Raw genomic sequence first — 55,866 nt, forward strand, 5'->3', positions numbered from 1 at the left:
CTGCTCGGCACGGACGGCGTCGGCGGCCCGGCCGGGCCGGTCCACGTAGCCCCGCCCGCCGGAGGTCGGCAGCGACGACGTCGGCAACGAGGAGGTCGGCATGGCCGACACCGGGGCGTTGTCGTAGGTCGGCTGGGTGTACGACTGCTCCTGGAAGACCGACTCCTGATAGGCCGGCTCGGCATACTCCTGGTAGACCGGCTCCTCGTAGACCGGCTCCTGGTACGCCTCCTCGGCGTAGACCGGCTCGTCGGCCGGCTCCGGGGCCGGCACCTGGACCGAGCCGAGCAGCGTCACCGTCTGCCCCTCGCCGCCCTGGAAGTTCTGGAACTCGGGGCCGATCACCAGACGCGACAGCATCCGCGCGTGCGCCGGGGCGACGCCGATCTCGGTCTGGTTCTCCACCCGGAACCGGGCGATCGCCTGGCGCAGCACGTTGGCCAGCTTGTCGGCGTCGTTCACGGTGGCCAGGTCGCCGCCGGCGAACACCAGGGCCGGGAAGCTGCCCTCGGGCCCGTTGCAGACCAGCTGGATCTGGGTGACCGTGGCCGTCCGGCCGATGTCCCGGTTCCCCGGCTGGACGCGCAGGTGCTGCGGCCACAGCCAGAAGAGCTCACCACTACTCAGCGTGCTCTCGTCCGCATACGTGTAGCGAACCCGGCGGTCGGTGACCAGGACCTCGGTCTCCTCCGGCAGGGTCCAGCGCGGCAGCGAGGACGCCTCGTCGAACGCATACTCGGCGACGGCGCAGCGGCCGCGCCAGAGCACCCGCTCGCCGCTGTCGAGCGGTCCGAGGTCGGTGCCCGGTGCGGACAGGAAGTGCTGGTGGAACATGGTTGCCTTCCCCGTTCACGCCGCGGTCGGTTAAACGCGGCCGAAACGATTACAGCGCTGTCCTACCAGTGTCGCCAGTCACCCGACGCGAATCACACCGGATCTTCCCGATTCGACACCGGACGGTAATGACCGATGAACCATCGGTCGGACCTGCCATTACTTTCGGTTACCGAACAGCCCGGCCGGTGGTGCGGGGGAGGCGACCGCCGTCGCATCCGGGACCGGCGTCGCGCCGGCCGCGAACCGATCAAGATCGGTCTCCACCCGACCCGGGAACCAGTCCCCGGCGGCCCGGCGGGTCAGCTCGGCCACCGGAGGCGGGGTCCGCCCGGCGAGCACCACCAGATTGCCGAACCGGCGGCCCCGGAGCACCGCTGCGTCGGCCACCAGACAGGCCTGCGGCAGAACCGCCCGAATCGTGGCCACCTGGGCGCGGGCGTGTTTGAGCGGCGGACCGTCGGCGATGTTGGCGATCAGCCACCCGGACGGGTCGAGCACCCGGGCGACCTGGCCGGCGAACTCGACCGAGGCCAGATGGGCCGGGGTGCGGGCGCCGGCGAAGACGTCGAGGACGATCACGTCGTACGCGCCGTCACGCATCCCCTCGACCGCCTCGCGGGCGTCGCCGACCCGGACCCGGATGTTGGCCCGCTCGGGCAGCGGCAACTCGCGCCGGACCATCTCGACGAGCGGGCCGTCGATCTCCACCACCCGCTGGGCCGAGCCCGGGCGGGTCGCGGCCAGGTAGCGCGGCAGGGTCAGCGCGCCGCCACCCAGGTGCAGGGCGCGCAACGGCCGGCCAGGCTCGGCCACCAGGTCGATGGCCGCGGCGATCCGCCGGACGTACTCGAACTGCAGGTACGTCGGGTCGGCCAGGTCCACGTGTGACTGCGGGGCGTCGTCCAGCAGCAGCGTGAACGCGGTGTCCCGGTCCGGGTCGGGTACCAGTTCCGCGACGCCCGAGGCGACCGTCTCCATACGCCTTCGCGACGCCTTGCGCTGTGCCATCCGGCAATTGTCCCGGGAGCGAATCGGTAGCAGCGGCCAGGGAAGCCAACAGTGGGCGCGGATACTTCCGACGTTTACCGCGTGACCGTGAACGAGCAGACCCTGAACCGGCGAACCGCGATCGGCGGCGCCGCGGCGGCCGGCGCCGCCGTGGTGCTGGCCACGGGAACGCCGGCCCACGCCGACTCCCGGGCGCACACCGCGGTGGAACCCGGCGTCGTGATCGAGGAGGCCCCGGCCACCACGTCCGGCCTGCTCGCGGCCGACCCGCAGCTGCACCTGCTGCGCCGGGCGACCTTCGGGCCGAGCCCGGCCTCGATCACCGAGATCCGCGCGCTCGGCGCCGCCGGGTGGCTCGACCGGCAGCTCAAACCGGCGTCCATCGACGACGCCAGGCTCGACGGGCTGGTCGCCCGGCTGCCGCTGGCCGGGGCGAGCATCGCCGAGGTCCGGGCCAAGGTCGCCGCCGGAACGCTCAAACAGTTCGACTGGACCCCGATGTGGCAGCTCGCGTTCGCGGCCCCGATCCGGGCGATCTGGAGCGAGCGTCAGCTCTTCGAGGTGATGGTGGACTTCTGGTCCAACCACCTGAACGTGACCTGCCCGTCCGGCGACGTGTGGGACAGCCGGGCCGACTACGACCGCGGCGTGATCCGCAAGTACGCCCTGGGGACGTTCGCCGACCTGCTCAAGGCGTCGGCCCGGCACCCGGCGATGCTCACCTACCTGGACAACCGGTTCTCGACCCGGCTGGCGCCGAACGAGAACTACGGCCGGGAACTGATGGAGCTGCACACGGTCGGGCTGGAGTACGCCGAATCCGACGTGAAGGACGCGGCCCGGCTGCTCACCGGGCTGACCGTGGACAACACGACCGGGCAGTACCGCTACGACGCGGCCAACCACGTCACCGGGGCCGTCAAGATCCTGACGTTCACGCACGCCAACGCGACCACGACCGGCGGCGAGGCGGCCGCGCTGGCGTTCCTCGACTACCTGGCGATCCACCCGTCGACCGCGCGCCGGATCGCCACCAAGCTGTGCGTCCGGTTCGTCGCCGACGTGCCGCCCCCGTCGCTGGTGACCAGACTGGTCAAGGTCTACCTGGACAACAAGTCGGCGATCGGGCCGGTGCTGCGGGCGCTGTTCACGTCGTCCGAGTTCGCCGAGTCGATCGGGGCCAAGACCCGGACGCCGCTGGAGGACCTGGCCGCGACCGTACGGATCCTCGGCTACGGGCCGCCGCCGAGCGGCACCAAGTCGTACGAAAGCCTGTACTGGATGGCCCGCAACGCCGGGCAGGCACCGCTGGGCTGGAGTCCGCCGAACGGATACCCGGATGTGGCCGCGGCCTGGGCGTCCCCGTCCGGCCTGCTCGTGCGCTGGAACTTCCACCTGTCCATCGCCGCCGGATACTGGCCCGCCGACCTGGTCAAACCGGCCGACCTGCTGGCCGGGACGATCGGCGCCCGGCCGGCCACCTACGGCGCGCTCATCGACGCCGGCGCCAAGCGCCTGCTCGGGGTCACGCTCGGCGCCGAACAGACGGCCGCGCTGGCGAGCTTCTACGGCAAGACACCGGCGTCGCCGCTGAAGTCGAACGATCCGGCGGCCGGCTGGATGTACCCGTACCTGATGGCGATGCTGCTCAACGCCCCGAACTTTGCCCTGAGGTGAGCACCGTGAAGTGTGGATGTGACGAGGAGCGCCGGGCCACCCTGTCCCGGCGGCGACTGCTCGCCGCGGGCGCGGCCGGTGCGTTCGCCGGACTGGCCGGCTCGCAGCTCGACACCCAGCTGGCGTTCGCGGCCGACCCCGCGTACTCCGGGGACGTGCTGGTGCTGCTCTCGCTGCGGGGCGGCTTCGACGGGCTGTCCGCCGTCGTACCGGCCGGCGACCCGGCGTACTACACCGCCCGGCCCTCGATCGGAGTGCCCAAGGCGCAGCTGATCGGCGGCGGGACGTACTTCGGGCTGCACCCGGCGCTGGCGCCGCTGCTGCCGTACTGGACGTCGGGCAAACTGGCCGCCGTGCAGGCGGTCGGGCAGCCGGCCCCGAACCGGTCACACTTCTCGGCCATGGAGGAGCTGGAACGGGCCGCGCCCGGCACCTCGCTGCGGACCGGGTGGCTCAACCGGATGCTCGGCTCGCTCGGCGCCGACGACCCGTTCGACGCGCTCGCCATGGGCACCGCGCGCCCGGCCCGGGTGCTCGACGGGCCGGCGCCCTACCTGGGCGTCACCTCGATCGACGGCCTGGCCCTGACCGGCGACGACGCGACCAAGCCGCTCGCGGCGACGATGACCGCGCTCTACCGCGGGGCGCCGGCCGCCCTGGCCCGGACCGCCGACCAGCTGACCGGCGCGCTCAACCGGGCCAAGGCGCTGCGGACGGCCGGGTACACCCCGGCCAACGGCGCGTCCTACCCGAGCACCGACCTCGGGGCGGCGCTGCGCGACGTGGCCCGCATGATCAAGGCGGGGGCCGGGCTGATGACCGCGACCGTCGACTCCGGCGACTGGGACATGCACGAGAACCTCGGCAGCGCCCAGCCCGGCCGGCGCATGCACGACCAGCTCACCCAGCTGGCCGCCGCGATCGCCGCGTTCGCCACCGACCTGGGCCCGGACGGGCTGCGGCGGGTCACCCTGATCACGATCAGCGAATTCGGGCGGCGCGTCGCGCAGAACGGGTCCGGCGGGCTCGACCACGGCTACGGCAACGCCATGTTCGTGCTCGGCGGCGGCGTCCGCGGGGGCAAGGTCTACGGGACCTGGCCCGGCCTCGGCGCGGCCCAGCTCCGCGACGGCGACCTGGCCGTGACCACCGACTACCGGGCCGTGATCGGCGAGATCCTGCGCGCCCGCTGCGGCGTCGGCGACCTGGCCTCGGTCTTCCCGGGCATCACGGCGTCGTCGCTCGGTTTGGTGACCGCGCGGTGAAACTGAGATTTCCGACTTAGTTGCTGTTTCACACTGTCTTCCGACATTTCGACGTACGGAGGTGACGGTGACCAGCAACCTGTTGGCCGAGCTCATCGGGGGGCAGCGGCGCCCGTCCGGCCCGCCGCCCACCCGGGCCATGCCGGCAATCCTGCGCGCGGCCCGGCATCGGGCCGGACCCCCGCTCAGGATCCGGCGACACACCTCGGAGGAGGGCCTGCCGTTCTGGCGGTGGGACTGCGAGAGCTGCGGCGAGTACGGCGGGGGCCGGCACCATCCGGACGCCGTCGCCCGTGCGAACCGTCACTGTGCCGAACACCCGGCTCACCGGTCGTCGCTGCTGCCACCGGCCAGTTGCCGGCAGCCCGACACGTATCTTCCCCTGCACCCCATGCTCTTCTCCGTCGACGACGATCCCGGCCCCGAACCCCTCAGCATCTGACCCACCCACTGGCCCGCCGGCCCCGCCCTGCCTTCCAGCCCTGCCTTCCGGCCCCGCTCGGCGCGCTCGTCCGGTTCCGCCCGACGCGTCTCGCTGACCGACCGTACTCGCGACCCGCCGGCCCGGCCGGCTGGCGTCAGGTGCGCTTCAAGCCCACCGACACAGCCGTGAGCACCAGCTGGAGGTGACGGGCTGGTGGTGAGGGTTGTGTCGTGGGCCTGGAGGCGGCCGTGAGCGCCAGCTGGGGGTGACGGGCTGGTGGTGAGGGTTGTGTTGTGGGCCGGGAACAACCGTGAGCGCCAGCTGGCTGGGCGGGGCGCGGCTGGGGGGTGAGTGGCAGCGGCTTCGCGGCGGCCCTGGCGGGGCGGGCCCGGGTGTGGGGTGCGGCCCGGGCGGTGGTGTGGGTGTGGGGGCCGGGGGGACGGGCTGGGGTGGTGGGTGGGTTTGTTGCTCTGAGCGTGCCCACCCGCGGACGCCGCCCTTTCGGGCTTCGCGTTCTGGTCGCGCCAGCGGCCTGCGAAGGTCGGAAGGGTCCCCGCGGGAGCGACGGTCTGTACCCCGGCGGACCGAGGCAAAAAAGGATTTGATCGTGAAAGGGCGAAGCCCTCGCCGAGAATGGTGGAGGCCGGCCCGGGAGAACGCGGGCCGGCCCGCGCTGACCGGAAGGGATCAGCGCGGGCCGCTCGCGTCAGGGCTGGGTGTCGCCGGCGCCGGTGCGCTTCTGGGCCTCGTCCACGCCGCGGTCCACCTGGGACGAGTACTTGCCGCCGGTCCGCTGGTCGATCTGGTCGCCCGCCTTCTCCAGTCCTTGATCGACCTGCTCGTCGTGCTTGTCCACGAACTCCTTGGCCTTGTCGAGGAAGCTCATCCTGCGATCCCCTTCCCTGGGGTCTCGGCTGTTTCCGGATTCCGCTTACCCAGAATCTCCGCAACCTTGCGGAACAGGGGGTCGGTGGTCACCTGGGAGAGGTCGTCGCGGAGCGGAATTCGCCAGTTCGGGTATTCGTCGAAGGTGCCGGGCAGGTTGGGCTGGCGGGATTCCAGCAGGACGTCGTAGAGGGACGCGGTGACCAGGCGGCACGGGGTGCGGGCGAGGAATTCGTGCATGGCCAGGACGACGTCGGCCGGTTCGTCGGAGGCGAGCAGGCCTTCGGCGCGCAGCAGTGCGAGCAGGGCGGCCTTGTCGGCCCGCCAGGTGGCCCATTCCTGTTCGACGGTGCCGGCGAGCTGGCCGAGTTCGGCCCGGACCTTGACCTGTTCGCCGGCCAGGAAGCCGGCCGCGGTCGGCAGGTCGTGGGTGGAGATGCTGGCCAGGGCGTTGCGGCGGTAGTCGGCGGAGGGCCGGAATTCGCCGGTGTCCCAGTCGCGGGTGAACCAGAGGACGGACGAGCCGAGCATGTTCATCCGTTCCAGCGTGTCGGTCATCTCGGGCAGGACCGTGCCCAGGTCCTCGCCGATGACGACGGCGCCGGCGCGTTTCGCCTCGAGGGCGAGGATGCCGAGCATCGCCTCCGGGTCATAGTGCACGTAGGTGCCCTCGGCGGCGCCCAGGCCCGGCGGCACCCACCAGAGCCGCCACAGTCCGGCGACGTGGTCGACGCGCAGGCCGCCGGCGTGCCGGAAGATCCGTCGGAGCATGTCGCGGTAGGCGGCGTATCCGGTTTCGATCAGGGTGTCGGGGCGCCAGGCGGCCAGTCCCCAGTCCTGGCCGAGCTGGTTGAACGCGTCCGGCGGGGCGCCGGCCCGGACGCCCGGGGCGAGCGAGTCCTGCAGCAGCCAGCCGTCGGCGCCGGCCGGGTCGATGCCGACGGCCAGGTCGTGGACGATGCCGACGGGCATGCCGGCGGCCGACTCGCGGGCGGCGTCGAGTTGCTGTTCGACCAGGTGCTGGATCCAGGCGTGGAAGGCGATCCGGTCGCTGTGGTAGGCCTGGACGGCGGGGGCGTCGGGGCGGCGCAGCTCGGCCGGCCACTTGTGCCAGTCCGGTCCGTGTTCCTCGGCGAGGGCGCAGAATCGCGCGAAGTCGGTGAGCCCGGGGTCGGCGTCGAGGTCGACCGGCTCGGCCAGGGGCCAGAGCAGTTCGAGGGCGGCCAGCTTGGCCTCCCACACCGCCGTGTAGTCGATCAGGTCGGTCTTCACCGGCTTCAAAGCCAAGATCCGATTTTGTACGGACCCAGCCGCGCGCCGGAATTCCACCGTGTCCGTGATCCGCAGATACATCGGGTTGGCGAACCGCCGGCTCGACGGCGAATAGGGCGAGGCCGGCACGGGCGGCACCGGCGTGATCGCGTGCAGCGGGTTGAGCAGGATCAGCCCGGCGTCCCCGCACTGCTCCACGAAGGACCGCAGGTCGCCGAGGTCACCCATGCCCCACGAATCGGCCGAGTGCAGCGCGTACAGCTGCAGCATCCACCCCCACGTGTCAGGCGGCTTCGGCAGCTCCACCGGCACCACGACCACGGTGATGGTCTCCCCGAGCCGGTGCCAGCCCAGCGGCAGGTCCTCCAGCGCGTCGACGGTCCGGGTCGTGCCGTCCTCCAGGGTCAGCTCGGCCGGCGCGGGCAGATCCCGGCGCTGTCCCTCGCGCAGCACGATCGTCCCGGGCAGGCCGTCGGTCCTCTTCACGCCGGCCAGCGCCGTCTCGACCGCGGCGGGCGTGCTCGCGTCGACCCCGAGCAGGCCGAGCACGCCGATCACCGATGCGGGCGCGACCTCGGTGTCCCGGCGCTGGAAGTTCTCGTACCGGGTGGCCACCCCGTACGCCGTCGCCAGCGCCTCGAGTTTCGCGTCCATGCTGCCCCTCCCGTCGGTTCCGGCCTTGTACCCGTGATCATCATTGGTTACTCCGGGTCGCGGCCGTTGCTTACATCGGTCAGCATGGGGCACATGGCTCACATGGTGAAGTGGTGGTCGCGGCTGGCCGCGGCGGTGACCGGCGCGGTGCTGGCCCTGGTCGTCCCGGTGCACGCGTGGGCCGCGAGCAACGGGGTGGACGGGATCGCGGTCGAGGCGGTCAAAAGCCGTACGCGCAGGCGGGGTGGTTTCGGGTTCTTCTTCCTGCCCGGGCTCTGCTGCCTGTTGGTGGTGGCCGGTGTGGTGTTGGCAATAGTGTTGATTTCGCGTAATCGTCGGCGGCGCTGAGGGTTTCCGTCCTAGTTTGGGAGGATGCGGACGCGTAGCAGGCGGTCGATGGCACTGGGTGGCGGAATCGCCGTGATTCTGTGCGTTCCGCCCGCCGTGTCCGTGGCGGCCGACGCGTCGGCCGACGTGCTGCTGAGCATGGGCCGCCCGGCGCTCGCCTCGTCGACGCAGAGCGTGGCCTGGCTCGCCTCGTCGGCGGTCGACCGGGGTGTCGGCACCCGGTGGGCCAGCGGCACCGGCACGGGCACCGAGTGGCTGCGGATCGACCTGGGCGCGGCCCAGGAGGTCACCCGGGTGCGGCTGCACTGGGCCACCGCGTACGCCAAGGGCTATCGGGTGCAGTTCTCCGACGACGGTGCGACCTGGGCCGACGCGTTCACGACGGCGACCGGCAACGGCGGCGTCGACGATCTGCGCAACCTCCGGGGGCACGGGCGCTACCTGCGGGTGCTGGCGACCCAGCGGGCGAATCCGAGTGGTTATTCACTCTGGGACGTACGGGCGTACGGCCCGGGCCCGGCCGCGCGGTTCCCCGAGTCGGCCACCGACCCGGGCGCCGGGGTGCCGAGCGTGGCCGGGGACCTGTCCGGGCGGGCCAAGAAGGAGACCGCCCTGCGGCTGGTCGCGAGCGCCGAGAACTCCACGTTGAACTGGCGCGGGGAGTACGGATATCTCGAGGACCTGGGTGACGGCCGGGGCTACACCGGCGGGATCATCGGGTTCTGCTCGGGGACCAGCGACATGCTCGCCATGGTCACCGACTACACCCGCAGCCGGCCGGCCAATCCGCTGGCCCGGTACCTTCCGGCGTTGCGGGCGGTGGACGGCACCGACTCGCACGCCGGGCTCGACCCGGGTTTCCCGGCGGCCTGGCGGGCCGCCGCCAAGGACTCGGCGTTCCAGAAGGCGCAGCAGGACGCCCGCGACCGGATGTACTTCACGCCCGCGGTGCGGCTGGCCGAGGCGGACGGGCTGCGGGCGCTGGGACAGTTCGCGTACTACGACGCCGCGGTGATGCACGGCGTCTCCGGGCTGCGGGCCATCCGCGAGCGGGCGGTCCGGGCCCGGAAGACGCCGTCCCAGGGCGGGGACGAGATCGCGTACCTGAGCGCGTTCCTCGACTCCCGGGACGCCGAGATGCGGCGCGAGGCCGCACACAGCGACACCACCAGGGTCGACACCGCCCAGCGGGTGTTCCTCAAGGGCAGCAATCTCGACCTGGTGGCGCCGCTGTCATGGAGCGTCTACGGCGATCACTACCGGATCAGCTGACATTCGACGTCAGGGGCGCGATCCCGCCGAGCGGAGCGAGGCCGTCAGGCCCTGCTCCACTTCTGGTTGGCCGTGCCGGCGCAGTCCCAGAGCTGGAGCTGGGCGCCGTTCGCCGCGTTGTTGTCCTTGATGTCGACGCACCGGTTGGCCGACACGTTGACCAGGTCGCCCGCGCCGGACAGGGTGAACCGCTGGACCGGGTTCCCGTTGCAGGTCACCAGCTGGATCGGGGTGCCGTTGGTGAGCGCGCCACCGGCCGGGTCCATGCACTTGCCCATGGCGCGCAGCGTGCCGTCGCCGTTGAACGTCCACTGCTGGGCGGCCGAGCCGTTGCAGTCGTACATCTGCAGGCGGGTGCCGTCGGCCGAGTTCGCGCCCGGGATGTCGACGCAGCGCCCGTTGAGGTTGCTCTTCAGGCCGTTGCCACCGCTGGGCGGGGGCGTGGTGCTGCCGCCGCCGGTCGAGCTGTTGACGTGCACGTAGTCGATGAGCATCTTGCTCTCGGCGGGCAGGCCGGCCGGGTTGCCCTGACCGAAGTTACCGCCGACGGCCAGGTTCAGGATGATGAAGAACGGGTGGTCGTAGACCCAGTTCACGTTGCCCTTGGCCGCGCGCAGCGAGTCCGGGGTGGCCCGGAAGTACTCCTGGCCGTCCACGGTCCAGACGATCAGGTTGGGCGACCAGTCCACCGCGTAGTTGTGGAAGGCCTGGTACCACGGCGAACCGGCGACCAGGGTGCCGCCGAACGAGCTGCCACCGGAGTAGCCGGGGCCGTGCAGCGTGCCGAACAGCCGGTTGGGGTCCCGGCCGACGACCTCCATGATGTCGATCTCGCCGTCGGTCGGCCAGTTGCCGCCGCCGAGCATCCAGAACGCGGGCCAGAGGCCGGAGCCGTTGGGGACCTGGATGCGGGCCTCGACGTGCCCGTACTGCTGGGTGAACTTGCCGGCGGTCTGGATCCGGCCGGACGTGAACTGGCACGTCCCGTTCCAGCAGTCGTTGTGCCCGCCGCTGCCCTTGCGGGCGGTGATGACCAGGTGGCCCTGGCCGTCCTGGGCGACGTTGCCGGTGCCGCTCGTGTAGTACTGCAACTCCTGGTTGCCGAAGCCGCTGCCGCCGGTGTCGAAGTTCCACTTCGACGTGTCGACGCCGGCGCCGGCCGCGCCGTTGAAGTCCTCGTTCCAGACGACCGCGGCGTCGGCGTGGTCGTTGCGCGACGCCACGAACAGGGATGACGCCACGGTTGTGGCGACGACGGCCGCGGCCAGCAGTAGCCGTAACTTTCGCATGGGGGAACCTCCGGGGGAGAGGGTGCCGTTACTCCAAACAGTCTTTAAAGATTGACTGCCGTGGGTCAATGGAGACGGGTTCCGGAACCGCCGGATAACAGAGATTTGTTCAGAGTTTTTGGAAAAGTGCCGGTACGAGCCCCGGCTGCCACCCCGGCAGGGCCGTGTGCTGGGCCGACACCCGGTAGTTGGCGCCCTTGTAGGAGACGCGATCGCCCACCTTGTACGTGGTGAACGCCTTCCACGCCGGGGCCGGCGCGACGGTCATCTTGACCGCGACCGTGACCGAGTCGACCTGCACCTCGTCCGAGAACCGGCCGTTGCCGTTCGAACCGAGCGCCAGGATGAACGGCTGCCCGCCGGTCGTCGGGGTCAGCCGCAACACGGCCAGGCCGTCGACCGACCAGACGAACGACGTCCGGGTCCAGTCGATGGTGTACGTGTGGAAGTCGTAGACGCTGGTCGTACCGGCCCCGAGCGGCTCGTACTGCCCGGCCACGGTGCCGCCGTCGGGCTTGCGGATGCCGAACACGTTCCAGGCCGAGCCCGAGTCCCCGGCCCGCAGGCGGGCGGTCGCCCGTCCGCTGGACTGGCTGAAGGCGGCCACCGTGGTCAGCGTGGAGTCGAGGACGACGTGGCCCTCACCGTCCTGCCACGCGTCCCAGATGCCGCCGGACCACTTGGTGGTGTCCACGCCGGCACCCCGGCCGCCGTTGAAGTCGTCGCTGAAGACCGTCCTGGTGACCGTTTCGGCGTGCGCGACGCCGGACATGGTCAAACCGGAGACGACGACCGCGGCCGCCAGCAGCGACCGCAGCCACCGCGCGCCGTGACGCACTCTTCCCACCCCCACCTCGAAGCCAGCGCACAGACTCTGCACGGGCTCGCAGGGTAAGAGCAAGACCAGCCGCTATCTGTTTATGGATCTCTTACACAGAAGGCACTTTCTCGTTGATCGCGCGGGAGCGAGGCGAGGTCCAGGTGGTGGCTGGCGTCGGCCGGGAAAAGGTCGCATACCGGTGTTGTATGTGACCTTTTCCCGGACGCCGTCAGGCGCCGGCTGGGCCACGCCGCAGCCCCTCGCGATCAACGAGAAAGTGCCTAGTCGTAATCGGGGGCGGAGGTCTCGTGCATGGCCAGTTCCTCGGCGCTGGCGCCGCCGCCGGCCGAGCCCGCGTCCCAGGCCACGCTGTCTTCCTCGTCGTCGAGGCCGGAGCCGCCGTCCGGCGCGACCAGCCGGCCGACCCGGCCCGGTTCGTCCTCGTCGAGCTGGCCGTCGTCGTAGAGCGAGATCGCCGAGTCCGGGTTCGAGGTCGGGCTGTCGCCCCACACGTCGCGGTCGAACCGCTCGTCCTCGGAGTCGTCGACCGTCTCGTCGATCGGGTCACGACGGGCCGGGTTCTGCTCCTCGGCGCCGAAGTCCGGCTCCTCCTGGCGCAGCCGCCGGTCCAGCGACTCGCCCTGCCGGGCCTCCTCCGGGGTGTCCCCGAACCGGTTCGAACCGCCCGGGCCGACCCCGGCCAGCGCCGCCGGGTCCTGACCGTCGGCCCATCGGCCGCTGTCCACCTCGTCATACGCCGTCGAGTCGTCGTCGGCGGTGTCCGGCAGGCCCGAAGCCTCCGGATCGCTCACCTCGGTGGGGTAGTCGTTCTCTCGCATGTGCGCAATCTACCCGCGAGGGGGGCAGGTCATACGTTGATCCGTTCCGCGCTCAGCCGGGCCCAGATCACCTTGCCGCCGGGCAGCGCGAACCGCCCCCACCGGGAGGCCACCGAATCGATCAGGAGAAGACCCCTTCCGCCGTACGCGGTGGGAGCGACCGGCCCCACGAAACGCGGCAGGATCGGGGACTCGTCGCGGACCGCCACGCTGACCGCGTCACCGAGCCGGGCCAGCATCACCCGCATCGGGGTGCGCGCGTGCGCCACCACGTTGTTGACCATCTCGGTGGCCACGATGCACGTGTCCCCGGCCAGCTCGGGCCGCTCCCAGCGCACACAGGCCTCGGTGATCAGCGCGCGGACCCGGCGGGCGGCCCCGACCTGCGGCTCCAGCTCCAGCGCGACCCGCCGCGAGGCGTCGGGCGGGCCCAGCGCGGCATAGGCGGCGTCCCGGTCCGGCCGGACCAGCCAGCCGGTGGACTCCCAGCGCGGGCCGTCGACGCCGCAGAACGCGAGCCGGGTGGCCGGCCAGTCCCGGGTCTCGTCGAACACCGCCCGCAGGCCGGCCAGGGTGTCGTCGTGCGGCACCCGCAGGTCGGTGACGTCCACCACCAGCGCCTCCGGCTGGCCGGCGAGGACGTCGAGCAGCGTGGAGCGCACCGGCCCGGCGGTGTCGTCGTCGAGCACCCCGGTGAGCCGGACCAGGGGATAACTCTGGCCGCGGTCCACCAGGTGACGAACCTCGCTCGGCATGATCGCTCCATTGTGCATAACGCGTCCCCTCCGCGCATTTCGGCGGACGATGGGCGGAGTCCGGCGCGAACCCGGACATTTGCCCACGACGGGCATGCATGGGGAGTACCCCGTCCGGGTGCGGTCAACCCCGGGGCGTCAGGGCGGTCAGCAGGCTCTCGTGCAGCAGGCCGTTCGTCGCGATCACCGAGGACTTGTCCGCGCAGGTCCGCCCGACGAGATCGGTGACCTTGCCGCCGGCCTCCTGGATGATCGGGATCAGCGCGGCCATGTCCCAGAGCGACAGCTCCGGCTCGGCCATCGCGTCCAGCGCGCCCTCGGCCATCAGCATGTAGCCGTAGAAGTCGCCGTAGGCCCGGCTGCGCCACACCCCGAGCAGGATGTCCATCATCTGCGGCAGCCGGCCGTTCTCCTGCCAGCCGTTCAGGCTCGCGTAACAGAAGCTGGCGTCGGCCAGGTTGCGGACCTTCGAGACCTCGATCCGGCTCGCGGCGTGCTGGTGCTTGCCCGCGAACGCCCCCAGGCCGCGACCGGCCCACCAGCGCCGCCCCAGCGCGGGGGCGGAGACCAGGCCGACCACCGGGGTGTCGCCCTCCAGCAGGGCGATGAGCGTGGCCCAGACCGGCACGCCACGCACGAAGTTCTTGGTGCCGTCGATCGGGTCGATCACCCAGTGCCGGGTCCCCGGGCCGGCCGCCGCCTGCGACCGGCCGAACTCCTCACCCAGCACACCGTCGCGCGGCCGGGCCCGGCCCAGCGTGGCGCGGATCGCCCGCTCCACGGCGGTGTCCGCGTCGGACACCGGGGTCAGGTCGGGCTTGGCCTCGACCTTCAGGTCGAGGGAGCGGAACCGGGCCATCGAGATGGCGTCGGCCGAGTCGGCGAGGGTGTGGGCGAGAGCAAGATCGTCGGCATATCCGGCCATATAGGGACCCTATCGAGACGCCGCTATCGCGGCTTCACGCGATGAGGTCGTTGTCCGGCTGTTGGTCACGCGAGTCCAGGTCGCCGGCCCGAGAGGCGAGAAGCCTTCGGTACGAGTCCAGGCGCCGACGGTCGGCGTGCCCCTCGGCGACCCACGCGTCCAGCTTGCAGTCGACGTCGGCCGCGGTGTGCCCGCAGTTCGGCTGGTCGTCCAGGGTGCCCTCGACCAGGTCGGGGAACCCGTGCAGCAGGCTCTCGGCGCTGACGTGGGCCAGCCCGAAACTCCGGATGCCCGGCGTGTCGATGATCCAGCCGGGATCCTTGCGCGCCCTGCCCTTCCCGGCCGGGCCGATCCGGGGCAGCCGCAGCGCGACCGCGCTGGTCGACGTGTGCCGGCCCTTGCCGATGGCGCTGACCACCCCGACCGCCCGCAACGCGTCCGGCACCAGGCGGTTGACCAGCGTCGACTTGCCCACGCCGGAGTGGCCGACCATGACCGAGATGCGCCCGGTCAGCCGCTCGCGCAGCTCGGCCAGGTCGCTGCCCGGGCGCACCAGCACGTGCGGCAGGTCCAGCTCGGCGTAGTAGTCGAGCACCTTTTCCGGCCCGGCCAGGTCGGCCTTGGTCAGGCAGAGCAGCGGCTCGATGTCGGCGTCGTAGGCCGCGACCAGGCACCGGTCGATGAACCCGGTGCGTGGCGGCGGGTCGGACAGGGCGCTGACGATGACCAGCTGATCCGCGTTGGCCACCACCACCCGTTCGAGCCGGCCCTCGGGGGTGGTGTCGTCGTCGTCCGCGGTGCGGCGCAGCACCGAGGTGCGCTCGCCGATCCGCACGATCCGGGCCAGCGAGCCGGCATCGCCGGACACGTCACCGACCAGCGCCACCCGGTCGCCGACCACCACCGACTTGCGACCGAGCTCGCGGGCCCGCATCGCGGTGATCACCTCGGGCTCGTCGCCGGTGTCCTCCTGGACACAGCCGTACCGCCCGCGGTCCACGGTGATCACCAGCGCGTCGACCGCATCGTCGTGCTTGGGCCGCGTCCGGGTGCGCGGGCGGGACGACCGCCCCGGCCGGACCCGGACGTCGTCCTCGTCGTACTCCCGCTTACGCCCTGGCAGATCCGGCTCCTAGCGTTCCGTGGCGAGTCCTGCCCAGAGTTCCGGGAACTCGGGCAGCGTCTTCGAGGTACAACCTACGTCGGTGAGCTCGACGCCCGGGACGGAGAGTCCGATCACCGCGGCGGCGTGGGCCATCCGATGGTCCGCATACGTCTCGAAGGAGGCGCCGTGCAGGGGGGCCGGCTCGATCCGCAGACCGTCGCGGAACTCGGTGATCCCGGCGCCGACCTTGGTCAGCTCGGCGGCCAGCGCGGCAATCCGGTCCGTCTCGTGGCCGCGGATGTGCTCGACCCCGCGCAGCTCGGACGGCCCGTCGGCCAGCACGGCCAGCGCGGACAGCACCGGGGTCATCTCGCTCACGTCGGACAGGTCGGCCGTGATGCCGCGCAGCGTGCCCGCGCCCCGCACGGTCAGGCCCGCGGCCGACCGGGTGACCTCGGCACCGAACGCGGTGAGCAGCTCGGTCAGCTGCTCGACCGGCTGCCAGCTCGCGGCCGGCCAGCCGCCGAGCGTGACCTCGCCGCCGGTGACCATCGCGGCGGCGAAGAACGGCAGCGCGCCCGACAGGTCCGGCTCGATCACCCAGGTGCGGCCGTGCAGCGGACCCGGCTCGACCACCCAGACGTCGGGCACGCTCTCGTCCACCGTCGCGCCCGCCGCGCGCAGCATGTGCGTGGTCATCCGCAGGTGGGGGGCGGACGGGACCGGCGGGCCCTCGTGCCGCAGGGTCAGACCCTTGGTGAACCGGGCGGCCGAGAGCAGCAGGCCGGAGACGAACTGGCTGGAGCCGGACGCGTCGACCACCGCCTCGCCGCCCTCGACCAGGCCGGCGCCGTGCACGGTGAGCGGCAGCCCGCCGGCCGGCGAGGCCTCCAGCCGGACCCCGAGCGCGCGCAGCACGTCGAGGATCGGGCCCATCGGGCGGTTGCGCGCGTGCGGGTCGCCGTCGAACTCGACCGGGCCGTCGGCCAGCGCGGCCGCCGGGGGCAGGAAGCGCATGATCGTGCCGGCCAGCCCCACGTCCACGGTCGCCGGGCCGCGCAGCGGGCCGGGCTCGACCACCCAGCGGTCGTCGGCCGAGGTGTCCACGGCGACGCCGAGCGCGCGCAGGCCGGCCGCCATCAGCGTGGTGTCTCGCGCCCGCAGCGGCGCCTCGATCACCGACGGGCCGTCGGCCAGCGCGGCCAGGATCAGCGCGCGGGCGGTCATCGACTTGGAGCCCGGCAGGCGCACGGTCGTGGTGACCGGGCCGGCGGCGGACGGGGCGAGCCAGGGGCGAAGTTCAGCAGCCATGGCCGCCATTCTGCCGCCGGGCCCCGACATTTCCCCGGAGCATTCCCGGCTCCCGGGACATCACCCCCGAATCATCACCCGTGCTCGTTCCACCACAGGCCTTTCCCCGGCGCCGCGTGCCCCCTGCCACCGTTTCCACCGGCGTACGCTGCACACCATGTGCGGGCGGTACGCGACGACACGGAGCAACGCGGATCTCAGCCAGTTCTTCGAGGCGACCGATGTGACCGAGGAGCTGTCGCCGAGCTGGAACGTCGCGCCCACCGACCCGGTCCCGCTGATCCGCGAGTCGACCACGCACGCGGCCCGGGTGCTGGACACCGCGCGCTGGGGTCTGGTCCCGCCGTGGGCCGCCGACCTGCGGCAGGGCGCCCGGATGATCAACGCGCGGGCCGAGACGGTGGCCGAGTCCAAGGCGTTCGCGCCGTCCTTCGCCCGTCGCCGGTGCCTGGTCCCGGCCGACGGCTGGTTCGAGTGGGTCCGCGACGGCAAGCAGAAGCAGGCGTTCTACATGACCCCGGCCGACGGGACCCCGCTGGCCTTCGCCGGGATCTGGTCCGCCTGGGGCAAGGAATCGGTGCTGACCTGCAGTGTCATCACCACCGCGGCGCTCGGTGGCCTGGCCGAGGTGCATGACCGGATGCCGCTGATCCTGCCGCCCGAGCGGTGGGCCGACTGGCTGGCCGGCGGGGGCGACCCGGAGCCGCTGCTGCGTCCGCTGCCGGCCGCCGCATTGGCGTCGATCGAGGTGCGTCCGGTCGGCCCGGCCGTGGGCAATGTTCGCAACAACGGTCCGGAGTTGCTGGCGCCCCCGGCGGAGGTAACGCTTTTCTGAACTCCGGAAGATCAATGAAGTTCTTTGTCGGAGTATGCGCGGATTCTCAATCGACAACTTTGTTTCAAGATAGATCACCCCCTTGTTCTGATCTTGTACGGTGCGGTACAAACCAGCGCCGGAGTGGTGCCGATCCGTAAGGTGCGGGATGGCCACCACAGCACTTCCGGTCCCACGGGGGAGGTGGGCTGATGACACGAGCACGCATGCCGCGTCCGCACGAGGTGGCTATCGCGCGACGCGACCCGCGGCTGCTCGACGCGATTGCGCAACGCCGTACCGATGAAGCGTGGCGTACCAGGGGATCCTGCCGGACAGTTGATCCGGAGACGTTCTTCCCCGCGCCCAACGAGCCCTCCGGCGGGGCGGTCGCGCTCTGCGGCACCTGTCCGGTGCAGGGCCCGTGCCTGGCCTGGGCGCTTCAGGTGGGCGATTGCCACGGGGTCTGGGGCGGCACCACGCCACGGGAGCGGCGGGCCATGCTCGTCGCCTGGCGCGAGCGGGTCCAGGCCAACGGCGAGTCCGTCGAGGAAGACGCCACCGAAGAGGAGGATCGCCGGCTCCTGACGCTGGAACCGGTGAGCCGCTGATAGAAACGGAGCCTGTGACCAGCTCCGAGAAAGAAGTCGAGACGCCGCGCGGGCCGGCTCGGGTTCGGATCACCGAACCGGCCGGCCCGCCGTGTAGCCAGCTGTTCCTGGGCCACGGCGCCGGTGGCGGCGTGGACGCCCCGGACCTGGTGGCCGTGCACGACGCCGCGGTCGCGGCCGGGGTACGCGTCGTGCTGGTGACCCAGCCGTACCGGGTGGCCGGGCGGCGGGCGCCCGCTCCGGCCGGGCAGCTCGACGAGGCGTGGACCGCGGTGGTGCGGGCCATGGCCGTACGGGAAACGCCGTTGATCTTCGGTGGTCGGTCGAGCGGAGCCCGGGTCGCCTCGCGGACCGCGCCCACGCTGGACGCCGCGGGTGTTCTGGCCCTGGCCTTCCCGCTGCACCCGCCGGGCAAGCCGGAGAAGAGCCGGGCCGCCGAGCTGCCGGCGACGATTCCGACCCTGGTCCTGAACGGTGACCGTGATCCGTTCGGGGTGCCCGAGCCGTCCGGCGCCGTCGAGGTGATCGTGCGACCGGGCGCCGTGCACGATTTGCGCAAGGACGTGTCCGGCACCGCGGAACTCGCGATGGTGTGGCTTAGGCGACACGGCTGGGCGCAGGAATTCTGATCGTGGTCTTGGCGTTACAGAACCCGGATGGACAGTCATCGGAAGGGGTGTCTGTAGTGCGTGCGGTAAAGCAGCACGAGCGCCGGGAGACGACCCGGGTCCGGGAACTCCTGGTCTCGCCGGAATGGCCGGCCGTGGAGCCGGCGGCCCCCGCCACGCCGGTGAGCGTCAGCACACCGGTTTTCGAGAGCGTGACTGGGGCACTACCCGTATCCTCGGCGGGGCGGTCGAGGGGGGAGTCCAGGGTGGCCCAGAAAGAGCGTGTCGACGAGCGTCGTGAGCGCTTCGAGCGCGATGCGCTGCCGTTCGTGGATCAGCTGTATGCCGCCGGTCTGCGGATGACCCGCAACCCGGCCGATGCCGAGGATCTTGTGCAGGAGACGTTCCTCAAGGCGTTCTCCGCGTTTCACCAGTTCGAAGAGGGTACGAACCTCAAGGCCTGGCTGTACCGGATCCTGACGAACACGTACATCAACTCGTACCGGCGTAAGCAGCGTCAGCCGCTGCAGGCGCCGACCGAGGAGATCACCGACTGGCAGCTCGCCTCCAGCGAGTCGCACACGTCGTCGGGCCTGCGCTCGGCCGAGACCGAGGCGCTCGACCGGCTGCCCGACAGCGACATCAAGGAAGCTCTGCAGTCCCTGCCGGAGGATTTCCGGCTGGCCGTCTACCTCGCTGATGTCGAGGGTTTCTCGTACAAGGAGATCGCCGACATCATGGGCACGCCCATCGGAACGGTCATGTCCCGCCTGCACCGTGGGCGGCGCAACCTGCGCAATCTGCTCGAGGGGTACGCCGCCGAGCGCGGCATCACCCGGACCGCGTCCGAGCCGCAGGAGGCGTGACCCGATGTCGAGCGCCGAGAGCGAACACGAGACCGATTGCAGCATCGTGCTCAGCGAGGTGTATCTCTACCTCGACCTGGAGTGCAGCGAGGACCGCCGGCACCTGATCCAGAAACACCTGGACGAGTGCACCGGGTGCCTGCGTGAGTTCGGCATCGAGACCGAGGTGAAAGCCCTGGTCGGCCGCTGCTGCGGTGACGAGCGGGCGCCCGCCGAGCTGCGCGAGCGGCTGCGGCAGAAGCTGGGCCAGCTCGACCCGTCGTGAAGCTCGATCTTTCGTGAAAAAGGCCGGCAGACATGTGTCTGCCGGCCTTTTCCGTGCTGATTCAGCTGTTGGGGCGCTTACCGTGGTTCGCGCCGCTCTTCTTACGGGCCTTCTTCTTGCGAGCCTTCTTGGCCATAAGGGGCCTCCTTCCTCACGCTTGCTCAGTCGCCGATGGTAGTCGGCCGGTCGGTGCTTCTCGTCAGCTGGGACTCGAACCCCGGCGATCCGTGATGTGATGACCTTCCCGGCAGCTGTGACCAGGAGGGCGATCAGGAATGTCCGAGGAGATCCGGGCCGAGATGGTGGCCAATGTGGGGAAGATCGTGGCCGGCCCCGGTGACACCGTCGCCGCCGGGGACACGCTGGTGATCCTGGAGTCCATGAAGATGGAGATCCCGGTGCTGGCCGGTTCCGAGGGCACGGTCGAGGAAATGGCCGTGCACGAGGGCGACGTGGTTCAGGAAGGCGACCTGATCGCGGTTCTCGCGCTTACTTCTTGAGCCAGCGCAACAGGTAGGACCGGCTGCGCGGGCGGGGGACGACCGGGACCCGGACCGTGGCCGCGGCCAGCTCCCGGGTCGGCCGGTCCAGCTCCGGCGTGATCACGGCCAGCTCGGCGACCGCCCGCGCGTGCGGGCCCCCGGCCACCTCGGTGAACCGCCCGGCGACGACGGCGGCCACGTCGGCCCGTGCGGCCGGATCCACCCAGGCGTACGTGATCAGCGCGAACAGCGCGGCCTGGGTGACCCGGTCGACGCCGCCGTCGAGCAGCCCGAGCAGCAGGCGCCGGCGGCTGGAGTCCAGCCACGGCTCCTCGGTCCCGTGGTGCAGCAGCCCCAGGCAGGCCCAGATCTCGGGCGCTCCCGGCTGCTCGGAGCCGGTCACCGCCGGGTGGCCGAGCATGGCCAGCAGCTCCCAGGGCTCGACGAGCACCAGACCGAGCGCGCGATCGTAGGCGGCCGGCGGGTGCGGCCAGCCGGCCGACGCCACCCGCAGCAGCCGGTCCACGGCGTCCTCGGACGGCTCGGCGTTGACCGTGGCCCGTCCGGCCGGCAGCCGGGACAGGCCGGCCGGCGCGACGCTCAGCCAGGCCGTGGCGCGGCAGCACTCGTCCAGGTCGGTGTGCTCGTGCGTGTCGTCCGGGTGGTCGCGGATGAAGTCGGCCAGCCCGATCAGGTGGGCCACGTCGCCGTCGCCGCGGAAACGCAGCCGGTGGGCAGTGTGCACCACGCAGTCGAACCGCGGGTCACGCTCCAGCGCGCGGTCGGTCCAGTTCAGCGCCTCCTCCAGCCGGCCCAGGTCGGCCAGGGTGGCGGCGACGTCGGCGTAGACCGAGAGGTCGTCCGGGTCGTACATGACGGCGCGGCGCAGCGCGGCCAGCGCCTCGGGGATGCGACCGGCGCTGCGGTACGCGTACCCCAGCCAGATCTCGCCCAGCTTGGACGGGCGGGAGCGGGAGCCCCGGATCGCCCAGTCGATCGCGAGACGGGCCTCGCCGAGCCGGCGGGCCAGCGCGGAACCGGCACCGAGCAGCATCGCGTGGTCGCCGTGGGCGTCGATCGCGTGCCGGACGACGGTCAGGTACGGCCGCAGGGGCGCCGCCGCGGCCTTCGGGGCCGGGTCGCCGATCGCCGTGCACAGCCGCATCAGCGTCCGGGCCAGCGCGTCCGGGTCGACCCGCCCGCCGAGCACCGGGTCGCTGACCCAGGGCACGCCGGCCCAGTCCACGCCCGGGGTGTGCCCGCTGGCCGCGGCGAGCAGCGGCAGCGCGTCCTCCGGGCGCCCGGCCGCGGCGAGCAGGTGGGCGTGCGCGGCCACCCGGCCGGCCGGGGCGTGCGGGTCGAGCGGGAACAGGTCGAGGGCGCTCTCCGCGTCCGCCGCCAATCGGCTGAGCAGCTCGTGGATCTCCGGCAGGGTGGGTGCGTGGGAGAGCGCCCCGGCCAGGTGGCGGGCGGCCTGAGCCATCTCACCGCGGTCGAGGGCGGCGCGAGCGAGGTCGAGGTCGGTGGGGACCTGGGGGTGGGCGTCCACGAGTGAAGACAGTACGGGCAGCGGAACGATCTGTCAGTCCTCGCGTTGTGCGCAGTAGTGCGCGAAAGATTGACGTACTAAGCTTTTTCTTGCAAGACTGCGCAGCATTCGAGCGAGAACTGCTCATCTGGGGAGGATGACGTGACAGAGCGAGGCCACGGGATGGCAGCGGACATTGCGGAACAGCCGGAGGGTTTCGCCCGCCTGCTGGACGGCCCGCACGCGGACGCGATCGCCGGGGTCGCGGCGGAGGTGGCGGCCCGCAAGCCGCGCAACGTCCTCTTCGTCGGCCGCGGCACCTCCGACCACGCCGCGCTCTACGGGGCGTACCTCACCGAGATCCGGCTGGGCCTGCCGGTGGCCAGCGCGTCGCCGAGCGCGATCACGCTCTACGGCGCCCGCCCCGACTTCACCGGCACGCTCGTCATCGGGGTCAGCCAGAGCGGCGGCTCACCCGACCTGACCGGTGTCCTCTCGGCCGCGCGGGAGACCGGCGCGCTCACCCTGGCGGTCACCAACAACCCGGAGTCGCCGCTGGCCCGGGCGGCCGAGCTGTCGGTGGACGTGGCGGCCGGGCACGAGCGGGCGGTCGCGGCCACCAAGACGTACACCGCCGAGCTGCTCGCCCTGCTGCTGCTGGTCGAGGGGATCCGCAACGGCGACGGGCGGCTGCCCGAGTCCGAGCGGGCCGCACTGGCCGAGCTGCCCCGGCTGGCCGGGTCGGTGCTGGCCGACCGGACCGCCGAGGAGATCGCGCAGCGCTACCGCTTCGCGCCGCACATGGTCACCACCGGGCGGGGGTACGGGTATCCGACCGCGCGCGAGGCCGCCCTGAAGCTGATGGAGACCTCGTACGTGCCGACGCTGGCGTTCTCCGGCGCCGACCTGCTGCACGGCCCGCTGGCCATGACCGACACCGACGTCCCGGTGCTGGCCGTGGTCGGTGACGGTCCCGGCGGCCAGGCGATGGCCGACGTGATCGGCCGGCTCCGCGAGCGCAAGTCGGACGTGCTGACCGTGGGTCCCGAGGGCCACCTGAAGGTCCCGGCCGTCGACGAGCGTTACAGCCCGCTGCTCGACATCCTGCCGCTGCAGAAACTGGCGCTGGCGCTCGCGCTGGCCAAGGGCGAGGACCCGGACGCGCCCCGCGGTCTCAAGAAGGTGACCAGCACGCTCTGACCGAAACATCGGCGTGGCAGGCTTGGAGCCGTGTCCACCCTGCGCGATCTCGTCGAGGAACACACCAGCCTCGGTTCCGCCGACATCGACCACCTGCACCGGCTCGCCGGTGACTGGCAGCTGCTCTCCGACCTCTCCTTCGCCGACCTGCTCCTCTGGGTCCCGATCAAGGGGGAGAAGCCACGCGAGTTCCTGTGCGTGGCCCAGGTGCGGCCGACCACGGCGCCGACGGCGTATCAGGACGACCAGGTGGGCAAGATCTTCGGCGGCCCCGAGGTGGCCCACCTGGAGGTCGCCTTCACCCAGGAGCGGATCTGGCGGGAGGGCGACCCGGTCTGGTACGGGGACACGCCCGCCCGTCACGAGGCGATCCCGGTGCGCCGTCGTGACGAGAACGATCACGAGGAGGGCTACAGCGAGGTGATCGCGGTGATCGGCCGGGACACCAACCTGAGCACCGCGCGTACACCGAGCCAGCTCGAACTCAACTATCTGACCACCGCGGACGACCTGGCCCAGATGGTCGCCGACGGTACGTTCCCGCCGGCCCGCCAGCCCGGGGAGATGACCACCTCGGCGCCCCGGGTCGGCGACGGGCTGATCCGGCTGGACGCGTCCGGCAAGGTCACCTATGCCAGCCCGAACGCGCAGTCGGCCTACCGCCGGCTCGGCTTCAACGCGCACCTGGTCGGCGAGGAGCTGGCCCACCTGTCCAGCCGGCTGGCGGCCGACCCGCTGGAGGGCAACGACGTCGCCGAGCGGATCCGGTCGGCGCTGCGCGGCGAGTTCCCGCCCCGGATGGAGTTCGACGCCCGCGGCGCGACGGTGCTCACCCGCTCGCTGCCGCTGCTCCCGGCCGGTGTGCCGATCGGCGGGCTGGTGCTGGTCCGGGACGTGACCGAGGTCCGCCGGCGCGACCGTGCCCTGATGACCAAGGACGCCACCATCCGGGAGATCCACCACCGGGTGAAGAACAACCTGCAGACCGTGGCCGCGCTGCTGCGCCTGCAGGCCCGCCGGGTGGACGCCCCGGAGGCCCGGATGGCGCTGGAGGAGTCGGTGCGCCGGGTCGCCTCGATCGCGCTGGTCCACGAGACGCTCTCGATGTCCAGCGACGAGGCGGTCGAGTTCGACGGCATCGTGGACCGGGTCGCCACCGCCGCCACCGAGGTGGCCTCGACCAGCTTCCCGGTGCGGATGCGACGCGAGGGCACGTTCGGGATACTGCCCGCGGAGATCGCCACCTCGCTCGTCATGGTGCTGAACGAGCTGCTGATCAACGCGGTCGAGCACGGCTTCGGCACGCCGGAGGACGACGAGGCCGAGGCCCCCGTGCCGCCGGAGGACGGGGCCGAGGTCGTCGTCTCCGCCCACAAGTTCCGCAAGCAGCTGCACGTCACGGTCGCCGACAACGGGCGGGGGCTGCCGGAGGGCTTCCGGGCCGACGCCGGCGGGCGGCTCGGCCTGCAGATCGTGCGGGCGCTGGCCACCGGGGAGCTGCGGGGCAGCATCGAGCTGCGTAACCGAGCCGGCGGCGGGACCGAGGCCGTGCTGGTGGTTCCCCTCGGCAAGCGGTGACCGGCGGCGGGGGCGGGCTGCCTCCGTACGGGAGGGATCTTGATCGATGAATGGGTGCCCCCGACCTGGGGTGTCACGTTTTTGTAACGGCAGTAGGAGAACTCCGCCAAGTGCCGCGTGACACATTCTCGAAATCTGGACCTCACTGGCCCACATTCGGTTTGCGTGAGAGGCTTACCGGCATGACCGCTGCAATTGACCGCCGCTTCGTGGCCCGCCGCCACGTCGACTACGGCCGTGTCTTCAGCGCGATGTGTCCGGCTTCCTGACGCCGCCCCCCTTTATTTCGGGCGCGGACGACAAGCCGGCCCCCTCCCGACGCTGAAGTCGCGGAGCCTCCACAAGGCCGCGATTGTCCTCCGGTGCCCACGAAACCCGGAGGACCGCCGCCATGGCGCCCAGCAACACTCCCGCAACACCGGCCGCTCGCCCCCGCAAGGCGCGCGGCGAGGGTCAGTGGGCGCTCGGACACCGCGAGCCGCTCAACCCCAACGAGCGCAGCAAGAAGGACGACAACCCGCTCAACGTCCGGGCGCGGATCGAGAACATCTACGCCCACCGGGGCTTCGCCTCGATCGACCCGGCCGACCTGCGCGGTCGTTTCCGCTGGTGGGGGCTCTACACCCAGCGCAAGGCGGGCATCGACGGCGGCCGCACCGCGGTGCTGGAGCCGGAAGAGCTCGAAGACGAGTACTTCATGCTGCGCGTCCGCATCGACGGCGGCCAGCTGAGCCTGGCCCAGCTGCGCGTCATCGGGCAGATCGCCAGCGAGTTCGCCCGCGACAGCGCCGACATCACCGACCGGCAGAACATCCAGATGCACTGGATCCGGGTCGAGGACATGCCGGAGATCTGGCGCCGGCTCGAAGCGGTCGGCCTGCAGACCACCGAGGCCTGCGGCGACTGCCCGCGCATCGTGCTCGGCAGCCCGGTCGCCGGGGTCTCGGTCGACGAGGTGATCGACGCGACGCCCGCCATCGACGAGATCATCAAGAGGTACGTCGGTGACCCGGCCTACTCGAACCTGCCGCGCAAGTTCAAGTCGGTCATCTCCTGGCTGCCCGACGGGCCGTACCAGGCCAACGACATCGCGTTCGTCGGCGTCGAACACCCCGACCACGGCCCCGGCTTCGACCTGTGGGTCGGCGGCGGCCTCTCCACCAACCCGCGCCTGGCCGAGCGCCTCGGCGTGTGGGTGCCGCTGGCCGAGATCCCGGACGTCTGGGAAGGCGTCGTCGGGATCTTCCGCGACTACGGCTACCGCCGGCTGCGTCACCGCGCCCGCCTGAAGTTCCTGCTGGCCGACTGGGGCGTGGAGAAGTTCCGCGAGATCCTGGAGAAGGAATACCTCGGCCGCACGCTGGTCGACGGGCCCTCCCCGGACCTGCCCGAGAAGCCGATCGACCACATCGGCGTGCACAAGCAGCGCGACGGCCGCAACTACGTCGGCGCCGCCCCGGTCGTCGGCCGCTCCTCCGGCAAGCAGCTGCTCGCCCTGGCCGACCTGGTCGAACAGCACGGGTCGGAGCGGGTGCGGCTCACGGCGTACCAGAAATTGCTCGTCCTTGATGTTGCCGACGACCGGGTGGAATCGCTCATCACGGGACTCCGCGGAATCGGCCTGGAAGCGCGCCCGTCGGCCTGGCGGCGCGGCACCATGGCCTGCACCGGCATCGAGTACTGCAAGCTCGCGATCGTCGAGACCAAGGCCCGCGGCGAAGAACTGGTCGCCCGCCTCGAAGAGCGGCTCGCCGACTTCGACGCCGACATCTCGGTACACATCAACGGCTGCCCCAACGCGTGCGCCCGCACCCAGGTCGCCGACATCGGACTCAAAGGCCAGCTCGTCCTGAACGCGCATGGCGAACAGGTCGAAGGCTTCCAGATCCACCTCGGTGGCGCGCTCGGCATGGCCAAGGGCGAGACCGCCGGCTTCGGCCGCAAACTGCGCGGCCTCAAGGCGACGGCCGAAGAACTTCCCGAGTACGTCGAACGAGTGGCCCGTAACTACCTGGACGGACGTTCCGACGGTGAGACGTTCGCCAACTGGGTGATGCGGGCGGAAGAGGCGCTTCTCAAATGAGCGACGCCCGATCCGCCCCGCTCTACTGCCCCTACTGCGGTGAAGAGGACCTCCGCCCCAACGAGTCCTCGCACGGCGCCTGGGAGTGCCACTCCTGCGCCCGAGTCTTCTCGGTCAAGTTCATCGGCTTGTTGTCCAAGGGAGCTACCCAATGAGCGTCCTCAACGCCACCGGCCTGGGCCTGATCAACCTGGGCGCCCCGAGCGCCCCCGCTGACCCCGCCCGCCGCGGCCCCGACGAACTGCGCGAGCTGGCCCTGGCCGCCGCCCGCGACCTCGAGGGCCAGCCCGCCGAAGTGATCGCCAAATGGGCGACCGACACGTTCGGCGCGCGGTTCTGCGTCACCAGCTCGATGGCCGACGCCGTCGTCGCGCACCTCTTCTCCCGCGTCGCCCCCGGCGTCGACGTCGTCTTCCTCGACACCGGCCTGCACTTCCCGGAAACCCTCAAGGTCCGGGACATCGTCGCCCGGACGATGGACGTCAACGTCCGCTCGATCCGCCCGCGGATGACCGTCGGCCAGCAGGACGGGGAATACGGACCCCGGCTGTTCGCCCGCAGCCCCGACGAATGCTGCTTCATGCGCAAGGTCGAACCCCTCGAACGCGCCCTCGCCGAATACGACTCCTGGGCCACCGGCCTGCGCCGCGACGAATCGCCGACCCGGGCCAACACGCCGGTCGTCGCCTTCGACGCCAAAAAGGGCAAAGTCAAGGTCAACCCGATCGCCGCCTGGACCCAGGCCGACGTCGACCGCTACATCAGCCGGTGGAACGTGCCGGTCAACGAGCTGTTCAAGAAGGGGTACGGATCCATCGGGTGCTGGCCGTGCACCCGGCGGACCAAGGCCGGAGAAGACCCGCGGGCCGGCCGCTGGGCGATGTTCGAGAAGACCGAATGCGGTCTGCACGTGTGAGATCGGCGCCGCCGGCCGTCATCCTCGTGGCGCACGGCAGCCAAGACCCCCGGGCGGCCGAATCGACCGAGGCGCTGGCTCGGGCCGTACGGCGAAATCGGCCGGAATGGCTGGTGCGGGCGGCGTACCTGGACCACGCCGGGCCTCGGCCCCTTGACGTGCTGGGGGAGCTGGGGGCTCGGCGGGCGGTGCTGGTGCCGTTGCTGCTGACCGAGGCGTACCACGGACGGGTGGATCTGCCGGCGGTTGTTGCCGGGGCTGCGGAGTTGGCGGTCTCGGTGGCGTTGGCGGATGTGCTGGGGCCGAAGCGGGGCGAGCCGGGACATGGCGGTGGGGCTTCCGGCCTGCCGGGCTCGGCGCCGGCCATGCCGGGTCTGGCTTCCGCTGGGGCGGGCTTGACGTCTGCCATGCCGGGCCTGACGGCTGCAGGGTTGGGCTTGGCTTCTGGCGGGTCGGGCTTGGCTTCTGCTGGGTCGGGACGTGGCGGGCTGGAGCGTGGTGGGCCGGGGCGGGTGCCGCGGCTGTTGCTGGACGCGCTCATCCGGCGCCTTCCGGTGGACGGCTTCGACGGCGTCGTGCTGGCGGCGGCCGGAACCCGGGACCCGGTTGCCCGGGAGACCGTGGAACATGCGGCGGCGGCCCTGGGAGCCCGTCTCGGGATGCCGGCGGCGGTGTCCTACTCGTCCGGGGTGGGACCACGGGCCGGGGAAGCCGTAGAAGCGCTCCGGGATCGCGGGGTGCGGCGGGTCGCGGTGGCCGGATACTTCCTGGCGCCCGGACTGCTCTACGACCTGGCGGTGACATCGGCGCGAGACGCCGGGGCGGTGGCTGTCGCTGAACCGCTCGGGGACGCGCCGGAGATCGTCAGGTTGATCAGCGCCCGAGTCGCCGCGACCGGCATCCGGGTGCTCGCTGCGGCCTAGAGCCACGGTCGGCTTTGGGTTGCCGGCCGCAGTCCGAGCTGTGACGTCCAAATGCGTTCCGGGCCGCGCAACTGCGTCCCGCACCATGCAACCGCGCCACGCGACCGCGCTCCGAGCAACGCGCCGCGCTGAGCAGCCGGGCTCCGCGCTGAGCAGCCGCGCTCCGCGCTGAGCAGCCGCGCTCCGCACCAAGCAGCCGCGCTCCGCGCCCGACCGTAGCCAGGTTCGGCTGCCCGTCGTGGCCCTCCGCCAGTGGCGTCCAAACCGTCCTGGCAGGCGCGGCCCTCATCAACCGCCCACCGGTGTGCCCTGGCGCACATCTCAGCCCCGAGGCCAACCGTCGCCCGGAACCCTGCCTCACCACAGAGCCCACCCACCCCCAAGGGGGCATCCCTTGCGTCCATTATCCCGGAAAACCGGAAGATCCCGCCCGCACCCTGTGGACAACACATCTCTGTGGATAACTCAGCGGCTCATCGATCCGCCGCCCGCCCATCGCGTCGATCCCCGTCCATCGACTACGGAAAGTGATGATCACTCTGCGCTATGCGACAACGGGAGTCGGGATAGGAAGGTCCACAGCGGAGCGTGCCGGAGTCGCGACGGAAATCGATCATCCACCAATTTCGAGATCATTTCAGGAGTACGGGTAAACGTACGGTGATCGAATTGGCGCACTGTGGAATGGGAGCTGTGGGTAAGCGCCCCGAAACAGCAAGACGCCCCGGAGCCGGTACGGCCCGGGGCGCGAATGCTGTGTGGGGGATTGATTCAGGCAGTGGGAGCGGAGACCCGAAGGCCGCCACGACGCTTGACCGCGCGCCGCTCGTCTTCGCTCATTCCGCCCCATACGCCGGCGTCCTGGCCGGACTCGAGTGCCCACTGGAGGCAAGACTCGGTCACAGGGCACCGCCGGCACACGGCCTTGGCCTGCTCGACCTGCAGGAGCGCGGGGCCGGACGTCCCGATCGGGAAGAACAGCTCCGGGTCCTCGTCGCGGCAGATCGCATCGTGACGCCAGTCCATGGCGGCAAACTCCTTGTTTCGGATGGGGTAATGAAAACAGTGCTGTTTACCTATATGCATGCGCCCGCAGTGCCGACGGGTTGTACCCGTACACTCACCGGAGCGTCAGCAAGCCTTTGTGTTTGGTCACCGTTCCGCGCTTCTTGTTTAGGAACGCGCACAAGTGGCAACCGGTTACTTCTTATCGCTTGTGAATGCTTTCACGAACTCTCGCGATGTCAAGGGTAGCGCTGGAAGTTTCTTCCAGCGGGTGAGCTGCCTCACGCACCCTTATGTCCGGTTCTGCTGCTCTTGCGAGAGCCGGTTGACGAACGCTCCCATCAATGTAGTACGGTCCCGGCCACTTCGCCGACCTTTTGCCCGTGTTTCTGTAACGGATCGTGAGCACGTCCCGAAAGACGTACCCCGAAGTCAGCAGATCACACGCAGCGCTGATGGGACGGACACGAAGTGCACCTTCTGCCGCTCCCCGAGATAGTCGCCGTCCAGTTGGAACGCCTGGGGTCGCGACGCGATCACGGTGAACTCGGCAAGGTCATGCAAACGAACTACTTGTTTACCCCGCGGATCACCCGATCGCCACGCGAGTTGTGTCACGGTCTTGGCTGTTGCGGAAACCTTGAGTTTGCGCAGGGCGAAGACGTCGAGCCCGAGATCGAATGATGCGTCCGGATTCGGGTCCACCGGACGGTCACCCGCGTACGTCCAAGGGGCCGTGTTCTGGATGATCACCGTGCCCAACCCGGTCTCCCCGGTCTCACCCGGACGCTCCAGGGTCATCGGCGGATCGGATCGGTCGACGCCGGTGAAGAACTGGCCGACCATCGACCGCATGTAGAGACCCGGCGTCGAGGTGCGGCCGCGCAGCCGAGCCTGCTCGACCCGGCGGATCACCGCGGCGTCCCAGCCGAGGCCGGCGGTGAAGGTGAAGTAGCGATCATCGGCGCGACCGAGACCGATCACCCGGTGCCGGCCGTCGCGGAGCCCGTCCAGGATCACGCTGGTTCCGTCCACCCAATCCTGGGGGAGACCGAGCGCGCGGGCGAAGACGTTCGTCGAACCGCCGGGGACCACGGCGAGCGCCGGCAACCGGTAGGCGGACGGGCCGGTCAGCCCGGCGAGGGTGCCGGGCGCGGTCATCAACCCGTTGACCGCCTCGTTCACGGTGCCGTCACCGCCGAGCGTGACCAGCACGTCGATGCCGTTCTCGGCCGCGTCCCGGGCCAGGGCGGTGGCGTGCCCGCGCCGCTCGGTGTAGCGGACGGTCAGGTCGACGGCGCTCTCCAGCGCCCGGACGAGAACGTCCCGGCTGCGCTCGGTGGTCGCCGTCGCCCGGGGGTTGACCACCAGCAACGCACGCATGGGCGGCACCTTACCCGCCGGAACCGGTTCTGGCTGTCGGTATGGTGCTCCAGTGACCGGTGAGAAACCCGTGACTTTGACTGCCGTGTCCCTCGACTGGGGTGTCCGGCTGCTCTATCTGCAGAGCTTGGGGATGGCCGCGTTCACGGCGTACCTAATTGTCCTAGATCTGACCAGTGATGACGTGAACCTCGGCGTGGCGGCCTCCCTCACCGTGATGGCGGCCCTGGCCGCCGTGGTGGTTTTCCTCGTCGCCCGGGCGCTCGGCCGGCGGAAGGTGCGGGCTCGCGGCCCGGCCGTGGTGGTGCAGCTCTTCCTGCTGGCCGTCGGCGGTTCCCGGATCCAGGTCGGGCCGCTCTGGCTGGGCATCCTGCTGCTGATTCTCGGCGCGACCACCGCTGTGCTGGTGCTTCTTCCGGCGAGTGGCCGAGCGTTGGGTGTCGATTAGCTGGTCCGGTGTGGCCGATCAGGGCCTAACCTGGATGGGTGACCGGCTCAACGGTGCGCCCGCCCGCATATCAGCAGCTTGCGGACGATTTACGTGCGGATATCACGTCAGGACGGCTGCAGCCCGGTGAACGGCTGCCGCCCGAGCCTGAGTTGTGCGTCAAGATCGGCGTCAGCCGCAGCACGGTGCGCGAGGCGTTACGCCTGCTCGCCAGCCAGCATCTGATCGTCACCACCCGCGGGGTGACCGGCGGGAGTTTCGTCGCGCACCCGGACGCCGGGCAGCTCGCGGACGGGCTCTCGACCGGGTTTGCGCTGCTCGCGCACTCGGCCGGGGTCGGTCTGGCCGATCTGCTGGAGCTGCGTCGCGCGCTGGAGGTGCCGGCGGCCGGGCTGGCGGCGGTGCGGCGTACCGATGCGCATCTCGCGGAGCTGCGGGGGGCGCTGTTCGATCCGGCGATCGACGACTTCGACACCATGCTGTCGGCGCACTCGGTGTTCCACCGGGTGCTGGCCAAGGCGACCGGAAATCCGCTGTTCGAGCTGGTGGGGCGGCCTCTGTACCAGGCCTCCTACGGCGAGGAGGTGGTCGCTCACCTGCCGCCGGAATACTGGTCGCGCATCGATGCGGATCACCGGCAGCTGGTCGACCATCTGGTGGCGCGCGAGGTCGAGGCGGCGACGTCGGCCGCGGCCCGGCACCTGGACTACATCGCGGTGGCGGCCGGTGCCGACACGCGAGTCGAGCGGGAACTCCCTAGTACTCCGTCCGGCGCGTGAGCAGCCGGATCGTCGCATACTGCCCATTCGCCTCGGCCGACGCCGACGTCGTCAACGCGGTCAGCACCTTCCAGGCGAAGGACGACTCGGACGGCAGTCGCGCGCCGCGCACCGTGGACACCGTGACCTCGACGGTCAGCGCGTCGTCGGTGACCGCGAACCGGCACTCCAGCTCGGCGCCGCGCGTCGCGATCGCCAGCAGCATCGCGCAGGCCTCGTCGACGGCGATGCGCAGGTCCTCGATCTCGTCGAGGGCGAAGTGCAGGCGGGCGGCGAGCCCGGCGGTAGCCGTCCGGAGAACCCCGAGGTAACCGCCGTCGGCGGGAACCGTCAGGAGTACGACGTCGTCTCCGACTTCCGGCTCTACGTGGGTCAGCTGAGTCACCCGCGACCTCCTCCTGTCGGTGGAGACTTTAACCGGTTACAGCGAGTTACGGCAGAGGCCGGCGCGCTCGGAGCGAACGGGCCGGCTCGGGGCATGGCCCGCGGTTCACACCGTCCTGCGGCGTGAACCGCGAGTCACGACCTGGCCCTCAGGCCTGCTTGGTCTCCCAGAAGATCTTGGAGATCTCCTCGATCTTGCCGAGCAGCTGGTCGGCGATCGCGACGTCCACCGAGCCCTTGGCGCCGGAAGCACCGGCGAGCTTGGTGGCCTCGTTGAACAGCTGGTGCAGCTGCGGGTACTTCTCGAAGTGCGGGGCCTTGAAGTAGTCGGTCCACAGCACCCACAGGTGGTGCTTGACCAGCTCGGCCCGCTGCTCCTTGATCAGGATGGCCCGGGTGCGGAACTCGGGGTCCGTGTTCGCCGCGTACTTCTCGGCGATGGCCTTGACCGACTCGGCCTCGATCCGGGCCTGGGCCGGGTCGTACACGCCACACGGCAGGTCGCAGTGGGCGCTGACCACGGTGCTCGGGGTGAGGAAACGCGGAAGTCGCATCAGGACTCCTCCATAGAGTTTGCGATGATCCGCCTTGACACTACCCCTTACATCCCTGGGCTAACGCGACGGAGGCTTGATGCCTTGAGGTGGCAATTACCACTGTTCGCCGTGCTGGTGAGCGGCCCGTCCATGGTGCCGACGCTGCGGTCCGGCGATGCTCTGATCGTCCGTCGGGGCGCCCGCGTAAGGACCGGCGACATCGTGGTCGGGCGCTTCCGTTCCCGCCCGGACCTGCTCGTCGTTAAGCGGGCAGTGCGGGAACACGACGGCGGTTGGTGGCTGGAGGGTGACAACGAGTTCGTCCGGGACGATTCACGGGTTTACGGGGTGGCGGATGTCATCGGCCGAGTAGCGTTTCGCTACTACCCCAGTCCAGGGCGGTTAAGTTAGTCTCCAGTATCCCCAGCGCACACCCGCGCTGCGGTCGCTTTCCCGGGTGACCCCCGCATCGCACCGCCGCCTGGCGCATACTCGCGACCAGGTCGTGTCAGGTGCCACGTATCAATGTCGATGCTGTGTGGAGTTCACCGTGTCTTTCTTCAGTTTTGAGCTCGATCCTGCCCTCGCCGCCGATCCCGTCTTCGACCTGCACCGCCGGGGCAAGATGACGATGAGCGCGACAGTTCCCCTGGCCAGCCGGGACGACCTGTCACTGGCGTACACGCCCGGCGTCGCCCGGGTCTGCGAGGCCATCGCCGAGGACGAGTCGCTCTACCCCGACTACACCTGGACCGCCAACACCGTCGCGGTCATCACCGACGGCTCTGCGGTGCTCGGTCTGGGCAACATCGGCCCCAAGGCCGCCATGCCGGTCATGGAGGGCAAGTCGGTCCTGTTCAAGCAGTTCGGCGGGGTCGACTCGATCCCGATCTGCCTGGACACGCAGGACGTCGAGGGCATCATCGCGACCGTCAAGGCGATGGCGCCGTCGTTCGGCGGGATCAACCTCGAGGACATCAGCGCGCCGCGCTGCTTCGAGATCGAGCGCCGCCTCGACGCCGAGCTCGACATCCCGGTCTTCCACGACGACCAGCACGGCACCGCGGTCGTCACCCTCGCCGCGCTCCGCAACGCGGCCAAGCTGCTCGGCCGCGACTTCGCCGACCTGCGCGTGGTCATCAGCGGGGCCGGCGCGGCCGGGGTCGCGATCACGCAGACGCTGATCGCGGCCGGCGTCCAGGGCGCCAACATGATCGTCGTCGACTCGCGCGGCATCATCCACGCCGAGCGCGGCGACCTGTCCGGGATGAAGGCCGAGCTGGGCGCGACCACCAACATCTCCGGTCGCACCGGCGGCATCGCCGAGGCCCTGATCGGCGCCGACGTGCTGGTCGGCGTCTCCGGCGGCACCATCCCGGAGGAGGCCCTGGCCGGCATGGCCCCCGGCGCGATCATCTTCGCGCTGGCCAACCCGACGCCCGAGGTCCACCCGACCATCGCCCACAAGTACGCGGCGATCGTCGCTACCGGCCGCAGCGACTTCCCGAACCAGATCAACAACGTCCTGGCGTTCCCCGGCATCTTCCGGGGTGCCCTCGACGTCCGGGCCACCACGATCACCGACGCGATGAAGGTCGCCGCGGCCGACGCCATCGCGGCGATCGTCACCGACGAGCTCCGTCCGGAAGCGATCGTCCCGTCGCCCCTGGACCCGCGGGTCGCCCCGGCCGTCGCCGCTGCTGTCGCGGCCGCCGCGCTCCGCGACGGCGTCGCGCGTCGTACCCCGGCGCCCGCTCCGGCCCAGGCCCGCCAGCCCGCCTGACCGAATTCGCCCAGCGCGCCGCTCCGCCCTCGGGTGGGGCGGCGCGCCCTTTTAGAAGATCAAAATCAAGATCTTCATTGCCTATCTCGGCCGGGGTACAGACCGTCGCTCCCGCGGGGACCCTTCCGGGCCTCGCAGGGCGCTGGCGCGCCCAGAACGCGAGGCCCGCAAGGGCGACGTGGTCGGCTGGTTGCGGTCAAACCACAAAACCCCGTGGACGGGTTCTGGAGATCATTTCCTCCACGGGTGGGCGCGGTCAGACCGAGCGACATCGATCGACGGACGTCCCCGGGAGCGCGCCCGGCGACTAGGGTCGGGTGATGCGCGCCGCCTACGCCTCCTCGCTTCAGCCCGATGCGCCGCTGAGCGGCCTGACCATCGGCGAACTGCCCTTCCACGTGCCCGACGGCTGGGTGCCGATCGAGGTCCGGGCCAGTTCACTCAACCAGCACGACATCTGGTCGTTGCGCGGCGTCGGGCTCCCCGCCGACCGTCTCCCGATGATCCTCGGCTGCGACGCGGCCGGCGTGACCCCGGACGGCACCCCCGTGTTGGTCTACCCGGTCGTCCAGGACAAGGCCGACCCGCGAGGCTATTCCCTGTTCTCCGAGCGCTACCCCGGCACGCTGGCCGACCGGGTCGCCGCCCCACCGGAGAACCTGATCCCGATCCCCGACGGCGTCTCCTTCGCCGAAGCGGCCTGCCTGCCCACGGCCTGGCTCACGGCCTACCACATGCTCGTCACCCGAGGCCGCTCCGCCGAAGCGAGCGCCGTCCTGGTCCAGGGCGCCGGCGGCGGCGTATCCACCGCAGCCGTAGCTATCGCCCTGGCCCTCGGTAAGCGGGTCTACGCCACCAGCCGTGACCAGTCAAAACGCGACCGCATCGCCGAACTCGGCGCGATCGCCCTGGAGCCCGGCGCCCGCCTCCCGGAACGCGTCGACGTGGTCATCGAGTCCGTAGGCGAACCCACCTTCGAACACTCCCTGAAATGCGCCGCCCCCGGCGCCCGCATAGTCGTCTGCGGCGCCACCGCCGGCCACCAGGCCCGGGTAGACCTGCGCCGGGTTTTCGCCATGCAGTTGGAAATCCTCGGCAGCAGCATGGGCACCCCGGCGGAGCTGGCCCAGCTCCTCCAGATGTGCGCCACCGCCCAACTCCACCCGGTCATCGACTCCACCTACTCGTTCGCCGCCATCCCCGAAGCCTTCGCCCACCTCTCCTCCGGCCAAATCTTCGGCAAGCTGGTCATCGAACACTGACCCACCCCACCCCCACCGCCGAAACCCGACGCGCCCCCAGACGCACCCGTGACCCCCAGCCAGGGCCGGTCAGCTGGCGTTGAGGGGTGGGTGGTGCCCGTGAGCACCCGCCGGCTCGTGGGGGTGTCTCGGGGCTGCTGGTCGCACAGGATGTCCGTCGGGGCGTGGTGGTCTTGGCGAAAGCGTGCACCCCTTGGTTAGGGTCGGGCGCATGTCTGACAACAGCGTCGACCCGAGCGGGAACACCGAGGCGTTCCGGGCGTTCACCGGAGGTCCGGAGGACTCGACACCGTCCAAGATGCCGTACATCATCGGCGGCATCGTCGCCGCCGTGGTCGTGATCGCCCTGATCGCCTGGCTCGCCCTGTAGAACCCCGCGCACCGTTCGCCTGGAGCCGGCCCGCTTGGAGCCGGCCCAGCCGAGCGGACGGCCCAGCCCAGCGGACGGCCCAGCCCAGCGGACGGCCCAGCCCAGCGGACGGCCCCGACCAGCGGGCGAAGCGCGGCCGGGGCAGGCGACAAACGGGCCTGGGCGGGCGGACGCGGGGTGGCTACGGAGCCAGGGAGAGAGCGCGCCGCGACTCGTGGGCGATCTCCAGCTCCTCCTCGGTGGGAATCACGCACACCGCCACCCGGGCGCCGTCCGGGGAGATGACCAGCGCGTTCTCCCGGTTGCGGACCGGGTCGACCGCGATGCCGAGGGGTTCGAGCCCGGCCAGGGCGGCCGCGCGGACGGCCGGCGCGTTCTCGCCGACGCCGGCCGTGAACGTGATGGCATCGACGCGGCCGAGGACGGCCAGGTACGAGCCGACGTACTCCTTCAGCCGCCGGATGTAGACGTCGAAGGCCAGCGCCGCGTCGGTGTCGCCGGAGGCGCGGCGTTCGAGGACTTCGCGCATGTCGTTGGCCCCGGCCAGGCCGGCCAGGCCGCCGTGGCGGGTCAGCGAGTCCTCGATCAGGTCGAGGGCCAGTCCCGCTTCCCGATGCAGGTGGAAGATCAGGCTCGGGTCGATGTCGCCCGATCGGGTGCCCATCACCAGGCCGCTGAGCGGGGTCATGCCCATCGAGGTGGCCTCACATCGCCCGCCGCGGACGGCGGCCGCGCTGGCGCCGTTGCCCAGGTGCAGGGTGATCACGTTGGTCCCGGCGGGCGGGCGGCCGAGGACGCGGGCGGTCTCGCGGGAGACGTACGAGTGGGACGTCCCGTGGAATCCATACCTCCGCAGCCCCCAGCGGCGCGAAAGGTCACGGTCGACCGCCCAGAGCACCCCTTCGGGCGGGATCGTCGAGTGGAATGCCGTGTCGAAGACGGCCACCTGCGGCACGTCCGGCAGCAGTTTCCGGGCGACCCGGATGCCGGTGAGCGCTCCCGGGTTGTGCAGCGGGGCCAGCGGGATCAGCTCCTCGACCGCGCTCACCACGTCGTCGGTGATCACGGTGGCCGAGGTGAACCGTTCGCCGCCGTGCACGACCCGGTGCCCGACCGCGGCCAGGTCGCTCAGGTCGAGCCGGTCCATCAGGCCCTGCAGCGCCGCGTCGTGATCGGCCGCCTCGCCGCCGGCCTCGCCGATCTTCTCGATGTGGCCCTTGGCCCGCACCTCGTCGCCGTCGAAGAGCTTGTAGCGCACCGAGGAGGAGCCGCAGTTGAGCACGAGCACCCGGGTCATTTCGCCCCCGCCTGGATCGCCGTGATCGCCACGGTGTTGATGATGTCCTTGACCGTCGCGCCGCGGGACAGATCGTTCACCGGGCGGCGCAGGCCCTGCATGACCGGGCCGACCGCGACCGCGTTGGCCGAGCGCTGGACCGCCTTGTACGTGTTGTTCCCGGTGTTCAGGTCCGGGAAGACGAACACCGTGGCCTGGCCGGCGACCGCGCTGTCGGGCAGTTTGGTCGCGGCGACGGCCGGGTCGATGGCCGCGTCGTACTGAATCGGGCCCTCGACGGGCAGGTCGGGGCGGCGTTCGCGGACCAGAGCGGTGGCTGCCGCGACTTTCTCCACGTCGGCGCCGGTGCCGGACTTGCCGGTCGAGTAGGAGAGCATCGCGACGCGCGGCTCGATGCCGAACGCGGCCGCCGTCCGGGCCGAGGAGAGCGCGATGTCGGCCAGTTGGGCGGCGTCCGGGTCGGGGTTGACCGCGCAGTCGCCGTAGACCAGCACCCGGTCGGCCAGCAGCATGAAGAACACGCTGGAGGCGACCGACACCCCGGGCACGGTTTTGATGATCTCGAAGGCGGGCCGGATGGTGGCCGCCGTGGTGTGCACCGAACCGGAGACCATGCCGTCGGCATAACCCGAGGCGACCATCATCGTGCCGAAGTAGTTGACGTCGCGGACCACGTCGTAGGCCAGGTCGAGGGTGACCGCGCGGCCCTTGCGAATCTCCGCATACCGCGCGGCGAAGTCGTCCCGCCAGGGGCTGGTGGCCGGGTCGATCAGGCGGGCGTCGCCGATCTCGACGCCCAGCTCACGGGCCCGCCGGTTGATCTCGGCGGGGTCGCCGAGCAGGGTCAGGTCGGCCACGCCGCGCCGGAGCAGGGTCTCGGCGGCCCGCAGGATCCGCTCCTCGGTGCCCTCGGGCAGGACCAGGTGACGGCGGTCGGCCCGGGCGCGGTCGATCAGATCGTTCTCGAACATGAGCGGGGTGACCCGGGCCGACCGGGCCACGTCGAGGACCTTGGAGAGCTCGGCGGTGTCCACGTTCGCCTCGAAGACGCCGAGCGCGGCCTGGACCTTGCGCGGGGTGCTCAACCGGGCCTGCACGCGGTCCGAGAGGGCGATGGTGTGGAAGCTGTCGCCCTTGGTGACCAGCATCGCGAGCCCGGTGTTGAGCCGCTCGATGACCTGGACGACGCGCGGGTCGGGCGGCTCGCCGAGGGTGAGGACCAGCCCGGCCAGGGTGACCGTGCCGGCCGCGTGGGCGGCGCTCGCGGCGACCAGCAGGTCGGCCCGGTCACCCGGGGTGATCAGCAGCGCGCCGTCGGTCAGGTGCTCCAGCACGGTGGGGACGTGGGCCGCGCCGACCACGTAGTCCAGCACGTCGCGGTCGAGCGCGGCCGGGGCGCCGGAGAGCACGGTCGCGTCCAGCGCGCCGGCGACCTCGCCGACCGTGGGCGCCGCGATCACGGCGACCTCGGGGATCGCCCAGAAGGGGACCGGCAGGCCGGGCGGCGGAACCGCCGGGGCGCCCGGGGGAACCCGGTTGGCGATCACGGCGGCGACCGTCGCCCCCAGGTCGACCAGTGAGTGATAGGCACTGCGGGCGGCCGCGGCAAGCGCCTCCGGGCTGCGGCCGGCGCCGCTGACCACCGGGACCACCACGCTGCCGAACTCGGTGGCCAGCCGGGCGTTGAAGGCCAGCTCGCGGGGGAGCTCGTCACGGGCCTCGGCGCCGGGATCGGCGAAGTCACTGCCGATGATCACGACGGAGGTGCTCTGCCGCTCGACCGCGCGATAACGCTCGACGATCCGGCCGACCAGCTCCTCCCGCCGGCCGTCGGCGATCAGGGCCGACGCCTCGGCCATGGTGACCCCGAACGACTCGGCCAGGGGCACCGGGCCGCGATAACGCTCCCGGAGGGTCGCCAACAGCGGATCACGATCGGCCGCGGACACCAGCGGCCGGAACACCGAGACACCGGCGACCTGCCGGGACAGCAGCTCGACGATCCCCAGGGCGACCGTGCCCTTACCGACACCCGGGCCCAAACCCGCTACATAGACACTGCGCGCCACGCCTTCAACCTACCGGCCGGGAATGAACGCCGCCGGGCCGAAGGTCCCGCCTGTGGACAACTCCCGGCCCACGGGCGGGTGCTCACGCCGTACCAAATCGGGATCTTGGGGTTATTCGTCGTCCTCGTCGTCGCGCGCAAGCCACGTGGCGAAACGCTCGATCGGGGTCTCGAACTCCGGGTTCATGTCGACGAAGGTGCGCAGCTGTTCGGCGAGCCATTCGAGCGTCACGGTCTCCTCGCCGCGCCGCTGAGCCAGCTCCTCGATGCCCCGATCGGTGAAGTACATGCCCGAATCGTAAAAGGGGGCGCCCCGCCGAAGCGGAGCGCCCCCATCAGTTCAGATCGTCACGGGCGGGGCAGCGACGCCTCGATCAGCGCCTGCTGCTCGGCCTCGTGCATCTTGGCCGAACCGACCGCCGGAGCGGCCGCGGCCGGGCGGGAGATCCGCCGCAGGCGCACGCCCTCCAGGTGCTCCAGCAGGTTGAGCGCCACGAACGACCAGGCGCCCTGGTTGGCCGGCTCCTCCTGGACCCAGGCGAAGTCCTCGGCGTTCGGGTACTGCGCCAGGACGGCCTTGAGCTCCTCGACCGGCAGCGGGTAGATCTGCTCCATCCGGATGATCGCGGTGTCGGTGATGCCCCGGTCGGCCCGCGCCTGGAACAGGTCGTAGTAGACCTTGCCCGAGCAGAGCAGAACACGCTTCACCTTGGCCGCGTCCAGCGCCTGGCCGTTGACCCCGGCGTCACCGAGGACCGGCTGGAACCCGCCGGTGGTGAAGTCGGCGACCGACGACACCGCGAGCTTGTGGCGCAGCAGCGACTTCGGCGAGAAGACCACCAGCGGCTTGCGCTTGCTGGACAGGGCCTGGCGGCGCAGCAGGTGGAAGTAGTTCGCCGGGGTGGTGGTGTTGGCCACCCGCATGTTGTCCTGCGCGCACAGCTGCAGGAAGCGCTCCGGGCGGCCGGACGAGTGGTCCGGGCCCTGGCCCTCCTGGCCGTGCGGGAGCAGCAGCACCAGCGAGGACTTCTGACCCCACTTCACCTCGCCGGACGAGAGGAACTCGTCGACGATCGACTGGGCGCCGTTGACGAAGTCACCGAACTGGGCCTCCCAGAGGACCAGCGCGTCCGGGTTCTCGACCGAGTACCCGTACTCGAAGCCCATCGCCGCGTACTCACTGAGCAGCGAGTCGTGCACGAAGAACCGGGCCGTGCCGGTGGCCAGGCCGGCCAGTGGCAGGAAGTCCTTACCGGTCTTCGAGTCGACGATCGAGGCGTGCCGCGAGGTGAACGTGCCCCGCCGCGAGTCCTGACCGGCGAGCCGGACGGTGACGCCCTGCGCGAGCAGCGAACCGAACGCGATCAGCTCACCGAAGCCCCAGTCGATGCCGCCGTCGGTGGACATCTTGGCGCGGCGGTCGAGCAGCTGCTGGACCCGCTTGTGGGCGGTGAAGCCCTCGGGCAGCTCGATGTGCGCCTGCCCGATCGCCCGGACGTCGTCGGCCCGGATCGCCGAGCGGACCTCGGGCTCCGGCTCCTCGGCGATGATGTGCGGCTTGGGCGGGCTGCCGGCCGCGTCCCGGGTGGCCTTGAAGACCTCCTCGAGGCGGGACTGGTAGTCGCGCAGCTGCTCCTCCGCGTCCTGCACGGTGATGTCGCCGCGGCCGATCAGCTCCTCGGTGTAGAGCTTCCGCACGCTGCGCTTGGTGTCGATGATCTGGTACATCCGCGGGTTGGTCATCGACGGGTCGTCGCCCTCGTTGTGACCGCGGCGGCGGTAGCAGATCATGTCGATCACGACGTCCTTGTTGAACGTCTGCCGGTACTCGAACGCGAGCTTGGCGACCCGCACCACGGCCTCCGGGTCGTCCCCGTTGACGTGGAAGATCGGGGCCTCGACCATGCGGGCGACGTCGGTCGAGTACATCGACGAGCGGCTGTACTCCGGCGCCGTGGTGAAGCCGACCTGGTTGTTCACGACCACGTGGACCGTGCCACCGGTGCGGTAACCGCGCAGCTGGGAGAGGTTCAGCGTCTCGGCGACCACGCCCTGGCCGGCGAACGCGGCGTCGCCGTGCACCAGCACCGGCAGCACCGTGTAGCCGTGCAGGCCCAGGTCGAGGCGGTCCTGCTTGGCGCGGACGATGCCCTCCAGGACCGGGTCGACGGCCTCCAGGTGCGACGGGTTGGCGACCACGCTGACGGTGGTGGAGTGCTGACCGTCCGGCGTCGTGTACTTGCCGGTCTGCCCCAGGTGGTACTTCACGTCGCCCGAGCCGTGCGCCGACTTCGGGTCCATCCACCCTTCGAATTCATTGAAGAGCTTCTCGTACGGCTTCCCGACGATGTTGGTGAGAACGTTCAGCCGGCCGCGGTGGGCCATGCCCATCACCATCTCGTCCAGCCCCGACTCGGCGGACAGCTGCAGCACGGCTGCCAGCAGCGGGATCAGCGACTCGCCGCCCTCGAGCGAGAACCGCTTCTGACCGACGTACTTCGTCTGCAGGAACGTCTCGAACGCCTCGGCCCGGTTGAGCTGGAGCAGGATCTGCTTCTGCTCGTCGGTGTCGGGCTTCGCGTACTTGACCTCGATGCGCTCCTGGACCCAGCGGCGCTCCTCCGGGTCCTGGATGTGCATGTACTCGATACCGATGCGGCGGCAGTAGCTGTCCCGCAGGACGCCGAGCACGTCGCGCAGCTTCATCTTCTCCTTGCCGGCGAAGCCGCCGACCGGGAAGGTGCGGTCCAGGTCCCACAGGGTCAGGCCGTGCTGCAGCACATCCAGGTCGGGGTGCTTGCGGATGGTGAACTCGAGCGGGTCGGTGTCGGCCATCAGGTGACCGCGCACCCGGTACGCGTGGATCAGCTCGATCACCCGCGCGGCCTTGTCGATCTGGCCCTCGGAGGTGCGGGCGACGTCACGCACCCAGCGGACCGGCTCGTACGGGATCCGCAGCGAGGTGAAGATCTGGTCGTAGAAGTCGTGCCCGCCGAGCAGCAGCTCGTGCATCACCTTGAGGAACTCGCCGGACTGCGCGCCCTGGATCACCCGGTGGTCATACGTGCTGGTCAGCGTGGTGACCTTGGAGACGCCGTGCTCGGTCAGAGTCTCGTCGCTCATGCCGGCGTAGGGCGCCGGGTACTCCATCGCGCCGACGCCGATGATGGCCGACTGGCCGCCCATCAGGCGCGGGATCGAGTGAACGGTGCCGATGCCGCCCGGGTTGGTCAGCGAGATCGTCGTGCCGGAGTAGTCGTCCATGGTCAGCTCGTTGCGGCGGGCACGACGGACGACGTCCTCATACGCCTGCCAGAACTGCCGGAAGTCCATCTGCTCGCAGCCCTTGATGGACGGCACCACCAGGGTGCGGGATCCGTCCTTCTTGGCCAGGTCGATCGCGATGCCGAGGTTGATGTGCTCGGGCTCGACCAGGTTGGGCTTGCCGTTGATCTCGGCGTAGCTGTAGTTCATCTCCGGGTGGGCGACGACCGCCCGGATCAGCGCCCAGCCGATCAGGTGGGTGAAGCTGACCTTGCCACCCCGCCCGCGGGAGAGGTGGTTGTTGATCACGATGCGGTTGTCGACCATCAGCTTCGCCGGGACCGCACGCACCGAGGTGGCCGTCGGAACCTGCAGCGAGGCTTCCATGTTCTGCACGATCTTGCCGGCGACGCCGCGCAGGACCGTGGTCTTCGCCCCGGCCGGCGCGGGCTGGGCCGCGGGCTTGGGGGCGGCCTTGGCCGGCTCCGGCTTGGCCGCCGGGGCGGGTGGGGTCACCGGCTTGGGCTCGGCCACGGTCTTCGCCGCGGGCGCGTCCGTGCCGGCCTTGGCGGCCGACTTGGTCGCGTTGGCCGCGGTCGCCTCGTCGGGCGTCACGATCGAGCCCGTGGCCATCGCCGGCTTGTAGTCCGCGAAGAAATCGTGCCACGCAGGGTCGACGCTGGTCGGATCGGCCAGGTATCGCTGATACATCTCGTCGACGATCCACTCGTTGGGACCGAAGTCCGCGAGTGGGTTGTCCTGCGAAGTCTGCTGCGTCGACACTGCCGCGTTCGCCTCTTTCACCGTGTTTGTCATCACGTGACATCAACCGGCCTGGCCCGACTCGTCACGCGCGACGGGCTAGGATCCGGTACAAGGCTACGCCGTGCGCGAGCGCAGTCCGCCCGGACGTCCGCTCTGTGACGAAGCAGGGCTTGCAGACTTTGATCGCGCGTGATGCGGATCTCAGGTCGTCCGGATCCAGGTGGCCCGCGCGACCGCCAGCCGCCGCCCGTCCGGCCCGTGCACCGCGGAGTCGACGAGCGCCTTCCGGCCCGCCAGTTCCACGACCGCGCCGGTCACCACGCAGCGGGCGCCCGGCTCGGGCAGTTCGTCGACGGCGACCGCGATCCGCCCCAGGACGTAGGCGCTGTCCTCCCGGATCGCCGCCCACCCACCCGGGCAGTCCAGCGCCGCCCACATCAGCGGGACGCTCACCTCGTCCGGAACCGACCAGGGCGCGGCCGTACGCCCGTCCGGCAGCCGGCCCGGGAAGATCCGCAGCCCGTCGCCCTCGGCGCGCTCCGGGCCGCAGACGAAACAGGTGGGGAACGGGTGCACGGCGAAGCCGGGGTAGCCCCGGGAGGCGGCGACCGCGGTGTCCCACGGGACCGGATCGACGCCCGGCCCGGGGTCGCCCGTGTCGAGTGTGGCGATCAGCCGGTCACCGGCGTACGCCGAATCGTCCTTGATCTTGATGTCTGTCTCCAGTGGCGGAGGCAGCCGCAAGGTCACCTGGGAGAGGCCGGCCGAAGTGGCCAACACACCGGCGCACCAACCGCCGTTTCCGCTGCCGGGAGGCCCGTTGAACCGGGCGGGGATTCGCATCCTCCGACGATCGCACAAGCCGTTCATCAACCGGACACGCATTGCCACCTGACGCGACATTCCATCGGCAGTTGTCACCCTTACACAGATCACATGGCAGTTCTGATGACAGCCGCCGCACCCACCGGGACCAGCGGCTACACGCTTCTCATCGCGGACGACGCGGCTCAGGTGAAGGCCGCCCAGCGGCTGCGTCACGATGTCTTCGCCGGCGAGCTCGGGGCAACCCTCACGACCGCGGTCGAAGGCCACGACGTCGACGAGTTCGACGAGTTCTGTGACCACCTCATCGTGCGCGACGACTCCACCGGCGAAGTGGTCGGCACGTACCGGATGCTCCCGCCGAGGGCCGCGGAACGCGCCGGCCGCCGGTACGCCGACGACGAGTTCGACCTGAGCGCCCTGCGCCCGCTGCGCGACCAGCTGGTGGAGATCGGCCGCTCCTGCGTGCACCCGGACCACCGGACCGGTGCCGTGATGAATCTGATGTGGAGCGGCATCGCCCGCTACCTGCACCTGAACAACCTGCGCTGGCTCGGCGGCTGCGCCTCGGTCCCGCTGGCCGACGGCGGGATCACCGCGGCCGGTGTCCGGGAGCGGATCAACAGCAAGCACCTGGCCCCGCCGGCGCTGCGGGTCCGCCCGCGCAACCCGTGGACGCCCCCGGCCGGCCTGGTCGCCGACCCCAAGGTCGCCGTCCCGTCGCTGCTCAAGGGCTACCTGCGGGTCGGCAGCTGGATCTGCGGTGAGCCCGCCTTCGACCCGGCCTTCGACTGCGTCGACTTCTACGTGCTGTTCTCGCTGGACCGTCTCGACCCGCGGTACCGCCGCCACTTCCTGGGGGCCGAGCAATGACCACGACGGGCACGCTCTGGCAGCCGGCCTCGGCCTGCGGTGACCGCTGCCGCCCGGGCGACGGCCCGCGCGCCTCGGCCTGGACGGCCGGTCTGCGGCTGACCGGGATGGCCCTGGTCATGCTGATCGGCTCGGCCGCGGTGGCGCTGCTGCGCGGCGCCGCGGTCCGGGCGATGGCCCGTGGCCTGTTGGCCGCCCTCGGCGTGCGGCTGGTCCAGCGGGGACCGGTGCCGCGCCCGGGCAGCCTGCTGGTCGCCAACCACATCTCCTGGCTGGACATCCTGGTGCTGATCGCGGTCGCGCCGGTCAGCCTGGTGGCCAAGCACGACGTCCGGGCCTGGCCCGGGATCGGCTCCACGGCCGGTCGCAGCGGCACGATCTTCATCGACCGGACCCGGCCGCGGGAGCTGCCGGCGACGGTGGCCGAGGTGGCCGCGGCGTTGCGGTCCGGCCGGTCGGTGGCGGCGTTCCCGGAGGGCACGACGTTCTGCGGCACCGAGCACGGGCGGTTCCGTCCGGCGCTGTTCCAGGCGGCGATCGACGCGGGTGCCCCGGTGGTGCCCACCTCGATCATCTACGACACCACCGAGACCGCCTTCATCGGTGAGGACACCCTGGTGGACTCGCTGCTGCGGGTGGCCCGGGTGCGGCGGCTGACGATCACGGTGATCACCGCGCCGGCCCTGCGGCCGATGCCGGGCGCCGATCGCAAGGCGCTGGCTCGTGCGGCGCAGCGCAGCACGGGCGGGCACGGGTACCGGCTGGCCGCTTGAAATCCCCCTCACAGATAATTTTCAGGAAGTCTGCAGCAGGGGCGCAGCGGGCGGGGAAAGAATGGCCGCATGGCCGCTCAGACCCAGCCCAAGCCGAGTGAGGCGAAGTTGCTCGTCGTCGAGGACGACGCGAACATCCTCGAGCTCCTCTCCGCCAGCCTCCGCTTCGCCGGGTTCGACGTCACCACCGCGACCAGCGGCAGCGCCGCGGTCAGCGCGGCCCGCAGTGCGGCGCCCGATCTGGTCGTGCTCGACGTCATGCTCCCCGACCTCGACGGCTTCGAGGTCATCCGGCTGATGCGCGAGGGTGGCCAGCGCACCCCGGTGGTCTTCCTGACCGCCCGCGACGGCACCGACGACAAGATCCGCGGGCTCACGCTGGGTGGCGACGACTACGTCACCAAGCCGTTCAGCCTGGAGGAGCTCACCGCCCGGATCCGCGCGGTCCTGCGCCGCACCTCGGCCGGCGAGGAACAGCCGTCCCGGCTGGTCTTCGCCGATCTGGAGCTCGACGAGGAGACCCATGAGGTCTATCGGGCGGGCAGCCGGGTGCAGTTGTCGCCGACCGAGTTCAAACTGCTGCGCTACCTGATGCTCAACGCGAACCGGGTGCTGTCCAAGGCGCAGATCCTCGACCACGTCTGGAAGTACGACTTCCGTGGGGACGACAACATCGTCGAGTCGTACATCTCGTACCTGCGGCGCAAGGTGGACAACGTGCAGCCGCGCCTGATCCACACCCTTCGCGGCGTGGGCTACGTGCTGCGCAAACCAGCCGTCTAGGTCGCCTCCCATGACCATCACCGAGCGGGTTCGCGTTTCGCTCCCGCCGCAGGCCAGCCTGCGCAAAGTCTCCCTCCGGACCAAGCTTGTCGCCTCGGTCCTGGTGCTGGTGTTCGCGGCGCTGACCCTGATCAGCTCGGCGAGCACGATCGCGCTGCACACGTACATGATCAGCCGGTTGGACGCTCAGCTGAAGACGGTCTCGGAGGACCTGGAGACGCTGGCCAACGCCGACTTCCAGGTCTACATGCCGATCGACTGGATGATCGCCTACAAGTCGGTGAGCGGCACCGGCCCGATCGTGGCCGGCCGGAACATGAGCCTGGACGACCTGCCGGTGCTGGTCAAGGGCGTGAACCAGGTCGACGCGGTGACCGACAAGCCGTATACGACCCGTTCGCAGAACGGGAAGTACATGTGGCGCGTGCTGGTCGAGCGGGACGACCGCGGCAGCGTGATCCACGTCGCCCAGCGGATGACCGGCGTCGACGCGGTCATCGCCCGGCTGATCTGGGTGGACGTGCTGGTCGGCGTCGGCGTCCTGCTGGCCCTGGCCATCGTCGGGGCCGCCCTGGTCCGGCAGAGCCTGATCCCGCTGCTGCAGATCGAGCGCACCGCCGGCCGCATCGCCGCCGGCGACTACAGCCAGCGCGTCCCCGACCCGGAGGTGGACGGCGGCGAGCCGACCACCGAGCTGGGCCGCCTCTCCACCGCGCTGAACTCGATGCTGGCCCAGATCGAGATGGCCTTCCACGCCCGGGCCGCCTCCGAGCAGCAGGCCAAGGAGGCCGCCGAGTCGGCCCAGCTGTCCGAGGGCCGGGCGGTCCGCTCCGAGGAGAAGATGCGGCAGTTCGTCGCCGACGCCTCCCACGAGTTGCGGACGCCGCTGACCACCATCCGCGGCTTCGCCGAGCTCTACCGCCAGGGTGCGGTGTCCGACCGGGACGCGGTGGCCCGGCTCGTGCGCCGCATCGAGGACGAGGCCGCCCGGATGGGCCTGCTCGTCGAGGACCTGCTGCTCCTGGCCCGCCTGGACCGGGAGCGCCCGCTGAACCTGACCCCGGTGGAACTGCCGGTGCTGGCCATGGACGCGGTGCAGGCCGCGCGGGCGACCGCGCCGGATCGCGTGATCGAGCTGGACATCCACGACGACCAGGAACGCCTGGTGGCGTACGGGGATGACGCCCGTCTTCGCCAGGTGATCGGTAACTTGATGACGAACGCGCTCGTTCACACTCCGGTGGACGCCACGGTGACGCTGCGGCTACATGCCGGCGGGGAGAATCAGGCCGTGGTCGAGGTGTCGGACACCGGTCCGGGGCTCGGCCAGGAGCAGAAGGCGCGCGTTTTCGAGCGCTTCTACCGCGCCGACGTCGCACGCACCAGGAACACCGATCGGGAGGCGACCGGGACCGGTCTGGGGCTGGCCATCGTGGCGGCGATCGTGCGGTCCCACAACGGGTCCGTGGACGTGCTCAGCGAGCCCGGTGAGGGCGCCACGTTCCGAGTCACCCTGCCGACCCTGAATGTGGATAAAGGGTTCACAGAAAACATCCAGGACTAGCACAGTTCGGTACGAGTCGCACGGGGCAGAGTAAGGAACATGAACGAGAACGAGACCAACCCGCGGCCCGCGGACGCCGTCGCTGAGAACACCAGCGCGGAGCGGGTCGAGTCTGAGCAGCCGACTGCGGTCCAGCCGCCGGCCGCCGCCCACCAGTCCGCGGCCCCCACCACGCAGCCCACCCAGCCGGTTCAGCCCACGCAGCCCACGCAGCCCCCGGTGGCCGCGCCGCAGCCGCCGCAGAACCCCTGGGCCCAGCACGCCCCGCACCAGCCGCCGGCCGCCCCGCAGCCGCCGCAGCCTCCGCAGGCGCCCCAGTCACCCTGGCAGCAGCCGCAGGCTCCGGTCTCCGCGACCCCGGTGTCCGGCTATCCGCAGTACGGGCCGCCGGCCGGCTACGGCCAGCACTACGGTCAGCAGCCCGGTTACCACCCGGGCTGGCACCAGCCCGGCGCCACCACCACGCCGACCGCCGAGGGCGGCTGGCAGCAGACCACCAACCCCGAGGGGGTCGTCCCGGTCTGGGCCCAGCCGGTCGGCAACGAGCCCCCGCGCAACGGCCGTGGGCGCAAGCTCATCCTGGCCGGCGCCGCCGCCGTGCTGATCGCGCTGCTGTCCGGCGGGGTCGGTGCCGCGACCGCGCTGGCGTTCCACGACGACAACACCACCGCCTCGGTCAAGTCCGGCAACACCGCGGTCAGCCGGGTCGTGGACCGTTCGTCGCTGGCCCAGATCGCCGCCGCCGTGCAGGACAGCGTCGTCTCGATCACCACGCAGACCGGTGAGGGCTCGGGCGTGATCCTCAGCGCCGACGGCTACATCGTGACCAACAACCACGTGGTCGCGACCGCCACCGGCGACACGGTGAACATCATCTTCGCGGACGGCAAGAAGACCACCGCCACGATCGTCGGCACCGACCCGCGGACCGACCTGGCCGTGGTCAAGGCGACCGGGGTCTCCGGTCTCAAGGCGGCCACGTTCGGCGACAGCTCGCAGATGCAGGTCGGCGACACCGTGCTCGCGCTCGGCAGCCCGCTCGGCCTGGAGGGCTCGGTCACCGCCGGCATCATCAGCGCCAAGGACCGCACGATCGAGTCCAGCAGCGAGGACGAGCAGCAGGGCCAGGGGTCGGACCCGTTCGGCCAGTCCCAGCAGCAACAGCAGCAGTCGTCGACCAGCACCACGATGACCGGCCTGCTGCAGACCGACGCCCCGATCAACCCCGGCAACTCGGGTGGCGCGCTGGTCAACGTGAACGGTGAGGTGATCGGCATCAACTCGGCGATCGCCACCTCGGGTTCCAGCTCCGGCAACATCGGCCTGGGCTTCGCGATCCCGAGCGCCAAGGCCAAGACCGTCGCCGAGGCCCTGATGTCCGGCAAGAAGGTCAGCCACCCGGCCCTCGGTGTCAGCGTCACCACCGCGGAGAACGGTGGTGCCCTGGTCAGCCAGGTGACGGCGAGCAGCGCCGCGGGCAAGGCCGGGATCCAGCAGGGCGACGTGATCACCAAGGTCGACGGCAAGGACATCAGCGAGTCCGACGATCTGGTGGCCGCGGTCCAGGCCGGCACGGTCGGGCAGAAGATGACCATCACCTTCACCCGGAACGGGGCGGAGAAGCAGGTGTCGGTGACCCTGCAGGAGTCCCAGTAAAGACATCAGCTCCTTTCGCTGCGGCGGGTGACGTGACCAGGGGTGGGCACGTCACCCGCCGTATTCCTATCTATGCCGCTATTCAGGACCTTCACGACGAACGGGCAATTTCTCTGCCGGGGGCTCGCGTTTGGTGAGGGGACCTTCTAATCTCCTACCGCCACCGGCGGTATCTCCCACCGCCTTCGGCGGCGGAGTGAGAGGCCCAGCGAGTTGACGTACGTCGAGACCCGGACCAGCGTCTGGGAAGCTTTGGCCGGCCGAGCCTCGGGCGCCGATTCCGGCGTGGCCGACTCCGGCCTCTGGCACGCCGTCGCCGACCGGCTCGACCCGGCCCGGGCCCGTCCGGAGCTGCGCGGCGGCATCGAGGTCCGGCACCGTGCCACCGTCCGCGGCGGGCGGTACGTGATGCTCCGCTCACCCGAGGACGGTGGCCGCAGCTGTTACCTCCGGCTCAGCCCGGAGGAGTACCAGCTGGCCCTGATGATGGACGGCACCTGCACGGTGGCCCGCCTGGTCGCCGAGTTCGCCCGGATCGCCGGCCGTCTCGCCCCCGACCAGGTCCGCCGGGTCGTCGCCGACCTGGCCGGCAACCGCATGCTGGAGGACCTGCCGGGCGACGCGTTCCGCCCGCTGCGCGAGATGCAGCGCGAGCCGATGCCGAAGCTGGCCGCCGCCATCCGTGGCCGCCGGGCGCTCTCGGTCCCGGTCGACGGCCTGGTCACCGGCATCTACAACAGTGTCGGCAAGCTGCTGTTCACCCGGCCCGCGGTCTGGCTCGGCACCCTGCTGGCGCTGGCCGGTGCGGTGCTGTTCGTGTTCAGCTGGCAGCGCGGCGGTCATGCGCTGTTCCTGGCCGGTAATTCGTACCTGTTCGGCGCCGTGTCCCTGCTGCTGCTCAACATGGTGGCGCTGGGCCTGCACGAGTTCGGTCATGCGCTCGCCGCGAAACGGGTGGGTCGCGAGGTGCCCGCGGCCGGGCTGATGCTGCACTTCGGGCTGCCCACGGTCTTCGTCGACACCAGTGACGTCTGGATGGCGGGCCGGCGAGCCCGGATCGCGGTCACCGCGGCCGGCCCGGCCACCGGTCTGGCCCTGGCCGGCCTGTTCCAGCTGATCGGCCTGGCCGTGCCGTCGATCGGCGGGCTCGCCTTCAAGCTGGCGTTCCTGTTCTACCTGCACACGTTCTTCAACCTCAGCCCGCTGCTGCCGCTGGACGGGCAGTACCTGCTGATGGACTGGCTGGAGATCCCGGACCTGCGGGCCCGCGGTCTGGCCTGGCTCGGCGGCCGCCTGCGTCGCAGCGGCCCGCGCTGGTCGGCCCTGGACCGGGAGGGCCGCCTGATCGGCCTGTACGGCCTGCTCGCCCTCTTCTGGCTGGCCGCCGCCGTCACACTGGGCTATCGGTTGTGGACCGACCGGGTGTCCGGCCTGGTCCTCGGCCTCTGGTACGAGGGCCTGACCTCCCGCCTCCTGCTCGCCGTCATGGTCCTCGGCCTGATCGCCCCGCCGCTCTACTTCCTGCTCGGCCGCATCGGCAGTGGCTGGCGCCGGTGGCGTCGCCGGGCCGCGCACCGCGACCAGGAGACCGACATGCCGCACCGGATGGCCGCGCTGTACGCGTCCGACCTGGGCGGCCTGCCCGAGCCGGCGCTGCAGTCGCTGGCCGCCCGGGCCACCTGGGAGCACCCGCGGCTGGGCCGTTCGCTCGTGCTGGCCGGCGAGCCGCAGGACTTCGTCTACGTGGTCGTCGAGGGCGCCCTGCACGGCCGCCGCCCGGGTGACCCGGGCGGCAGCATCCGGCACCACGCCGGCCCGGGTGCCGTGGTCGGCCTGGCCGCCGTGCTCACCGGCCGCAGCGCCGCGCTGGACTGGCACGCCGCGGCCGGTGCGGCCCTGCTGACCGTGCCCGCCTCTACGGTGGCCACCGTGGTCGGCCCGCTGCCCGGCCCGCCCCCGACCGAACGGGCCGAGGCCGAGGCGCTCTTCGCCGACACCCCGGCGCTGGCCGGGCTGGAGGAGGATCAGCAGCTCGCGCTGATCGCCGCCGCCCACCCGGTCGACCTGGAGCCGGGCGCTCCGGTGATGCTGCACGGCCCGACGCACGCGGTCGTGGTCGAGTCCGGTGTGATCGCCATGCCGGACGGCGTCGAGCTGCGCCGCGGCACGCTCGTCGGCCCGGTCGGGGACGGCACGCCGGGCATGGTGGCGCAGACCCGGACCCCGGTCCGGCTCTGGGTCATCCCGGACGCGTCCGACCTGCCGCCGCTGATCGGCCACCTGGGCCGTCCCGGCGCGGCGATGCCCGGCCTGCGGCCCAGCAGCCCGCTGTCGGTGCGTCCGGGCGCCGGGCACCCGCCGCTGGCGGTGCCGCCGGGCCCGCCGGACAACGACGAGGAGTTCGACGTCGACCGCCACTTCGAGAAGCGGATGTGGGCGTTCGTCAGCCTGCTGCTGGTCGGGGTGTTCGGCGGTCTCGCGCTGGACCTGAGCGCCGGCCCGGCCTGGGCCGAGATGCCGGGCGGGAAGGCGCTGCTCACCGTCGACCAGGGCACCGCCACCGTGACGGCCGGCGGGGCGAAGAGCACGCTGGCCACCGACGCCCGGCGCTACCTGGCCGCCGGCGCGCAGGTCACGGTGCCGAAGAAGGGCCGGGCCTGGCTCACCTTCCCCGGTGGCGGCCTGCTGCTGGTCTGCCCGGGCGCCAGTCTGACGCTGGACACCGTCTCGGTGGCGAGCGGCCGGGAGTCGGCCCCTCGCGGCAAGGTGACCCTGACCAAGGGGCCGGTGCTGGCCGACACGACCGGCACGAGCGGGGCCTACGGTCCGCTCGGCCTGACCGTCACCCGCGGGCCGGACGACGTGGTGAACACCGGCAAGGCGTGGTTCTCGGTCGACCTGTCGGCGCTCTCGGTGGCCAACGGCACGGTGACCGCCGGCGGCGTTGCCGCCAAGCCGACCGGCGGCGAGCTGACCTGTGGGGACGGCGTGAAGGTGACCCAGCCGGCGACGACCGAGGGCGGCCAGCCGTCCGAGGAGTCGTTCCCGACGGAGTCGGCCGCGCCCGCGGTCAGCGAGTCGCCGAGCGTGGGGGCGAGCTCCAGCAGCGCCAGCCCGTCGGTCTCGGCCGAGCCGTCGGAGAGCAGCACCAGCAGCACCCCGACGCCGACGCTGACCACGGTGCCGACCACCCGGCCGACCTCGGTCAAGCCGTCCGTGAAGCCGACCAGCAAGTCGCCCACCCCGACGGGTGGGACGACGACCAGCCCGTCGACGACACCGTCGACCGAGACCTCGACACCGTCGAGCGCGCCGCCGTCGTCGGCCGGGGAGACCGCGGGGGACTGAAACGGGGGGATCAGATGCTGTGCTGGTTCTGCGACGAGGCGGCCCGCGCTGCCTGCCGCTTCTGCGGACGTGGCGTGTGCGCCGAGCACGCGCGCTTCGGGCCGTACGTCCTGGAGATCAGTAGATCGACGATCCGGGACCGGGCCGAGGCTCTGGTGGTGGAGGACGCCGCACAGTGCGGCGCCTGCCATCCCCGCCCGCAGCCGGTCCCGATGCCCGAGCTGGACTAGCGGTTCACGTAGGGCGTGACCACGTTCCCGAGCGCGGCCCGCAGCACCGATTTCGGCCGTGCTCCGACGATCGACGAGGTCACCACCCCGTCCCGGAAGAACAGCAGCGTCGGCATGGCCAGCACCCGGTACGCCATCGTGGTCACCGGGTTCTGATCGGCGTCGAGCGTCCCGATCACCAGCTGCCCGTCGAACTCGGGGGCCAGCTCGGCCAGCACGCGCGACATCGGTCCGCAGGGCGGGCACCAGGTCGCCCAGAAGTCGACGACCACCGGTCGCCGGGCCTGGAGCACCAGCTCGTCGAAGGTGGCGTCGGTGATCGTGGTCAGAGTGTTCTCCGGCATGGGTTCTCCAATGCTTGATCGAGCTGGTCGTGCAGCCGCTCGCGGACCTCGGTGAGCTGGCCCAGGTAGTCGTCCACCTCGGCGATCTTGCGGCGGAGCACGGCGACCGAGTCCGGGCAGACGTGGCCGGCGCTGTTCCCGGCCCGCAGGCACGCCACGAAGGGCCGGATGTCGTCCAGCCCGAACCCGGAGGCCAGCAGCGTGCGGATCTCGTGCACCACGCGCAGCTCGCCGTCGTCGTACTGCCGGTAGCCGTTGGCGTCCCGGCGGGCCTGGACGAGCCCGTGCTCCTCGTAGTACCGCAGCGTGCGCGGGCTGGTCCCGGCCAGTTCGGCGAGCTCCCCGATCAGCATGTCGCCGACGGTACGGCTTGACACCGGCGTCAAGGCAAGACCGTGCAACGATGGGGCGCATGGTCGACGGTCCGGTGGCGTTCGTGCTCGGCGGTGGTGGTGTTCTCGGGGCGGTCGAGGTGGGCATGCTCCGGGCCCTGTTCCGGGCCGGGTTCCGGCCGGATCTGGTGGTCGGCACCTCGATCGGGGCGGTCAACGGCGCACTGGTCGCGGCCGAGCCCGGCGAGGCGGTCACCGATCGGCTGGTCCGGCTCTGGGCGTCGCCCGAGGCGGCGGCCGTCTACGGCGATTCGATCGGCCGTCAGTTGCGCCGGTTCGCGGCCCGCACCCACCTGCACTCGCCGCTCCCGCTGCGCCGCCTGCTGGAGGGCGAGCTGGGTGAGGCGGCCACGTTCGCCGATCTGAAGGTGCCGTTCCACTGTTGTGCGGCCAGCATCGAGCGGGCCGCCGAGCGCTGGTTCGACAGTGGCCCGCTGGTCGACGCGGTGCTCGCGTCGTCGGCCGTGCCGGGTCTGCTGCCCCCGATGGAGATCGGCGGGGAGCACTTTGTGGACGGTGGGATCGTAAACTCGATCCCGATCAGCGAGGCGGTCCGGCTCGGCGCCAAACTGATCTTCGTGTTGCAGGTGGGCCGGGTCGAGCGGCAGCTCACCGTCCCGCGACGACCATGGGAGGTGGCCCAGGTGGCGTTCGAGATCGCCCGCCGGCACCGGTTCGCCCGGGACATGGCCACCCTGCCCGACGCCGTCCGTGTGCACGTCCTGCCCAGCGGCAGCGGCGAGACCGGGGACGACTCGCCGTGGGCCTATCGGGACATGGCTCGGGTCGGCCGCCGGATCAGCCGGGCCTACACCGCGTCCCGGCGTTATCTGGCCGCCAATGTGAACCCGTTGCCGTGAGCCTTCCTCCGACCTGGGTCCGCCGCCTCGTCATCGCCCCGGCCGTCGTCCTGCTCGCCGTGACCTTGCTCACCACGCTGCCGATCTGGCTGCTCTTCGCGCTGGCCGTGTCGCCGCTGGTCCCGGGCCGGTTGCGGGTGCCCCGGCTGGTCTTCCTGCTGATCGTCTACGTGGTGTGGGACGCCGCCGCCCTGATCGTGCTGACCGTTCTCTGGCTGGCCTCCGGTTTCGGCCTCCGGATCCGCAACCCGTTCTTCCAGCGGGCGCACTACGTGGTGACCGGCTGGTTCCTGCGCACGCTGTTCTGGTTCGCC

The 55,866-nt window shown here is 71.1% G+C and carries 54 protein-coding genes (2 of these 54 only partly in view); 30 read left to right on the forward strand and 24 right to left on the reverse strand.

Annotation, left to right across the window (positions count from 1 at the left end; translation table 11 throughout):
* Both ACSHV8_RS45485 and ACSHV8_RS45490 read right to left on the reverse strand, forming a co-directional pair.
* Positions 1–834 carry the 5' portion of a translation initiation factor 2 gene (locus ACSHV8_RS45485; protein ID WP_436526619.1) on the reverse strand. The gene continues 189 nt to the left of window position 1, outside the view, so only the first 834 of its 1,023 coding nucleotides appear in the window; its start codon is at positions 832–834; its stop codon lies off the left edge, out of view.
* Positions 835–993: 159 nt separating this feature from the next.
* Positions 994–1,845, reverse strand: a complete 852-nt coding sequence (locus ACSHV8_RS45490; protein WP_436526621.1) for a spermidine synthase — start codon at positions 1,843–1,845, stop codon at positions 994–996.
* Between the two features lie 81 nt (positions 1,846–1,926).
* On the opposite strand from ACSHV8_RS45490, the gene ACSHV8_RS45495 reads away from it, so the two are divergent.
* The 3 genes from ACSHV8_RS45495 to ACSHV8_RS45505 all read left to right on the forward strand — a co-directional run bounded on the left by ACSHV8_RS45495 (position 1,927) and on the right by ACSHV8_RS45505 (position 5,229).
* On the forward strand, positions 1,927–3,522 hold the full coding sequence (locus ACSHV8_RS45495; protein WP_436526623.1) for a DUF1800 domain-containing protein: 1,596 nt from the start codon (positions 1,927–1,929) through the stop codon (positions 3,520–3,522).
* A gap of 5 nt (positions 3,523–3,527) precedes the next feature.
* Positions 3,528–4,787 (forward strand): DUF1501 domain-containing protein, encoded by a 1,260-nt coding sequence (locus ACSHV8_RS45500; RefSeq protein WP_436526625.1) that lies wholly within the window; start codon positions 3,528–3,530, stop codon positions 4,785–4,787.
* A gap of 67 nt (positions 4,788–4,854) precedes the next feature.
* A complete protein-coding gene (locus ACSHV8_RS45505) occupies positions 4,855–5,229 on the forward strand; it encodes a hypothetical protein (protein ID WP_436526627.1) in 375 nt (124 codons plus the stop codon).
* Positions 5,230–5,917: 688 nt separating this feature from the next.
* Here ACSHV8_RS45505 and ACSHV8_RS45510 read toward each other — a convergent pair.
* Both ACSHV8_RS45510 and malQ read right to left on the reverse strand, forming a co-directional pair.
* Positions 5,918–6,097 carry an antitoxin gene (locus tag ACSHV8_RS45510; protein ID WP_436526629.1) on the reverse strand — a complete coding sequence of 60 codons (180 nt, stop codon included), beginning with the start codon at positions 6,095–6,097 and terminating at the stop codon, positions 5,918–5,920.
* The gene (malQ, locus tag ACSHV8_RS45515; RefSeq protein ID WP_436526631.1) at positions 6,094–8,022 is read right to left on the reverse strand and encodes a 4-alpha-glucanotransferase; all 1,929 of its coding nucleotides are present in this window, start codon (positions 8,020–8,022) and stop codon (positions 6,094–6,096) included. The genes ACSHV8_RS45510 and malQ overlap by 4 nt, the downstream gene beginning before the upstream one ends.
* Positions 8,023–8,115: 93 nt before the next feature.
* Between malQ and ACSHV8_RS45520 the strand changes: the two genes are divergently transcribed.
* Both ACSHV8_RS45520 and ACSHV8_RS45525 read left to right on the forward strand, forming a co-directional pair.
* A complete protein-coding gene (locus ACSHV8_RS45520; RefSeq protein WP_436526633.1) occupies positions 8,116–8,370 on the forward strand; it encodes a hypothetical protein in 255 nt (84 codons plus the stop codon).
* A gap of 48 nt (positions 8,371–8,418) precedes the next feature.
* The gene (locus ACSHV8_RS45525; protein WP_436526635.1) at positions 8,419–9,642 is read left to right on the forward strand and encodes a chitosanase; all 1,224 of its coding nucleotides are present in this window, start codon (positions 8,419–8,421) and stop codon (positions 9,640–9,642) included.
* Between the two features lie 44 nt (positions 9,643–9,686).
* On the opposite strand, the gene ACSHV8_RS45530 is transcribed toward ACSHV8_RS45525, so the two are convergent.
* The 7 genes from ACSHV8_RS45530 to aroA all read right to left on the reverse strand — a co-directional run bounded on the left by ACSHV8_RS45530 (position 9,687) and on the right by aroA (position 16,695).
* The gene (locus ACSHV8_RS45530) at positions 9,687–10,931 is read right to left on the reverse strand and encodes a ricin-type beta-trefoil lectin domain protein (protein WP_436526637.1); all 1,245 of its coding nucleotides are present in this window, start codon (positions 10,929–10,931) and stop codon (positions 9,687–9,689) included.
* A gap of 109 nt (positions 10,932–11,040) precedes the next feature.
* Positions 11,041–11,769, reverse strand: a complete 729-nt coding sequence (locus ACSHV8_RS45535; protein ID WP_436526639.1) for a carbohydrate-binding protein — start codon at positions 11,767–11,769, stop codon at positions 11,041–11,043.
* 263 nt (positions 11,770–12,032) lie between these two features.
* On the reverse strand, positions 12,033–12,590 hold the full coding sequence (locus tag ACSHV8_RS45540) for a DUF5709 domain-containing protein (protein ID WP_436526641.1): 558 nt from the start codon (positions 12,588–12,590) through the stop codon (positions 12,033–12,035).
* A gap of 29 nt (positions 12,591–12,619) precedes the next feature.
* Complete coding sequence (locus ACSHV8_RS45545; RefSeq protein WP_436526643.1) at positions 12,620–13,345, reverse strand: ATP-binding protein; 726 nt, start codon at positions 13,343–13,345, stop codon at positions 12,620–12,622.
* 124 nt (positions 13,346–13,469) lie between these two features.
* Entirely contained in the window at positions 13,470–14,270 is an 801-nt protein-coding gene (hisN, locus tag ACSHV8_RS45550) for a histidinol-phosphatase (RefSeq protein ID WP_436526645.1), read from the reverse strand.
* Positions 14,271–14,304: 34 nt separating this feature from the next.
* On the reverse strand, positions 14,305–15,393 hold the full coding sequence (gene rsgA / locus ACSHV8_RS45555; protein WP_436537253.1) for a ribosome small subunit-dependent GTPase A: 1,089 nt from the start codon (positions 15,391–15,393) through the stop codon (positions 14,305–14,307).
* A 9-nt stretch (positions 15,394–15,402) separates the two neighbouring features.
* Positions 15,403–16,695, reverse strand: coding sequence for a 3-phosphoshikimate 1-carboxyvinyltransferase (gene aroA, locus ACSHV8_RS45560; RefSeq protein WP_436526647.1), 1,293 nt, complete (start codon positions 16,693–16,695; stop codon positions 15,403–15,405).
* Positions 16,696–16,843: 148 nt separating this feature from the next.
* On the opposite strand from aroA, the gene ACSHV8_RS45565 reads away from it, so the two are divergent.
* The 5 genes from ACSHV8_RS45565 to rsrA all read left to right on the forward strand — a co-directional run bounded on the left by ACSHV8_RS45565 (position 16,844) and on the right by rsrA (position 19,850).
* The gene (locus tag ACSHV8_RS45565; protein ID WP_436526649.1) at positions 16,844–17,521 is read left to right on the forward strand and encodes an SOS response-associated peptidase; all 678 of its coding nucleotides are present in this window, start codon (positions 16,844–16,846) and stop codon (positions 17,519–17,521) included.
* A gap of 191 nt (positions 17,522–17,712) precedes the next feature.
* Positions 17,713–18,111 (forward strand): WhiB family transcriptional regulator, encoded by a 399-nt coding sequence (locus ACSHV8_RS45570; RefSeq protein WP_436526651.1) that lies wholly within the window; start codon positions 17,713–17,715, stop codon positions 18,109–18,111.
* 14 nt (positions 18,112–18,125) lie between these two features.
* Entirely contained in the window at positions 18,126–18,740 is a 615-nt protein-coding gene (locus tag ACSHV8_RS45575; RefSeq protein WP_436526653.1) for an alpha/beta hydrolase family protein, read from the forward strand.
* Positions 18,741–18,787: 47 nt separating this feature from the next.
* Positions 18,788–19,585, forward strand: coding sequence for a sigma-70 family RNA polymerase sigma factor (locus tag ACSHV8_RS45580; protein WP_436526655.1), 798 nt, complete (start codon positions 18,788–18,790; stop codon positions 19,583–19,585).
* Positions 19,586–19,589: 4 nt separating this feature from the next.
* Positions 19,590–19,850, forward strand: coding sequence for a mycothiol system anti-sigma-R factor (rsrA, locus tag ACSHV8_RS45585; RefSeq protein ID WP_436526657.1), 261 nt, complete (start codon positions 19,590–19,592; stop codon positions 19,848–19,850).
* A 61-nt stretch (positions 19,851–19,911) separates the two neighbouring features.
* On the opposite strand, the gene ACSHV8_RS45590 is transcribed toward rsrA, so the two are convergent.
* Positions 19,912–19,986 (reverse strand): 50S ribosomal protein bL37, encoded by a 75-nt coding sequence (locus tag ACSHV8_RS45590; protein WP_369700219.1) that lies wholly within the window; start codon positions 19,984–19,986, stop codon positions 19,912–19,914.
* Positions 19,987–20,125: 139 nt separating this feature from the next.
* On the opposite strand from ACSHV8_RS45590, the gene ACSHV8_RS45595 reads away from it, so the two are divergent.
* Positions 20,126–20,350: a biotin/lipoyl-binding carrier protein gene (locus ACSHV8_RS45595; protein WP_436526659.1), complete on the forward strand. Its 225-nt coding sequence runs from the start codon at positions 20,126–20,128 to the stop codon at positions 20,348–20,350.
* Here the strand turns inward: ACSHV8_RS45595 and ACSHV8_RS45600 are convergent.
* Complete coding sequence (locus ACSHV8_RS45600; protein ID WP_436526660.1) at positions 20,340–21,881, reverse strand: tetratricopeptide repeat protein; 1,542 nt, start codon at positions 21,879–21,881, stop codon at positions 20,340–20,342. The two genes, ACSHV8_RS45595 and ACSHV8_RS45600, sit on opposite strands and share 11 nt — an antisense overlap.
* Positions 21,882–22,043: 162 nt before the next feature.
* Between ACSHV8_RS45600 and ACSHV8_RS45605 the strand changes: the two genes are divergently transcribed.
* From ACSHV8_RS45605 to ACSHV8_RS45625, 5 genes are all read left to right on the forward strand, one after another.
* A complete protein-coding gene (locus ACSHV8_RS45605; protein ID WP_436526662.1) occupies positions 22,044–23,060 on the forward strand; it encodes an SIS domain-containing protein in 1,017 nt (338 codons plus the stop codon).
* Between the two features lie 30 nt (positions 23,061–23,090).
* Positions 23,091–24,638 carry a sensor histidine kinase gene (locus ACSHV8_RS45610; RefSeq protein ID WP_436526664.1) on the forward strand — a complete coding sequence of 516 codons (1,548 nt, stop codon included), beginning with the start codon at positions 23,091–23,093 and terminating at the stop codon, positions 24,636–24,638.
* A 391-nt stretch (positions 24,639–25,029) separates the two neighbouring features.
* The gene (locus ACSHV8_RS45615; protein WP_436526666.1) at positions 25,030–26,721 is read left to right on the forward strand and encodes a nitrite/sulfite reductase; all 1,692 of its coding nucleotides are present in this window, start codon (positions 25,030–25,032) and stop codon (positions 26,719–26,721) included.
* A gap of 151 nt (positions 26,722–26,872) precedes the next feature.
* Positions 26,873–27,637, forward strand: coding sequence for a phosphoadenylyl-sulfate reductase (locus ACSHV8_RS45620; RefSeq protein ID WP_436526668.1), 765 nt, complete (start codon positions 26,873–26,875; stop codon positions 27,635–27,637).
* The gene (locus ACSHV8_RS45625) at positions 27,619–28,560 is read left to right on the forward strand and encodes a sirohydrochlorin chelatase (protein WP_436526670.1); all 942 of its coding nucleotides are present in this window, start codon (positions 27,619–27,621) and stop codon (positions 28,558–28,560) included. Before ACSHV8_RS45620 ends, ACSHV8_RS45625 begins: the two co-directional genes overlap by 19 nt.
* A gap of 771 nt (positions 28,561–29,331) precedes the next feature.
* Here ACSHV8_RS45625 and ACSHV8_RS45630 read toward each other — a convergent pair.
* The gene (locus ACSHV8_RS45630; protein ID WP_067697263.1) at positions 29,332–29,586 is read right to left on the reverse strand and encodes a WhiB family transcriptional regulator; all 255 of its coding nucleotides are present in this window, start codon (positions 29,584–29,586) and stop codon (positions 29,332–29,334) included.
* A gap of 411 nt (positions 29,587–29,997) precedes the next feature.
* A complete protein-coding gene (locus ACSHV8_RS45635) occupies positions 29,998–30,948 on the reverse strand; it encodes a diacylglycerol/lipid kinase family protein (RefSeq protein WP_436526673.1) in 951 nt (316 codons plus the stop codon).
* Between the two features lie 70 nt (positions 30,949–31,018).
* Between ACSHV8_RS45635 and ACSHV8_RS45640 the strand changes: the two genes are divergently transcribed.
* Both ACSHV8_RS45640 and ACSHV8_RS45645 read left to right on the forward strand, forming a co-directional pair.
* Positions 31,019–31,396, forward strand: a complete 378-nt coding sequence (locus ACSHV8_RS45640) for a hypothetical protein (RefSeq protein WP_436526675.1) — start codon at positions 31,019–31,021, stop codon at positions 31,394–31,396.
* A gap of 38 nt (positions 31,397–31,434) precedes the next feature.
* A complete protein-coding gene (locus ACSHV8_RS45645) occupies positions 31,435–32,175 on the forward strand; it encodes a FadR/GntR family transcriptional regulator (RefSeq protein WP_436526677.1) in 741 nt (246 codons plus the stop codon).
* Here the strand turns inward: ACSHV8_RS45645 and ACSHV8_RS45650 are convergent.
* Together ACSHV8_RS45650 and sodN are read right to left on the reverse strand one after the other, a co-directional pair.
* The gene (locus tag ACSHV8_RS45650) at positions 32,153–32,560 is read right to left on the reverse strand and encodes an ATP-binding protein (RefSeq protein WP_436526679.1); all 408 of its coding nucleotides are present in this window, start codon (positions 32,558–32,560) and stop codon (positions 32,153–32,155) included. The genes ACSHV8_RS45645 and ACSHV8_RS45650 overlap by 23 nt on opposite strands.
* A 148-nt stretch (positions 32,561–32,708) precedes the next feature.
* On the reverse strand, positions 32,709–33,113 hold the full coding sequence (gene sodN, locus ACSHV8_RS45655; RefSeq protein WP_436526681.1) for a superoxide dismutase, Ni: 405 nt from the start codon (positions 33,111–33,113) through the stop codon (positions 32,709–32,711).
* Positions 33,114–33,137: 24 nt separating this feature from the next.
* On the opposite strand from sodN, the gene ACSHV8_RS45660 reads away from it, so the two are divergent.
* The 4 genes from ACSHV8_RS45660 to ACSHV8_RS45675 all read left to right on the forward strand — a co-directional run bounded on the left by ACSHV8_RS45660 (position 33,138) and on the right by ACSHV8_RS45675 (position 36,510).
* Positions 33,138–33,506, forward strand: coding sequence for a S24/S26 family peptidase (locus ACSHV8_RS45660; protein ID WP_436526683.1), 369 nt, complete (start codon positions 33,138–33,140; stop codon positions 33,504–33,506).
* Between the two features lie 139 nt (positions 33,507–33,645).
* Positions 33,646–34,878 (forward strand): NAD(P)-dependent malic enzyme, encoded by a 1,233-nt coding sequence (locus ACSHV8_RS45665; protein ID WP_436526685.1) that lies wholly within the window; start codon positions 33,646–33,648, stop codon positions 34,876–34,878.
* Positions 34,879–35,198: 320 nt separating this feature from the next.
* On the forward strand, positions 35,199–36,140 hold the full coding sequence (locus ACSHV8_RS45670) for a zinc-binding dehydrogenase (RefSeq protein WP_436526687.1): 942 nt from the start codon (positions 35,199–35,201) through the stop codon (positions 36,138–36,140).
* A gap of 211 nt (positions 36,141–36,351) precedes the next feature.
* Positions 36,352–36,510, forward strand: a complete 159-nt coding sequence (locus ACSHV8_RS45675; protein ID WP_436526689.1) for a hypothetical protein — start codon at positions 36,352–36,354, stop codon at positions 36,508–36,510.
* Between the two features lie 181 nt (positions 36,511–36,691).
* Here ACSHV8_RS45675 and ACSHV8_RS45680 read toward each other — a convergent pair whose 3' ends face one another.
* From ACSHV8_RS45680 to ACSHV8_RS45700, 5 genes are all read right to left on the reverse strand, one after another.
* Positions 36,692–37,807 carry an acetate/propionate family kinase gene (locus tag ACSHV8_RS45680; RefSeq protein WP_436526691.1) on the reverse strand — a complete coding sequence of 372 codons (1,116 nt, stop codon included), beginning with the start codon at positions 37,805–37,807 and terminating at the stop codon, positions 36,692–36,694.
* Positions 37,804–39,876 carry a phosphate acetyltransferase gene (gene pta / locus ACSHV8_RS45685; protein WP_436526693.1) on the reverse strand — a complete coding sequence of 691 codons (2,073 nt, stop codon included), beginning with the start codon at positions 39,874–39,876 and terminating at the stop codon, positions 37,804–37,806. Before pta ends, ACSHV8_RS45680 begins: the two co-directional genes overlap by 4 nt.
* A gap of 111 nt (positions 39,877–39,987) precedes the next feature.
* Complete coding sequence (locus tag ACSHV8_RS45690) at positions 39,988–40,164, reverse strand: DUF6104 family protein (RefSeq protein ID WP_203746356.1); 177 nt, start codon at positions 40,162–40,164, stop codon at positions 39,988–39,990.
* A 59-nt stretch (positions 40,165–40,223) separates the two neighbouring features.
* On the reverse strand, positions 40,224–43,922 hold the full coding sequence (locus ACSHV8_RS45695; protein ID WP_436537256.1) for a multifunctional oxoglutarate decarboxylase/oxoglutarate dehydrogenase thiamine pyrophosphate-binding subunit/dihydrolipoyllysine-residue succinyltransferase subunit: 3,699 nt from the start codon (positions 43,920–43,922) through the stop codon (positions 40,224–40,226).
* A gap of 183 nt (positions 43,923–44,105) precedes the next feature.
* Positions 44,106–44,684, reverse strand: a complete 579-nt coding sequence (locus ACSHV8_RS45700; RefSeq protein ID WP_436526695.1) for a hypothetical protein — start codon at positions 44,682–44,684, stop codon at positions 44,106–44,108.
* Positions 44,685–44,840: 156 nt separating this feature from the next.
* Between ACSHV8_RS45700 and ACSHV8_RS45705 the strand changes: the two genes are divergently transcribed.
* From ACSHV8_RS45705 to ACSHV8_RS45730, 6 genes are all read left to right on the forward strand, one after another.
* Positions 44,841–45,602 (forward strand): GNAT family N-acetyltransferase, encoded by a 762-nt coding sequence (locus ACSHV8_RS45705; protein ID WP_436526697.1) that lies wholly within the window; start codon positions 44,841–44,843, stop codon positions 45,600–45,602.
* Positions 45,599–46,375: a lysophospholipid acyltransferase family protein gene (locus ACSHV8_RS45710; protein WP_436526699.1), complete on the forward strand. Its 777-nt coding sequence runs from the start codon at positions 45,599–45,601 to the stop codon at positions 46,373–46,375. Before ACSHV8_RS45705 ends, ACSHV8_RS45710 begins: the two co-directional genes overlap by 4 nt.
* 69 nt (positions 46,376–46,444) lie before the next feature.
* Positions 46,445–47,158 (forward strand): response regulator transcription factor, encoded by a 714-nt coding sequence (locus tag ACSHV8_RS45715; protein WP_436526701.1) that lies wholly within the window; start codon positions 46,445–46,447, stop codon positions 47,156–47,158.
* Positions 47,159–47,168: 10 nt separating this feature from the next.
* Positions 47,169–48,722, forward strand: a complete 1,554-nt coding sequence (locus ACSHV8_RS45720) for a sensor histidine kinase (RefSeq protein WP_436526703.1) — start codon at positions 47,169–47,171, stop codon at positions 48,720–48,722.
* A 39-nt stretch (positions 48,723–48,761) separates the two neighbouring features.
* Entirely contained in the window at positions 48,762–50,378 is a 1,617-nt protein-coding gene (locus ACSHV8_RS45725) for a S1C family serine protease (RefSeq protein ID WP_436526706.1), read from the forward strand.
* A gap of 213 nt (positions 50,379–50,591) precedes the next feature.
* The gene (locus ACSHV8_RS45730; RefSeq protein ID WP_436526708.1) at positions 50,592–53,726 is read left to right on the forward strand and encodes a cyclic nucleotide-binding protein; all 3,135 of its coding nucleotides are present in this window, start codon (positions 50,592–50,594) and stop codon (positions 53,724–53,726) included.
* 226 nt (positions 53,727–53,952) lie between these two features.
* Here the strand turns inward: ACSHV8_RS45730 and ACSHV8_RS45735 are convergent, their stop codons facing one another.
* The gene (locus ACSHV8_RS45735) at positions 53,953–54,300 is read right to left on the reverse strand and encodes a thioredoxin family protein (protein ID WP_436526710.1); all 348 of its coding nucleotides are present in this window, start codon (positions 54,298–54,300) and stop codon (positions 53,953–53,955) included.
* Positions 54,282–54,653, reverse strand: coding sequence for a MerR family transcriptional regulator (locus tag ACSHV8_RS45740; RefSeq protein ID WP_436526712.1), 372 nt, complete (start codon positions 54,651–54,653; stop codon positions 54,282–54,284). The genes ACSHV8_RS45735 and ACSHV8_RS45740 overlap by 19 nt, the downstream gene beginning before the upstream one ends.
* A gap of 59 nt (positions 54,654–54,712) precedes the next feature.
* On the opposite strand from ACSHV8_RS45740, the gene ACSHV8_RS45745 reads away from it, so the two are divergent.
* On the forward strand, positions 54,713–55,552 hold the full coding sequence (locus tag ACSHV8_RS45745; protein WP_436537258.1) for a patatin-like phospholipase family protein: 840 nt from the start codon (positions 54,713–54,715) through the stop codon (positions 55,550–55,552).
* Positions 55,549–55,866: the 5' end (the start) of a 1-acyl-sn-glycerol-3-phosphate acyltransferase gene (locus ACSHV8_RS45750; protein WP_436526714.1), read on the forward strand. The gene runs 726 nt beyond the window's last position; the window shows 318 of its 1,044 coding nt (coding positions 1–318); its start codon is at positions 55,549–55,551; its stop codon lies off the right edge, out of view. Before ACSHV8_RS45745 ends, ACSHV8_RS45750 begins: the two co-directional genes overlap by 4 nt.

Source organism: Actinoplanes sp. HUAS TT8 (assembly GCF_051380535.1).
GTDB lineage: Bacteria > Actinomycetota > Actinomycetes > Mycobacteriales > Micromonosporaceae > Actinoplanes.

Coding starts and splice junctions, on each gene's coding strand:
- ACSHV8_RS45490 (WP_436526621.1), bottom strand. CDS start 1,845: ATGGCACAGCGCAAGGCGTCGCGAAGGCGTATGGAGACGGTCGCCTCG.
- ACSHV8_RS45510 (WP_436526629.1), bottom strand. CDS start 6,097: ATGAGCTTCCTCGACAAGGCCAAGGAGTTCGTGGACAAGCACGACGAG.
- malQ (WP_436526631.1), bottom strand. CDS start 8,022: ATGGACGCGAAACTCGAGGCGCTGGCGACGGCGTACGGGGTGGCCACC.
- ACSHV8_RS45520 (WP_436526633.1), top strand. CDS start 8,116: ATGGCTCACATGGTGAAGTGGTGGTCGCGGCTGGCCGCGGCGGTGACC.
- ACSHV8_RS45525 (WP_436526635.1), top strand. CDS start 8,419: ATGGCACTGGGTGGCGGAATCGCCGTGATTCTGTGCGTTCCGCCCGCC.
- ACSHV8_RS45530 (WP_436526637.1), bottom strand. CDS start 10,931: ATGCGAAAGTTACGGCTACTGCTGGCCGCGGCCGTCGTCGCCACAACC.
- ACSHV8_RS45540 (WP_436526641.1), bottom strand. CDS start 12,590: ATGCGAGAGAACGACTACCCCACCGAGGTGAGCGATCCGGAGGCTTCG.
- ACSHV8_RS45545 (WP_436526643.1), bottom strand. CDS start 13,345: ATGCCGAGCGAGGTTCGTCACCTGGTGGACCGCGGCCAGAGTTATCCC.
- hisN (WP_436526645.1), bottom strand. CDS start 14,270: ATGGCCGGATATGCCGACGATCTTGCTCTCGCCCACACCCTCGCCGAC.
- aroA (WP_436526647.1), bottom strand. CDS start 16,695: ATGGCGGCCATGGCTGCTGAACTTCGCCCCTGGCTCGCCCCGTCCGCC.
- ACSHV8_RS45565 (WP_436526649.1), top strand. CDS start 16,844: ATGTGCGGGCGGTACGCGACGACACGGAGCAACGCGGATCTCAGCCAG.
- ACSHV8_RS45570 (WP_436526651.1), top strand. CDS start 17,713: ATGACACGAGCACGCATGCCGCGTCCGCACGAGGTGGCTATCGCGCGA.
- rsrA (WP_436526657.1), top strand. CDS start 19,590: ATGTCGAGCGCCGAGAGCGAACACGAGACCGATTGCAGCATCGTGCTC.
- ACSHV8_RS45595 (WP_436526659.1), top strand. CDS start 20,126: ATGTCCGAGGAGATCCGGGCCGAGATGGTGGCCAATGTGGGGAAGATC.
- ACSHV8_RS45605 (WP_436526662.1), top strand. CDS start 22,044: ATGGCAGCGGACATTGCGGAACAGCCGGAGGGTTTCGCCCGCCTGCTG.
- ACSHV8_RS45615 (WP_436526666.1), top strand. CDS start 25,030: ATGGCGCCCAGCAACACTCCCGCAACACCGGCCGCTCGCCCCCGCAAG.
- ACSHV8_RS45620 (WP_436526668.1), top strand. CDS start 26,873: ATGAGCGTCCTCAACGCCACCGGCCTGGGCCTGATCAACCTGGGCGCC.
- ACSHV8_RS45625 (WP_436526670.1), top strand. CDS start 27,619: ATGCGGTCTGCACGTGTGAGATCGGCGCCGCCGGCCGTCATCCTCGTG.
- ACSHV8_RS45630 (WP_067697263.1), bottom strand. CDS start 29,586: ATGGACTGGCGTCACGATGCGATCTGCCGCGACGAGGACCCGGAGCTG.
- ACSHV8_RS45635 (WP_436526673.1), bottom strand. CDS start 30,948: ATGCGTGCGTTGCTGGTGGTCAACCCCCGGGCGACGGCGACCACCGAG.
- sodN (WP_436526681.1), bottom strand. CDS start 33,113: ATGCGACTTCCGCGTTTCCTCACCCCGAGCACCGTGGTCAGCGCCCAC.
- ACSHV8_RS45660 (WP_436526683.1), top strand. CDS start 33,138: ATGATCCGCCTTGACACTACCCCTTACATCCCTGGGCTAACGCGACGG.
- ACSHV8_RS45670 (WP_436526687.1), top strand. CDS start 35,199: ATGCGCGCCGCCTACGCCTCCTCGCTTCAGCCCGATGCGCCGCTGAGC.
- ACSHV8_RS45675 (WP_436526689.1), top strand. CDS start 36,352: ATGTCTGACAACAGCGTCGACCCGAGCGGGAACACCGAGGCGTTCCGG.
- ACSHV8_RS45680 (WP_436526691.1), bottom strand. CDS start 37,807: ATGACCCGGGTGCTCGTGCTCAACTGCGGCTCCTCCTCGGTGCGCTAC.
- ACSHV8_RS45690 (WP_203746356.1), bottom strand. CDS start 40,164: ATGTACTTCACCGATCGGGGCATCGAGGAGCTGGCTCAGCGGCGCGGC.
- ACSHV8_RS45705 (WP_436526697.1), top strand. CDS start 44,841: ATGGCAGTTCTGATGACAGCCGCCGCACCCACCGGGACCAGCGGCTAC.
- ACSHV8_RS45710 (WP_436526699.1), top strand. CDS start 45,599: ATGACCACGACGGGCACGCTCTGGCAGCCGGCCTCGGCCTGCGGTGAC.
- ACSHV8_RS45715 (WP_436526701.1), top strand. CDS start 46,445: ATGGCCGCTCAGACCCAGCCCAAGCCGAGTGAGGCGAAGTTGCTCGTC.
- ACSHV8_RS45720 (WP_436526703.1), top strand. CDS start 47,169: ATGACCATCACCGAGCGGGTTCGCGTTTCGCTCCCGCCGCAGGCCAGC.
- ACSHV8_RS45725 (WP_436526706.1), top strand. CDS start 48,762: ATGAACGAGAACGAGACCAACCCGCGGCCCGCGGACGCCGTCGCTGAG.
- ACSHV8_RS45735 (WP_436526710.1), bottom strand. CDS start 54,300: ATGCCGGAGAACACTCTGACCACGATCACCGACGCCACCTTCGACGAG.
- ACSHV8_RS45740 (WP_436526712.1), bottom strand. CDS start 54,653: ATGCTGATCGGGGAGCTCGCCGAACTGGCCGGGACCAGCCCGCGCACG.
- ACSHV8_RS45745 (WP_436537258.1), top strand. CDS start 54,713: ATGGTCGACGGTCCGGTGGCGTTCGTGCTCGGCGGTGGTGGTGTTCTC.